Genomic DNA, 57,671 nt, shown 5'->3' with positions numbered 1-57,671 from the left:
AAAAAATATGAATGTTGATAAATTTCACAAAAAATGAACTTTCATTAACGTTAAAATTTTAATTTCGTGTTTTAAAAATTACTTCGTGAATTATTTCCAAAGATTGAAACGTGATATTAAAGATCTTTTACAGTTTATAAAAAAGCCAGATGACGTTCAGATTGAATTTTCTTCAAAAGGAAAATTTCACTTTATTTCCAATCTGCTGATTATTGAGATTATTTTCTTTTTGGTTTTAGTGCTTCCTTTAAACTATCTCGCGGAAAAATTTATCACTCTAAAACCATCCGATGCTTTTGAAAATTTAACATGGTTTCTAGCGGTCTTTTTAATGGTAATTTTTGCTCCGCTTTCAGAAGAATTTATTTTCAGATACGCTCTCCGTTACAAAAAACTTTTTTCACACTTTATCAGCAGGGAAAAATGGGACAGAATTTTTCCGTTTTTAGTCTATATTTCTTCAATCATCTTCGGATTGGTGCATTTGGATAATTATGTGAATGATTCGTGGACTTTTTATGCATTGTCACCCTTCATTGTGGCTTCTCAATTGTCGGGAGGGCTTATTTTAAGCTACATTCGTGTAAGACTGAATATTTTTTACAGCATGCTTTATCATGCGTTATGGAATCTTCTTTTCGGAATTTCTATTCCTTGCATCATGTTGCTTTTTACGTCTCCTTTTGCTGAAAAAACACAGGATTACGATATAAGAATTGAGCAGAAAGCTTTTATAAATGACAACGAACCTGTATTATCTGAAACAAAAATAGTTGATGACAGAATATACAGCATTGAAACCAGACAATATTCACTTCAGAGTTTATTGGATCATCTTTACAGAAAAGATCAGTTTACTACAGACGAAGGCTTGATGAATATTCATTTCAAATCCGAAAAAGGAATTTCCAAGGATGAATTTTTGAAAATTTTACAGAAAGAATACGAAATCAAATAAAAAAAGGTTAAAACCAATCGATTTTAACCTTCTTATATCTACAACAAATTACTTCTTAGTTTCTTCTTCCAGTTCCACTTCAGGTCTCAACTGAGCTTTATAAAGCGTGGAGTAATATCCGTTTTTGTCCAGAAGTTCGAGATGCTTTCCTTCTTCCACAATTTTTCCATGTTCCATGACGATAATTTTATCGGCTTTTTCAATGGTAGAAAGTCGGTGTGCAATAATGATCGACGTTCTGTTTTTCGTAATTTTTTCCGTAGCTCTCTGAATCAGTTTTTCACTTTCGTGATCGATGGAAGACGTGGCTTCATCCAAAATCAGAATTTTCGGATCAGACAGATAGGCTCTTAAGAAAGACAGCAATTGTCTCTGCCCAAGAGAAATGGACGAACCTCTCTCGCTTACCACATAATCATATCCTCCCGGAAGCTGTTCTATAAATTCATCAACTTCAATTTCTTTTGCCCCTGCTTTTATTTTATCCAGCGTAATGCTTTCATCCCCGAAAGAAAGATTCTCAAAAATACTTCCGTGGAACAGAAAAACATCCTGCAGAACAACCCCGATGTGACTTCTTAAATTATAAAGCTCATAATCTTTCAGATCCACATCATCAATTAAAATATTTCCAGAATTAATATCATACAATCTTGTAATTAAACTGATGATCGTAGATTTTCCGGCTCCGGTTGCTCCAACGATTGCAACAGTTTCACCCGGATTTACTTTAAAATCAATTCCCTTTAATACTTCCTGCTTTTCATCGTACGCAAAATGTACATTTTTAAACTCTATTTTTCCGTCAAAATGATCTTTCCTTACTTTTCCGTTGTTCGGCATCGCATTGTCTTCATCCATTAATCCTAAAACTCTTTCTGCACCTACAATTCCTCGCTGAATATTGTTGAAACGGTCGGCAATCTGTCGTAAAGGACGGATCAGCATCGAAATATACTGGATAAACGCAATCACAACTCCCGCACTGATCGTAATATATCCTCCGTAAAAAAGGATAAACCCGATAAAAAGAGACGAAATTAATTCCACCACAGGAAAAAACAGCGAGAAGATAAAAACCGTTCTCAGCAAAGCACTTTTTAAAGTAATATTGATATCATCAAACTTTTTAAATTCAGCTTCCTGCCTGTTGAAAACCTGAATGATCGGCATTCCCGCCAGTCTTTCCTGAACGAAAGAATTTTGGTTCGAAGTCCAGTTTCTTTCATCTCCGAATGCTTTTTTCAGCCTTTTCTGGAAAAATCTTGTAATGACGACCATTAAAGGTAAAATCGCCAATGTAATATAACTGAGATGAACATTGGTACTGAACATCATTACCAGTACAAAAATAATTCTCAGTACATCTCCGAAAACCATTAAAAAACCATCCGTATAAACCGTTGCAATGGTTTCCACATCACCAACCGCTCTCGTCACCAACTGCCCGATCGGAGTTTTATCGAAGAAAGACGTTTTAAAATAAATCAGCTTATTATACAACCTCTCTCTTATGTCTCGGATTACATTCTGCGAAATGAAATTGGAGAAATAAACCAGAAAAAAGTTTAAAATGGTTTCTGTGAAAACCAGACCAATCAGAAGATAAATATGCTTTAGCATCAATGCTTTATCTTTCAGTTTGGTGATATCATTATCCACCACTTCCATGGTAAGATAAGGACGGTAAGTAGAAACTATTGCCAGAAAAATGGAAATCACTAAAGTAAGGATGAACCAAGAACGGAACTTCATTCCGATAAAGAACAGCCTCTTTACAATTCCCCAGGTATCTTGTTTTTTCATTGTACGAATTGAAGAAAAGAATTATATAAAATTCTATGCAAAAATAAGACTTTCAAATTTGTCTGCCTTTACAAGTTTGTGAAATACCCATGAAAAATTCAGATAGGTGTTATTTATGGTATAGATGAAAAACAATAAAAATGCTCAATTTAAAACTAAGCAAAGCAAAAAACACGGATCACCGGAGATCTCCGGCAGCAAGATTTTACAGGTTCTTATCGTCGGAAGTTCCGACGGGGCAAACCAATATTCAGGAAAGCAAATGTGAATGTCCGACAGGGCAAACCAATTTTGGGGCAGGCAAAAATAAACTTCCGATAGGGCAAACCCATATTCAGGGAAACAAATGTGAATTTCCGACAGGGCAAACCAACTCTTGGGCGTACAAAAATGAACTTCCGACAGCGCAAACAAATATTCAGGGAAGCAAATGTGAATGTCCGACGAGGCAAACTACCAATGACGGCTGAAAATCATACTCCTAAAGTCCCGCGAAATATTGTAATGCACAGGCAAGTCTTTCGATTTCGTCCATGATTTTCGTTTTTTTGTTTTCTTTTAAACACAAATTACACCAATATTTTTTCACAAATAGCTCAAATCTATTTAAAGCAATTTTTTAATTGATTGGTGAATATTCGTGGTATTATTTGTGGAATTTGTGTTTAAATATCACTCAAAATCATATCCAACATCCACGAGATACAATCCGTGAGCCGGTGCAGAAGTTCCCGCAGAATTCCGGTGTTTGTCTTCAATAACTTTTCTTACGTCTTCAGGCTGTAATTTTCCGGAACCTACTTCTACCATTGTTCCTACAATAGCTCTCACCATATTTCTCAGAAAGCGGTTCGCCGAAACGGTAAATTTCAGTTCACTTCCATGCTGTTCCCATTCTGCTTTGTAGATTTTGCAGAGGTTGGTTTTATTGTCGGTGTGTAATTTTGCAAAGCTGGTAAAATCCTCATATTCAAATAAAATTTTACAGGCTTCATTCATTTTTTCGACATCCAAAGGTTTTCTCCAGTGTTGCCACGCCGATTCTTCCGTGAACGGATTTTTTTCAAGCGAAATATAGTACTCGTACGTTCGGTAAGTAGCATCAAAACGTGCATGGAAATCATCTTTTACAGGAAAAATCCTTTTAATGGAAATATCTGCCGGAAGAAAACTGTTCAGTCTTCTCACCAGTTCCTGATCCGGAATTTTCTCCGTATCAAAATGGGCAAAAATCTTCTTCGCATGAACGCCCGTATCCGTTCTTCCCGCTCCCGTTGTCTTAATCTCTTCTCTTAAAATCGTGGAAAGTGCTTTTTCCAGCTCTTCCTGCACAGAAATAGCATTCGGCTGAATCTGGTAACCGAAATAATTCTTGCCGTTGTAGGAAAATTCTATAAAATATCTCAAGGTAATAAAATAAATATCTGTTGTTTATTGCTACATATAACTTAATTTGAATCAATATCAATTTGTATTTCTTCCATAAACGAAGTGGCTTTGTTTAACTTAAAAAAAATTGTTTTAATAAAACTTTGTTTAACCTTGCGAAAACTTAGACGCAAAGGAATACAAAGATTTTTATTTATCTACAATTCCCAAATATTTTAAAGATAAACAAAGGCATTTCATTTATTACAGAAAGACAAGTTAAAATGCACAGCAGATTATAACTCTACAAAAATACTTTAATTTGATGATAATCAATAACAGATTTTTTAAATAAATATCGAAAAGTAGCTCCCATAATCATCCAAATCCATGTGAAATTTCCTATTTTTGCAAACGTATGAAAAGATGGTACCTCTATCCTTTTTCCCTCGGCTATCACATGGTAACGGGTATCCGAAACACAATGTATGATCTGGGAATTTTTAAATCTGTGAAATTCAAAACGCCGATAATCTGTGTCGGAAACCTTTCTGTGGGCGGAAGCGGAAAATCGCCGATGGTGATGTATCTTGCTCATTTCCTGTCCAAACATTACAGAACCGGCGTGCTTTCCAGAGGATACGGAAGACTTACAAAAGGATATGCTGTTACGAATTATGAAAGCAACTACAAAACTGTAGGCGATGAAGCCATGCAGTTGTTTGAACGCTTTAAAAACCGTTTTGTAATTGCAGTTTCCGAAGAAAGAGTTCCCGGAGCCAAAAAAGTAATCAGCGATATGGATCTTGATGTTCTGGTTCTGGACGATGCAATGCAGCACAGAGCGATAAAAGCCGGATTCAACATCATGATGACCGATTTTAATGATCCTTATTTTAAAGATCATCTTTTGCCGGCGGGAGATTTGAGAGAATCAAGAGCAGGATCCAAAAGAGCGGATATCATCATGGTGAGCAAATGTCCCGATGAACTTACCGAGGAAACCAAACAGTATTACATTTCCAGAATAAGACCGAACCGTACACAGAAAGTATTCTTTTCATCCATCGGATACGACGAAAATGTATACGGAAGAGAAAAAATGCTTCCCGATAACAACCTGAATTATTATGATATTCTTTTAATTACAGGAATTGCCAATCCTAAACCTCTCCTCACCCATCTTGCAAAATTTTCGCAAAGGGTAAAACACTTAAAATTCAGAGATCATCATAATTTCACGGAAGCAGACATCAAAAATATCGTAGCGGAATATAAAAAATTAGGGGAATATAAATTGATTTTAACCACTGAAAAAGACTACGTGCGCCTGAAAAGTTTTGATTATCTTAGAGATATTGTGTACTACTGGCCGATCAATGTAATTATTGATAAAAAGGAAGAATTCAATCAAATCATCTTAGATTATGTTAGAAAAAATTAAGCAGACCGCAGATTTCGTTAAAAACATCATTAAAGAAACTCCCGATTTTGCCATTGTTTTAGGCTCCGGCTTAGGCAAACTGCAGGATGAAGTGGAAGCTATTCATACTTTAGAATACACTGAAATCCCCAACTTTCCGCAGACTACCGTTGCAGGACACGGCGGAAAACTGATCTACGGAATTCTGGAAGGAAAAAAAGTTCTGATGATGAGCGGTCGTTTTCATTACTACGAAGGGCATTCCATAGAAACGGTGGTCTTTCCGATCCGTGTTTTTTATCTGTTGGGAATTAATAATCTCATTCTTTCCAATGCTTCAGGCGGAATTAATCCGGGCTATAAGATCGGAGATATTGCAATCATCCGGGATCACATCAATATGATGCCTGAACATCCGCTTCGTGGCAGAAACATCGATTCTTTCGGTCCCCGATTTGTGGATATGAGCGAACCCTACAACAGAAAAATGATCTCAGTTGCACAAAATGTTGCTTCTGAACAGAATATTACCGTCCACGAAAGTGTTTATTTAGCTTTACAGGGACCCACTTTCGAAACTCCCGCAGAATACGGAATGATTAAAGCCATTGGCGGAGATCTTGTGGGAATGAGTACCGTTCCGGAAGTGATCGTTGCTAAACATATGGGAATGGATGTTTTCGGTATTTCTGTCGTGACCGATTTGGGCGGTCCCGATATTGCCCACTCCGTTTCTCACGAAGAAGTTCTGAACGCTGCCAATACAGCCATGCCGAATGTAATTGCAGTAGTAAAAGGTTTGGTGAAAAATTATTCATAAACCTAAGATTATTAACAATAAACTTGTTTCAACTAATTTCAGAATTAACCGCAAAAGGGACAAAAGATAATGTTAAAGCGAATTTCCATAATTATCAAAGCGCTCAAAAGAATAAAAATCAAAGATTTTTAAAAACTATTGTTTTCTTTTTCATTGATAATGTTCAGCTTTAAATAAAAAAAGATAATGATATATAATGTTGTACCAAAATAATTAAACAACAGCACTACAATTAAAACAGCATCAATCTTGGTGCTGTTTTTTTATTTTTTGTTGTATAAAAGTTTAATATCATGAATTCAAAAGTATGAATTTTCGTTCAGTTTATAAATAAATAAAATTCAATTATTATGAAGTCATTAAAGGAATTCATCACAGAAAATTTAGAAAAATCAACTATTAATACTGTTCAAGAAAATACAGAAAATTTAGAAAAACAAGTTGACGAAAATGACAATTTAGAGACTGTTGTTGAAAACACAAGTAAAGAAACTGAATAGTAGTTTTATTAATTTTTAAATTAAAGAATTATGAATACTACTGAAAAAACTGATATAAGTAACGAAGAAAAGTCTATTGATGATTTATCAACAGACTTATTAAATGTTTTAAATAAAAAGTTTCCAAATATGAGGGATAAAACACAAAAAAGACTTAAAAATAGATTTAGTCAATTAATAAGTTGTTTTTATGACTCAATAAATAGATAAATTTAATCTTCGTATTCTTCTTCCAAAAGCTCTAATTCAAAATCGTTAAATGTTTTTGTAATAAAATCTCCTGTATGTTTACTGTAATATCGACAAATTGGATATTTGGGATTTGGTACTTTAAGATTTTTGCTCATATCATTTTCCCATGTTTTATCAAAGGCTACAATGATCATTTCGAAAGCTTCAGTAGTTTTATGACATACTAAATCTCCAACGTTTAAATTTTCTTGCATAAAATTATTATTTTCGCAAAAATAACATTATAAAAATCCTTAAACAATCCGTGTTTTTACGGAATACGTATTCAAATTAAATATTTTCTTTTATAATAAACCCTCTATTTTAGAGGGTTTTGCATTTTTTAGCCTTAAATCTTTTTTATATATTTGTATAAATATCCTTAATAAGGTATTTGTATTATTAAAAATAAAATCATTCCGAAAGGAATGTAAAATAAATCGTGCTTAATTGCATTATTGCTAACCTAAATTACCACAACGAAGTTTTCGGACTTCAAAATAAAAAGCAAATAATGTATATAAGGTGCGCCTGTATTGGCGTGGCTTGTATCATTGCTTTTTAAGGGTGTGGTAGCCCTTGGTTAACGTGGTACAATGTCCACGCTTTATTTTTTAATTTATTAACCAAAACTACCACACAATGAAATTTGAATTCTCTACATTCAAAACAGTAGCATTATGTTCTTTAATGATGTTTGCAAATTATTCCTTATCAGCCCAGACAAAGTTTTCTTTAGATGATGATTTTGTAAAAAAATTCAATTACGAAACATTTTATCCTGTTGAATATAAACAGATAGTCGATGGTTCAAAAACCAGAAATGCTTATATGATTTCAATTGATAAACCAATCCCGATTTCCTCTGATGAATTAAAGGGTTCTTTTAATATCATTTCAGATAAGATGAGATTTACAGACGATGGCGTTGAAGGACTTTTTCTGGAAAATGAATTATCGGAAGAAGTTACAAAATATTTTGAAGTTGATGATAGCAATGTACTATTGGTTGAAAATGAAAACACTAAAAAACTATATATGCTGGAATCAAGTATTCTTCAAAGTATGAAAAATGAAAAAGCAAAAATCCAAAAAAATATATCAGATAGAAAAACTATAAATGATTTAATGCAGTCGATTGGCTATAAGCCATATCAATTAGGAGAAAACCTTTACATCAAAACAAAATATTACAGAATCCTTTGCAATAATTCTACTTATGAAGTTTTACAAAAAGATAAAGATTATTTGAAAAAAATAGATGGCTGGTATGAACAACAACAAACCGTAAGAAAACAAATCATAGCCACTACACCTAAATTGGCTAATTATTTAAGATTATACAGATTGCAAAGAAATAGAATGTCAAAAGCCGATATATCAGCTTGGAGTGCAATTACAAAATCTGCAACTGCTTTAAATAACAAACAAGTTTATTTAACCGATAAATTATGGGGATTAGTTGAACTTAATGATACCACTAAAAACTACCTTAAATATTCAGATGAATTTATTGATTATTTAGGAGCTTCTACAGGAGTATTAGGTCTTTAATGAAATCTGGCAATGCCGGATTCATAGTTTGCTATCTCGTATGTTAGATATATATTATACTAATAATCATAAATTTATAATTAATTTCATTAATTTTGTCATATATTAGAGAAATAATTATATGCACGAAACTTTATCTAAGCAATTTTTTGAAATTATTAAATTATCATTTTTCCAAGGTTGTAGTGAATTTTATAGTTCTTTTAAAAAAATAAAAACATATTTATTAGGTTCTATTGGTGCTTTGTATTCTACAAAAGATAAATTAATAATAGAAATAGATGAAAATTTTAAATTATTTTTAAATGATCATCCTTGGTTAAAAGCATTATTTTTCTTTGTTCTTGTAATTGTTTTACTATTTATATACTATCAGATAAAACAATTTTTAATTCAAAGCTGGAGAAGATATATTTTAATAAAAAGAGAAAGTGTATATGGTAACGCTATCGTATTATTAAGTGAAGGATATGCTAAAATCCATCACAATAAAAATAAAGAACTAACCGTTGAAGAAGTAAAAGCTATATTAATTGAGTTTTGCGATAAGATTCGAGATATTTATGAATTTAAAACTAAATCAAAATGTAGTGTATCTATTAAAACTATTATTGATTTAAAGATAGAAGGAAATGGAATAAACTTTGACACAAGAGTTGTAAATTTATGCAGAGATAGTAAATGTAGCAGATATTCAATGGAAAAATATGATGAAATTGAACATAATATTGCTAATAATACTTGTTATCAAAATATAATTAGTAAATTTTTTTCTAATAAATTTGATGAGATGTATTTCTTATCAAATGATATTTTATCCATTGATAATTATGAAAACTCAAGTTTCCAATTATATCCAGAATACAATAATGAAAAAAGATTAACTTTAGAATTGAGAAAAAAACATTTTCCTTTGAAATATAAAAGCGAATTAGTTGTAAGCATCTCTCCTATGATAAGTGAAAAACGAACAACTTCACCAATTTTAGGTTTTTTATGTGTTGATTGCGAGTTATCAAATGAGGAAGTTTTCACTACTAGATTTGATGTTCCTTTATTAAAAGGAGTTTCTGATGGACTATATGATTTTATAAAATCTAAACTTCATAATTAAAATGGAAGATACAATCTTAATTAAAAAAAGTGATGGCAGAACAATTTCTGTTACAGCCACTCAAGGTAAAGAAGGAATTATTTTAACAAAAAGTGGAGATAAGTCTATTGATGCCCATAAAAGAAAAATTATTATTGAGCCAATGGATATTGAAGTGTATAAAAAATTTATTAATGCTAATGTTGAGATAAAACAAGAAAATAAATTTCTTTATTATTTAAAACGTTTAATAAAATAGGAGCTTGATTTTAAGCTATCAGTTCTTCGTAAGTAAGCCTTTCTGTAGCAGTAAGCAATGCAAGATTGAATCTATCTCCCTCTTTATAGTTTTTAGTGTTGTATCTGAAAGCAAACTCATCACAGTATTTTTGAAGATGTTTTGGACTAACAGAATGATAAATACCTAAAATACCTCGTTTTAGTAAACTCCAGAATCCTTCAATACTATTCGTATGGAAATTATCTTTTACATATAAACCTTTATTATGAGGTATGCTTTTGTGTTCAAAGGTTTTATGTACTTTTGAATAACCTCGCCAACCATCACTTACCACAATAGAGCCTTCTTTTACAAAGTCTTTAATAATTGTTATTAGAGTTTTTCCCTTTGTATTTGGAACTATTTCGGTCGTGACAATTCCATTGCTAAGTAAGCCAAATACAACGGTTTTTGTTTTGGTGCTTCGACCCTGTGTTTTCTCTGTTCTATTTTTCTTTGATTTTTTCTGATTCTTTCCTCCTACAAAAGTTTCATCCACTTGAGTAACGCCATCAAATTTACCTGTCATATCATCTTGGAAAGTATTTCTAATTCTACTAAGCATGAACCATGCAGTTTTCTGAGTTACTTCGATATCTTTTGCAAGTTGATGACTGCTAATTCCTTTTTTATGAGATGAAAAGATGTAGATAGCTAAGAACCATTTTTTGAATTTAATATTTGAATCTTCAAACATAGTTCCTATCCTTACTGTAAAACGCTCCCTGCAATCCTTACATTTGTATAGCCCTTTGAATTTTCCTGCTTGTTTTAGCTTATAATGATTTTCTCTAATACTTCCACAATGAGGGCAAACTGGTTCTCCATTCCAACGTAATTCTTCAAAATATTCCCTGCATTTTTGTTCTGTATCTAAAACCTCTATCATCTTGATTAGAGAATTAAATTCAGAGTTATAAGTATTTGAATATGAATATTTTATCATATTTTATTGATATTATAAATTTATAAAAATTTTACGAGGCTGAACAATGCAGCAAAATAAATTTTTGTGCTTTTTTACAATTGTTTTACTGCAATATTGTCAGCTTGTTAGTTGTTGAAGTTTGTTTAATTATTCAAATATTTAGATACATACCATGTGATACATTGGTGTGTAAAATTTAATAGATCAAATAAATATTGACTATTAAAAACGTTTTGAAAAAATTCTAAATCAGGAAAATGATTTGTCACGAATGAAAACAGTGGATTAATTATCAATGTTGATAAAATTGAGGCTACAAACTCGCTTTTAATAATCATTAATAATCCATTTGATTTTTTAGGATTTTGATTTTTTAAAACATTCTGTTTTTTAAGTTGATTGCTTCTTTTCGCAGAAGAAGCTTTTTTAAACTTTTTCATAATAAAATTATTTTTTATTTCTAAATAATTTTAACAACCAATGAAAAATAAAAACAGACGTTTTTTAAAGTAAAGAATCAGTTGAATTTCAATTGATTCTTTCTGGTTATCAATAATTTACAATTATCAATTATTCAATGTAAATATTATTAATTATAATCAAAATAAATAAATTTTAATAACGTGTGAATATTTAGTTAAATTATGTTAAATGTTTAAACTTGACAATTTTTGACTTTTATTGTCAAAAAAATTTTCTACAATATAATTGACTTGGAATTTTTAAGGAAAAATAGCTTTAAATTAATAACTGAATGTGGTCATAAATAGAATAGTAAAATTAAAAAAACTACATAAAATTATAAATATATGAATGCAACAAAAAATAAAAAACAGCACCAAGATTGATGCTGTTTTAATTGTAGTGCTGTTGTTTAATTATTTTGGTACAACATTATATATCATTATCTAAAAAAATTTAGTAGATCTTTTGTGACTTTTGCGGTTAAATAAAGTTTAAACAGACTTAATATTTGTCGATGTTTTCAGAACGATAAAATTTGTGAATTTTTTAATTGTAAATTCAATAGAAATCTTCAATCCCATCAATTTTTATAAAGTCATCAAAAAATCAGTATGGATTGCACGGCATTGTATAGCTTTGCATACATAATTTTTTTGAACATGAAAAAACTGTTGTTACTATTAATGATGGGAATTTTCGGATTAGGCTGTTCTCAGCAGACCCCGAAAGTCCTGAAAAAGAGTTTCTCCAAACAAGCTTTGGCGCAGAAACTGGAAGATGAAGACGGAAAAACGGTTACCATTCAGCAGATTCTGGATCAGCATAAAGGTAAAGTTCTGGTTATTGATTTTTGGGCAGGATGGTGCAGAGACTGTTTAAATGCACTTCCGAAAGCCAAAGAACTGGAAGAAAACAATAAGAATATAGATTTTGTATTTCTTTCTTTAGACCGTTCCAAGGAAGGCTTTGAAAGAAGTCTGGAAAAATTTGAGATGAAAGACAAAGAAAACTACTGGTTCTCATCCGGCTGGAAAAACGATTTCAATAATTATGTTGATCTGAACTGGATTCCACGTTATATGGTGATTGATCAGAAATCTGCCATTGCAAAATACTACGCTATTACTCCTGAAGATCCGGAAATACAGGCAACAATTGATAAACTTTTGAAGTAATTCTTATTTTTACCGCAAAGTAAAACAAAGCTTTATTTTTTATATTGTCTATTATTTTAAGTTATACAAAGGCGCTTCGCTTAAATAAAGTAAGACAAAATTTATTCAATTGTATTTCGAAAATAAGTGAAACGGCTTTGTTTTATCTTAAAAACATTTCATTTCTATAAATCTTTGTCTATCCTTGCGATTAAATAAATTCAGGACAAAAGAAAATAATTAAAAATACAGGAATCCATATCTTTGCGGTATGGATTCTTCTTTTCCCATGCGCAAAATAATTCACGTCGATATGGATGCATTTTATGCTTCTGTGGAGCAGCACGACAATCCTGCATTGAAAGGAAAAGCAATTGCAGTCGGAGGCGGACATCGTGGTGTCGTTTCGGCGGCAAGTTACGAAGCCAGAAAATTCGGAGTCCGGTCTGCAATGCCCAGTAAAACGGCAAAAGAAAAATGTCCGCACCTTATTTTTGTACCTCCGCGTTTTGCGCGTTATAAAGAAATTTCTAAAAAAATCCGTGAAATCTTTTACGAATACACCGATCTGGTGGAACCGCTTTCTTTGGATGAAGCCTATCTCGATGTTACAGAAAATAAAAAAGGAATGGAATCTGCCAATCAGATCGCCAAAGAAATCCGTCAGAAAATTTTTGAACAGACCGGACTTACTGCTTCCGCAGGAATTTCTGTGAATAAATTTTTAGCCAAAGTCGCTTCAGATATCAACAAACCGAATGGACAAAAAACCATTCATCCCGACAAAATCGAAGGTTTTCTGGAAGAACTTCCGGTAGAAAAATTTTATGGAGTCGGAAAAGTAACGGCTAATAAAATGTTCAGCTTAGGCATTTACAAAGGGAAAGATCTAAAGAAAAGATCCATTGAAGATTTAACAAGACTGTTTGGAAAATCCGGAGCTTATTATTACAACGTGGTTCGCGGAATTCATCATTCGGAAGTAAAACCGCACCGCATCCAGAAAAGTGTGGCGGTAGAAAGAACTTTTTTTGAAGACCTTTTTGATGAACAGCAGGTTGACGAAAAATTACAGAGCCTGAGCGAAGAACTGCAAAACAGATTGCAGAAAAATAATATTCTCGGAAGATCTTTAACTTTAAAAATTAAATACAAAGATTTCTCACTCTACACAAGAAGCATCACCAAAGAAGAATATTTCTCCTCTGCCGAACAATATTTCAATACCGGAAAAAAACTTTGGGAACTAAGACCTTTCGATAAGCCGGTGAGACTGTTGGGATTATCTCTTTCGCAGCTCAACACCGAAGAAAAAAAACAGGTTTCCGTTCAACTAAAAATCCCGTTTAAAGAATTCGAAGATCAATAATCCGTTTTTTTTCACTAAATTGTAGTAACCAAATTTTACAATTTATGAATGAAACGATGATTCAGTATTTCCATTGGTATTCTGAAGGAGACAGCAAGCTGTGGAAAGAAGCAGAACAAAATGCAAAATATTTAGCCGGACTCGGCATTACCTCAGTCTGGTTTCCGCCCGCTTACAAAGGCGCAACAGGAGGTCACTCTATTGGCTACGACGCTTACGATCTCTATGACCTCGGAGAATTTGATCAGAAAGGAACGATTCCCACCAAATACGGCACAAAAGAAGATTACCTGAAAGCGATAAAAGCGCTTAAAGAAAACAATATTAAAGTAATTGTAGATATTGTACTTGGACATAAAGGCGGCGGCGATGAACTGGAAACCTTTAAAGCATTAAAAGTAGATGAAGAAAACAGAGAAAAAATAATCTCAGATGAAATAGAAATACAGTCTTATACCAAATTTACCTTTCCCGGAAGAAATAAAAAATATTCTGAATTTGAATGGAACTTCACCTGCTTTAGCGGTGTAGATTATGCAGAAGGAATGGATTCGCAGATTTTTAAAATTAAAAATGAATACGGAACCGACTGGGAAGAAATGATCGACGATGAGAAAGGAAATTACGATTATCTGATGTACAATGATGTAGAGCACAGAAATCCTTTCGTGCGCGAGGAACTGAACAACTGGGCAAAATGGTATTTTGATGAAACCGATTTCGACGGCGTGAGACTGGATGCCTTAAAGCATATTTCATTTGATTTTTATAAAGAATGGCTCACTCTTCTCCGTTCCAATACCGGAAAAAATATTTTTGCGGTCGGCGAATATTGGGCTCCCGGATATCTAAATCTCTTGCAGAAATACATAGAAGTTACCGAAGGATGCATGAGCCTGTTCGACAGTTCGTTACAGAATAATTTTCACACCGCTTCCAACGAAGGAAATTCTTACGATTTGCGGAGAATCTTTGACGAAAGCCTTACTCAGGCAGATTCGCTTCACTCGGTAAGTCTTGTGGATAATCATGACACGCAGCCTTTACAGGATCTTGAAGCTCCAGTTGAAGAATGGTTCAAACCTTTGGCGTATGCGTTGATTCTGCTGAGAAAAGACGGTTATCCGTGTGTATTTTATCCGGATCTCTACGGAGCGCATTATGTGGATAAAGATAAGGAAGGCAACGATCAGGAAATATTTTTAAATAAAGTGGACGGTATTGAAGAACTTCTGAAAGCCAGAAAAAACAATGCTTATGGAGAACAGAGAGATTATTTTGAGGATGCCAATTGTCTTGGATGGGTTCGTGAAGGTGATGAGGAACATTCTGGATGTGCGGTAGTTTTAAGCAATAAAGATGCGTACGAAAAACCTATGGAAATGGGAGAAAGATACATCGGACAAACGTTTTATGATGCTTTGGGAAGATTTGAAGATAAAATTACCATCGATGAAAACGGTTGGGGAAATTTCCCGGTTCCGGCGGGAAATGTAAGTGTATGGCTTGCTGAATGAGTCTGAACACAATATCACAAATGGCTTTCACAAATAAAACGAATACTTTTGCAAATAGCACAATTTTAAATGAAGCTATCTAAAATTTATTTGTGTTATTAGTGAAAATATTTGTGACATTTGTGTTGAAAAAATAAAACTAAACTTTTCGGAGTTCAAGAATTTCCGGTCGCTCAGAGTGATCGGAAATTTTCCCTGTTCTTGCAAATTCTGCCCAGAGCGTACGAAGTTTTTTTCCGTTTTCCTGAATGTGCTTCCACGGAACATCTTTTAAAAGTTCTGCCGATTTCCACGCTTCCTGATTTTCGAAAATCAACGGAAGATCTACACAGTGGGAAGCTCCGATATAATTGTTTTTCAGAACGGACTTAATTTTAAACCGGTAAATATTTCCACCGCCTGAAGCATAATTTTCAGCAAAAATCTCTGCCGGTTTTTCATAAATGGATTCTGTTGTTTTACGAACGATTTTGTTGAGAATCTTTTCGTGAAGATAGGTGTAAAGTCCTTCCTGAGCTGTTTTTACATAAAAAGCAGTTTCGTCATGATTGGAACCGATCAATACATCATATTTCTTCGCATTCGCTTTCCATTCTGGTAAACTTTCCTCTTCTGTGCATAAGGGGGCAAAACCATATTGCGTACAGAAAGGCATGGACGTTTTTAAACCATATTTTCTGAATGACGGTAAAAATTTTACGTATTCATCCACCATTTTCAGGGGATCTTTTTCATGTTTCAGAAAATCGGTCTTCCTGAAAAATTCTAAAGACATTTTGCTTCTTTTCATCCTGAAACCAAGCGGCGCGCTGTGGATAATAGCTCTTTTAAACAAACCATCAATTCCTTCGGAAATCATCAGATGTGCAATTGCATCGCCTCCCGAAGACTGCCCGAAAAGAGTAACATTTTCCGGATTTCCACCAAAACTGTGAATATTTTTCTGAATCCATTTCAGGGATTCCATAATATCGAATAAACCTAAATTGGCAGGTCTTTCTTCACTTCCTCCCAAAAATCCGAAAAGCCCGAGACGATAACTTACAGCAACAACAATAATATGCTGTTCTTTCACCCAAACGGAAGGATCGGAAGTGGGAAGATCTCCGCAGCCGATTTCATACGAACCTCCGTGAATCCAGACTACCACCGGAAGTTTTTCATTTTCTTCAAAATTTTCAGGACGGGTGACTGTTAAAAACTGAGGAGATTCATCGGGTTCAAAATGATCGATATTTGTTTTCTGGATCAATCTTTCAAGTAACGGACTGATGTGTTGAGGACAAACCGGTGTTTTATCCGGAATTTCGTGACTCTGTATTTCTTCCACAGGAACGGGCTTTTTATATCTTTCTGATCGCGCGTACCGGATGCTTTTCGCTTTGATCACACCGTTTGTTTTTATTGCAGATATTTTACCGATAGAAGTATGAAAAGTATGAATTCCTGTGTTTTGTTTTGCCGTCATGATGAAACAATATTGTCTGCTTTTTAAAGGTAGTGATTTCTTACTTTAACTTCACCTCAATATCTCTTTTTTGCGCTAATTTAACCAACAGATTTGCTCGTTTTACCCGTGGAAATTTATTTTTTTAAACTAATTCAATGTTTTATATTCACTTGGAGAAACACCGACTTTGCTTTTAAAAAGTCTGGTAAAATGTTGCGGATATTTAAAGCCTAAATTATAAGAAATTTCACTGATGGATTTTGCAGAATCGAAAATCTGGTCTTTTGCCACATCAATCAGTTTATTGTGGATAAATTCCTGAGCAGAAACTCCCATTTCTTTTTTAATGAGATCGCCAAAATAATTCGCGGAAAGATTAAGTTGTTCCGCAAAATAATTTACCATTGGAAAGCCTATATTTTTTGGTTTTTCGGAGGTGAGATAATCATTCAGAAGAGTTTCAAATTTTCCGATGACTCCCTGATTGATGTGATCTCTGGTGATAAACTGACGGTCGTAAAACCGCATACAGTAATTCAGGAACAGTTCGATATTATTTACAATTAAAGATTTACTGTGTTTATCAATCGGCTGTTCCAGTTCATGCTTTATATTTTTAAAACATTCAAGAATAATTTCTCTTTCTTTTTCTGAAAGATGCAGTGCTTCATGAACTTCATAGGAGAAAAAATTATAGTCTTTGATATTTTTTCCGAGGTTGGTTCCTTTTAATAAATCAGGATGAAAAATAAGAGCAAAACCGGCTGGCTGAATGTAGGTACCTGCATTAGAAATTCCGTACGTCTGTCCCGGAGCGATAAAAACCAATGTTCCTTCCTGATAATCGTAGCTGTGTTTTCCGTACTGCATATCGCCGCACATCACATCTTTTAAAAAGACCGTGTAAAAACCAAATTGTCTCAAATGCTGACAAATAGGATCGGATTTGGAAAAATCGATTACACTTACCAAAGGATGTAACGTCTCATGGTTCAGCATTTTATTGTATTCTGAAACCGTATTGTAGATTTCAACCTCCTGATTTTTCATGAAGTAAATTTTAATTGCTTTTCAAAATTACCACTTTTAATCCTACGTTTTATTTCGTCTGTAAAATTGGTACATCTTTCCGTAATTTATATAAGATGATTTGTTCTAAAAGGTTCGAATTTTGCAGCTAAGAAAATAACGAATTTCCTATTCTGAATCAAAGAATAAACTAATCAAAATAATTAATACTAAACAAAATGAGTACATTCACAGTAAAAGCTTACGGAGCAGAATCCAAGACTGCCGATTTACAGGAATTAAATATTGCAAGAAGAGAAGTAACGGCAAAAGACGTAGAAATTGAAATTCTATACTGCGGCGTTTGTCACTCCGATCTTCACACCGCAAGAAACGACTGGGGCGGATCAATGTATCCTGTAGTTCCGGGACATGAAATTGTAGGGAGAATTACAAATGTAGGAAATGAAGTTTCTAAATTTAAAGTCGGAGATCTTGCGGCAGTCGGCTGTATGGTAGATTCTTGCGGCGATTGCGAAAGCTGCAAACAAGATCTTGAGCAATATTGCCAGAATGGTTTCACAGGCACTTACAACGGACCGGACAAACATTTGGGAGGTCATACTTTCGGCGGATATTCTCAGAAAGTAGTTGTAGATGAACATTTCGTATTAAGTGTTCCTGAAAACTTAGATTTAGCGGCTGTTGCTCCTCTTCTTTGTGCAGGAATTACAACATGGTCTCCATTAAGACACTGGAATGTAGGTCCTGATTCTAAAGTTGCTGTTGTAGGTTTGGGAGGTTTGGGACACATGGCGATTAAACTGGCAAAAGGTTTGGGCGCTGAAGTAACGTTATTCTCCAGAACTCCAGGAAAAACGGAAGATGCTAAAAATCTGGGAGCAGATCATGTGGTGATTTCTACGGAGCATGATCAGCTGGATGCTGTAAAAGGGAAATTTGATGTGATTATTGATACTGTTCCTTATGAACACGACATTAATCCTTACATGCAAACCGTTGCTTTAAACGGAACTCTGGTTATGGTAGGATTTGTAGGAGAGTTTGAAAATGAAGCTCCAAGTACAAGACCGCTTATTTTCCAGCGCCGTTCGGTTGCCGGATCTTTAATCGGAGGAATTGCCGAAACTCAGGAACTTTTGGATTTCTGCGGAAAACATAATATTGTATCGGATATTGAATTAATCAAAATGCAGGATATTAATGAAGCGTATGACAGAATGCTGAAAAGCGACGTGAAATACCGTTTCGTGATTGATATGCAATCTTTGTAATTCTTTGTATATTGTTAACTAAGGCTCTCTTCGGAGGGCTTTTTTGTTGACGGTTGGTGGTTTATGGTTTATGGTTTATGGTTTATGGAAATTAAGCTTTCTGATGGTTAAATTTTTCTGATGGTTAAATTTTTACAATGCTACCTTTCTTAAATGGTCATATTTTCCTTCCATATGTTTAAATGCCCATTCTGCCATGGAACTGATAACCGGAATTAAACCTTTTCCTGCCTCACTCAGTTCATAAGTAACATGGGGCGGAACAACCGGCTTTGCAGTTCTGATGATCAGTCCGTCATTTTCTAATTGCTTTAAATGCTGAATCAGCATCTTTTCGGTTACCGCAGGAATAGCGCGTTTCAGTTCGCTGTACCTTTTGTCTCCGTTGGAAAGATGATATAAAATAACCGGTTTCCAGAATCCGCCGATTTTTTCCATGACATACGTTACGGGACAGGAATCCAGTGCGTATTTTTTATTCTGCTGAATGGTGGATGTTTCTTTTATGGCTGTCATAATGAATACATACTTTAGGGTAAGTACTTGTATAAAAGTAAGTACAAATATACCTTTGTATCAGGAAATAAAAAAATAATTATCAACAAAAAAAATAAAAATTATGAAAATCATCATCACCGGTTCATTGGGAAATGTAGCAAAACCTCTTGCAGAGCAATTAATTGCAGAAGGACATGACATCACCGTTATCAGCAGCAGCGAATCTAAAAAAAGTGAAATTGAAAATCTGGGAGCCAAAGCCGCTATCGGTTCTATTACAGACCTGAACTTTTTGGTTGAAACTTTTAAAGAAAATGATGCCGCGTTTCTGATGACTCCACCCAATATGGGATTTGAAAATCTTGTTGAAAACACAAAAAATGCAGGAAAGAATTACGCTGAAGCCGTTCAACAAACCGGAGTTAAAAGAATTGTAATGCTGAGCAGCATCGGAGCAGAATCTCCTGTGGAAAACGGACCAATAAAAGGTCTTCATGCTATTGAGAAATTCTATAATGAACTGGAAAATACGTCAGTCACTTTTTTAAGAGCAGGATATTTCTACATTAATTTCTTTAATGATATTCCGCTGATTAAAAATGCCGGAATTCTTGGTGCGAATTATCCGGATCACACGGAAGTTCCATTGGTTCATCCCAAAGATATTGCAAAAGCTGCTGCTGAAGAACTGTTAAAAAATTCTGAAGGCAAACATGTAAAATATATTGTAAGCGATGTTCGCAAAGCTCAGGATTTTGCAAATATTTTCGGAAATACCATCGGAAAACCGGAACTTCCTTGGATAGAATTTAAAGATGAAGATTCTTTAAACGGAATGCTTCAGGCAGGAGTTCCGCAGGAAATGGCAGAATTGTATACGGAAATGGGAAGAGGAATCAGAACAGGCATTGTTCAAAAGGATTTTATTGAACATGGTTCTATTGTTGATGGCGAAATTAAACTGGAGGAGTTTGCGAAAGAGTTTGCGGATAAATTTAATGCTTAATGTTATTTTATAACTTTTTCTTTTGTCTTGAAACAAAAACTCAAGACTCGGAAACTTCCGCTAAAAATTAAAATTTAATCCTAAAATTCCCAAAACTTGCGCGAATTAAAGATTTGTCTTTTGATTTAATATTTGTCTCGCGCTTCAAACAGTGGAAAGTTCTTAACGGACTAAATTTAAATTTTCTTAACGCTCCATTTTCCTATGTGATTCAATCATTACATTCAAATCAGTTTCGGCGAGCCTTTGGCTCGCCGAAACTTTTATCAATGGATTATTTAAATTTAATCTTTACCTCAACCTTGATTTATTCCTTTTCTTTTAAAATTCCCTTTAAAACCTTCAGCTTTCCGTCAATCGGCTGATCGATTTTCAACCCTAAAATATCTGCAACCAAAGGATAAACGTTAATGTTCTGAAATTCATCGATCACCAAATTATTTTTGAATTCCGGTCCCCAAGCAAAGAATGTGGCTTTCATTTCAGGAACTATCTGCGGATTATAGCCGTGCTTTCCAACCGATGATTTTTTTCCTTTTTCCAAAAATATTTTGGGAGCATTGGGAATCAATAAAATCTGTCCGATTCTTTTATACCGATCATCTTTTGCTGAGAAATGAAGATATTTGGGGAGTTTTTTATCCAGATAGACTTCATAATCTTCTGTTTTGTTAGCTTTTAATTCTTTATAAACCCTTTTAACCTCATCTGGATTTTTAACGTAAACCCTCAATAAAGTCTGCGAATTGTAAAAATCAAATCTTTCTTTATTAAAAAGCATTGCGGGAATTTCTAACGGACTTCCTCCATCCACTTTTATCATTCCGTGATCCGAAACAAAGACAAAGTTTACATTTTGTAATCCTAAATCATGAACTTTCTGAACCAGTTCGCCAATAGCTCCATCCACCAGATGAACAGCATCTTCGGTTTCTCTGGAATCCGGACCGAAATGATGCCCGCTCGCATCAACTTCAGGAAAATACAATGAAATGAAATGTGGTCTTTTTTCCATTGGCAGCTTTAGCCATTCGATGACTTTGTCCACTTTTTCAGATGGCGAGAATTTTTCGTGATAATGATAATAATAGGTGGGTCTGTTTCCTCCTGCATTGCTTGCAGAACCTACCCACATTAACGAAGCGGAAAGCATTCCCTGTTTTTCAGCGAGTCCCCAAAGCGGCGTTCCGCCGTACCAGTTTCCGTCTTCAGCATTTTTTTTATCGCTCATGGCGTAACTTTCCTTCTTTTCATAATCGTAGAAATAATTATCAATCAGTCCGTGATGAGAGGGATACAATCCGGTAATCAATGTCCAGTGATTGGGAAATGTAATGCTTGGATAACTGGGAATCATCGCTTTTGCCTGAACTCCCTCATTGGAATATTTTAAAAGATTTTCTGCATTGTATTTTTTAGCATAATCATAACGAAACCCATCTGTAGAAATCATGATGACATAAGGTTTTGTCTGAGCTTCAGCCGTATTGTAACGATCAGGAACTACAACTTCTTCTGTATCAACATTATCTTTTTGGGCAAAAACTGTCAGTGAAAAAATTAACAGTAAGAATTGAAGGCTTTTCTTCATGATTTATATTTTCTGCAAAATTAGGGTCTAGAATCCTGAAAGAAAAGATTCTTCGGTTAAAAAAAGATTAAAAGCATTTTTTAGAATGAGTGTAAATTAAAAAACATTGTCTCAAAAATATCAAGATCATAAACTTTTTCCATATTACGGTAATCCGTAAAATATCTCAAGGACTTTTATTTAGCTTAGCTTAAATTTTAAAATATTGCTTTATCTGAACAAATATTGTTTAGATGAAAAACTTGATTAGGAGAATAATAAAAAAATAATATTCATGAATACAACATCAGAAAGTGATAAGTCAACAAAAATGCTACAAGTTTTAGATTGGGCATTTGAAAAATCTTTAAATGGAATTCCAGGTGTTTCTGAACCAATAGAAATTTTTGCATCAAACTATACAAAAGGAAAAGGTACTACTTTACAAAATGTTAATTCATTAATTCGTTGGCAAATTAGCAAGACAACGACTTCTGGTTTTGTAACTGGTCTTGGAGGTCTCATTACATTACCCGTTGCAATACCGGCAGATATATCTACTGGTATTTATTTACATATGCGAATGATTGCAGCAATTGCACATATTGGAGGATATAATGTTAAAGATGACAAGGTAAAATCATTAATCTATTTGTGCTTAGTTGGCGAGTCTGTAAAGGATATACTAAAAGATGGAGGAATAGCTGTAGGTACTAAACTTGCAATGAGCTCTTTAAAATCTGTATCTGGTAAAACCTTGACAAAAATAAATCGCATGGTCGGATTTAAGTTGATAACAAAATTTGGTGAAAAGGGAGCTATTAATCTCGCTAAATTTATTCCTTTTGCAGGTGGTATTATAGGCGGAACAGTTAATGCAATCGCAACTAATGCAATTGGTAATCTGGCACGAAATACTTTCATTGAAAATAATGATTCTGAGAATATTTCAACAACTTATACAATATATGAAGATGCCGAATTCATTGATAACCAAGATATAATTTTGTCAAAATTTAATTCTTACGTGAATCTAATAAAAGTTGATGGAAAAATAGCAAAAGAAGAACTTGAGATATTTGAACAAGAATTAAACCAATCAATTTTATCTGAAGACTTGAAACTAAATTTAATTAATAATCTACATTCTAAAGAAAGTATACCCGTTGATTATTCTATTTTTAAAAATAATGTTAATGATTCTTTAGAATTAATTACAAATTTAATTAAGTTAGCAAAAATTGATAACGAATTTCATATTTTAGAAAAAATGTTTATAAAAAACATTAGTATTCAAGTTGGTTTTTCATTAGAAGAGATTGAAGAATTAATGTTAACCGTAAAATAAAAAAGTAAATTATTGTCATAAAAAAGACCACTTTTCAGTGGTCTGTGTTTATTCTTTAATTAGCTGTTCAAAAGACGTTGAACCATCTTTTAATGTAATTTCCAGATAATAATTTCCGGCTTTCAAATCGGAAATGTTCACTTCTTTTCCGTCAGCTTTTATCGTTCTTACCTTTCTTCCGGTAGATTCAAAAACATCAATATTTTTTATTTTATCAGCATCTTTGAAATTAATGGTTTCTTTTGCAGGATTTGGATAAAGAACTACTTTTTTGCTTTGTGCAGCGACTTCTCCGGTTGCCAAAACAGCTCCCATCGTAAGAGAAGCGTAGCCTCTGTTTGAAGAATGGTAAGATATTCCCGTTCCTCCTGCAGTTCTTGCATAGAAAATATTAATGGTTCCCGCAGAATTAGGAATGGCAAAGTCTCCAGTTCCTCCGGCAAGAGATCTTGTAGCCACTACTGTTCTTGTGCTTCCCGAAACGGTGTTTGAAACCTGAGTCCAATCCTGCGTAGCATCTGCAGAAGGTGAGGAAAATCCTACGAATGTATAATCTCTGTTTGAAGATGAATTGTAAATAAATCCATCTGATCCGTTTGCCATTCCGCTTGATCCGAAACCGATTCCGAGCATTGAATTGCTGTCTCCAGTTAAAGTAAGCGTAGCAGTAGTTGCATTCGTGTCTAATTTCACCGTCATTGCAGCAGCCGATAAATTAACTGTACCCGACGAAAACTGCGCTCCTACAGAAATTGCAAGAGCCATTGATAATGTGAGTAAAACTTTTTTCATATTTTAATTTTTAAGTAGGTTAATTATTTCTTTATTGTTTGTCTGTAAAGCGTACTCAAAAGGAGTCATTCCCTGTGCATCCTTTATGGTTTTGTCGGCTTTGTATTTCAGCAGTAATTCCGTCAGTTCTTTATTTCCGAATTTTACTGCCCAGAATAAAGGAGTCGATCCTGTAGCATCCGCAATATTCGGATCTGCCTTTTTCTCTAAAATATAGGTTACCAGATCTTTGTTATATTTTACGGAAAGTCCGGACAATGCTGTTCCTTCACGGCTTTTATAATTAATGTCCTTTACATTGTCCATCAGAAATTTGGCAACCTCTACATTTCCTCTGTAACAAGCCAGAATTAAAGGAGAAAAACCGCTTTCGTTGGTCTGGTTGATGATATCCGGATTCTGTTTCATCATATCCTTCACTTCAGCAACTGTACCGCTTCTTGCCACATCAAAAATAGATTTTGCTTTTTCCTGAGCAGTTGCCAAAGTAAAACTGAGAAACATTCCTAACAATAAAATTAATTTTCTCATTGTTTTGTAAGAACATAATTGTATTGAACATTCACGTTTTCAGCAATCTTTTTAGAAACCATTTTCGGAATAGTTACTTTATGATCGGCGGTCTTGGCTACAAATCCTCCCGACATATAAATTTTCCCGTCTTTGGCATAAATGGTTACCGCAGAATTGTACGCCTTATCTACTCCATGAAAATTTAATTTTCCCTGAACGGTATATTTTTGTGGCGTTGCGGATAATTTAGACTTATCAAAATTCAGAATTTTTCCGGTGAAGGTTGCCTTCGGATATTTCGCCGTTTCGGCATAGCTTTCATTGAAGTGCTCTTCCATTAATTTTGTTTTGAAATGGAAGTTTTTCACGACAGAAACTGATGCAAAATCTCCTGTATCGGCATTGATTACCGCCACATTGTTGTCGTCCTGTGCAAAAACATCTTCAAATAAAGGAACAGATGCTTCAAAAGTTACTTTTCCTGTTTTAGCCATATATTTTTGGGCAAAAGCAAGATTGGTGAATAATAACGCTGTTATAAATAAAAATAGCTTTTTCATATTAATTTCTAGTTTTCGAGAAGCCCGTCGGCTTTCCATTTCGTGATGATCGTAATTTGTGAGGGCGATAAACTTCCGCCTTGAGGCATTTTTAAAGGATCTCCGTTAGCGCGGCTTATTCTGTCTATAACGTTATCAATATTTGCTTTCACCTGAGAGTAGTTTGCCAGCGCCTGAACTCCCGGTGAATGACAGCTCACGCAATTGGCATCCATAATAGGCTTCACATCTTTATTGTAAGTTACCACTTCTGCAATCGGAGTATTATCCGAAATTTCCTCATACGTTCTGCTTTCACAAGCCGTTAATACTAATGCTGATGAAACGATGTATATCAATTTTTTCATACTCTAAAATACTCTGTAAAGATTAAACCCAAAGAAAATCTGCCCTTTATCCCATTTTCCGGCTGCATTGGTTAAATAACCAATATCCGAATTGAGTTGGGAATTGGTGAACAAAAGCTGGAACACGTGTCCCCCGGTTTCTATATCCATTCCTAAAGAAAGCGGATTTTTATAGAAACTGTGATTGTCGAAATTCACAAAATATTCTGCATTAATAGAAACTCTTTTGGAGATTTTATAACGTCCTCCCAAACCTGCCAAAAACTGGTTTTTGTCTTCAATAGTAGGTTCGTAAAGATTTTTGTGAACGTATGACGGTGTTAACTGAAGAGAAAATTTATCGCTGAATCTTCTGGAAATTAAAGCCTGTGTAAGATAAGAAAGCCTGTCCCCAAACTGAAGATGTGGATAATTATCTTTGCTGAGATCTGTATTTACTGCCAAAACATTATAGCCTACAATATCTACAGGCGCGTTTTCATTCTGTTTTACAAGTCTGTATTTTACACCGCCTTCAAAAGTTTTCAGGTTGGTTTCTCTGGAAAGGCTTACTGAAATCCCTTCTGTAATGCCATAAATAACTCCGAGTTTTGTGGAAGCATCATCCAGCCCGAAGAAGTCTTTAAAACCTTTGCTTACATCGCCGAAGCGGTGCGCCACAACAATATACCATTCATTCTTTGCGGGAAGTTTGGTAGATTGCCCGGTTACAATTTGTAAAGCTTTAAAAGCGGGTTGGGAAACATCGGTGTTTTTCGTCTGAACGGTATCAATATCTTTCAGCAGGTCTTCCTGTGCAAAGGAAAAAACTGAAGCAAACATTGACAAAAATAAGAGAGTTTTTGTCATACACATTTATTTAAATTAGTACAACAAACTTATCGACTTATCGAGTTAAAATTGTGTGATAAAAGTCACCGACTGTATTGTTTTTATCAATGAAAATGTTAAAATAATTAAATATCATTTATTAGCCTTGACTAACATTTTCATTTACAGGTATTTTTATGCCTTCTTTGGTCTGAATAATCTCGCCTTCGTTTTCTATTTTTTTAAGAACACGGCTTACTACTTCTCTTGAAGTTCCCAAACTGTTTGCAATTTCTCTGTGGGTAAGTTTGATGGGATTGTTTCCGGTTGCTGAAATCTGTTGTTTTATATAGTTTAAAACTCTTTTATCCAACTTATGAAAAACGGCATCATTTACCATATTCATCACATCAATAAATCTTTTGTCGTATTCTGAATAGAAAAGCCTGTTGATTTCCGGAAATTTAATGAGCCATTCATGAACAACAGATACCGGGAATAACAATACTTCGGAGTCTTCTTCCGTAACGGCGTAAATGCGGCTTGTGCAATCTGTAAAGATTGAGGAGAATGTCATGAGACAACTGTCATTAGAACGGATGTAATAATAGATCAGTTCGCGACCGTCATTCAGGCTGAAAACCCTTATGGAACCTTTAATAAGAAACGGAACAAATTTATTTTTCTGTCCTTCTCTTACAATCTCGGTTTTCGCTTTAATTTCTGTAACGATGGCATGTTTATCCAGCTCTTTTAAAAAATCATTTCCTAAAAAGCCAAATTTGTTAATAATAAACTGATTATTGATCATATTTAATGTATCATTTCTGACTTACAAATATATTGAAATGAAGAATTGAAATTATATTTTTTTTATTCTATTGAGGATATATAGAATATTAAATTACGGTTTTCCACAATTTTATCTATTAAAATTTGAATAATTTTGAATTAGTTATAAACTAATTAAATGGAAAATAAATTACAACCTTCAAAAAAATCAAATAAAATTATCCCTATTATTATAGCAATTTTGGGGACATTATATGGAGTTAGTCCCATTGATGCTATTCCAGATGTAGTTCCTGTAGTGGGCTGGATTGATGATTTGATTATTACTGGTGGATCATTAATAGGGTTAATACAAGCTTATACTGAAGATACAAATAAAAACTTAGCAAAAATATTTGGAATTTTAAAGTGGTCACTCTGGCTTTTGGGAGGTATTTTAATTGTATTAATAGCAATTTTAGGAATTACAACTTACAATTTATTTAAATAAAATTTTATTTTGATAATTAAAAATAATAAAAATGCCCCAATAAAATTGAGGCATTCTTTTATTTTTGAGAGTAAATCTTAAGCGTTTACGTTGTTTCCTCCTAATACGAAAGGCTCAACTTCTTTGATTTCTCCGAATTGCTGCTCGTAGTTAGCAATGTTTTGCTGAAGAGCAGAAAGTACTCTTTTAGCGTGAAGCGGAGCAAGGATAACTCTTGATCTTACTTTTGCTTGCTGTACTCCCGGCATTAACTGGATGAAATCTACTACAAACTCAGATGGAGAGTGGTTTACTAAAGCTAAATTAGCATAGATACCAGCTGCTACCATTTCGTTTAATTCGATGTTGATGTTTCCGTCTTGTGGATTTTGATTGTTGTCCATTGTTATAAAATATTTTTTTATTCGAAATTTTGAGGTTGTGAAAATATAAAAATAAATTCAAACCTCAAATTTCCGAATCATTATTTTTAGTTAAGATCTTCGAATTCTTTTTTAGAACCTACGATCACATTTTGGTATTCTTTAAGACCTGTACCTGCAGGAATTCTGTGTCCTACAATTACATTTTCTTTAAGACCGTTAAGATCATCTACCTTACCTGCAACTGCTGCTTCGTTAAGAACCTTAGTTGTTTCCTGGAACGATGCTGCAGACATGAACGATTTCGTCTGAAGAGCTGCTCTTGTAATACCCTGCAATACAGGCGTTGCTGTAGCCGGTAAAGCTTCTCTTACCTGAACTAAAGCCTGATCTTCACGCTTCAGCTTAGAATTCTCATCTCTTAATTCTCTTGCAGTAATCATCTGACCCGGCTGGAACACTTTAGAATCTCCGGCATCTACTACTACTTTAAGACCGAATACTCTGTTGTTTTCTTCCAAGAAGTCATATTTATGCTCAAGAGCACCTTCAAGGAACTGAGTATCACCTCCATCAACGATAGATACTTTTGTCATCATCTGTCTTACGATGATTTCGAAGTGCTTGTCGTCGATTTTTACCCCCTGTAGACGGTAAACTTCCTGAATTTCATTTACTAAATATTCCTGAACCGCAGTTGGACCTTTGATTCTTAAGATATCGTCCGGAGTAATGGAACCGTCAGAAAGTGGCGAACCAGCTCTTACGAAGTCATTCTCCTGTACCAAAATCTGGTTGGATAATTTAACCAAATAAATTTTTCTTTCTCCAGTTTTAGCTTCAACGATCAATTCTCGGTTACCTCTCTTAATTTTTCCGTAAGAAACTACCCCATCGATTTCTGTAACCACCGCCGGGTTTGAAGGGTTTCTTGCTTCGAATAATTCGGTAACTCTCGGAAGACCTCCGGTGATATCCCCTGCTTTTGCAGATTTTCTCGGGATTTTGATTAAGACTTTACCAGCCTTAATTTTTTCACCATCGTTTACCATTAAGTGGGCTCCTACCGGTAAGTTGTACGCTTTCTGTTCAACTCCTTTAGAATCTACCACCTTCAAGGTAGGTACAGCTTTCTTATTTCTGGATTCAGAGATTACTTTCTCTTCAAATCCTGTCTGTTCGTCAATCTCCAACTGGAATGAAACCCCTTGGATAATATCTTCGTATTCTACCTTACCGGCAGTTTCTGCAATGATAACCGCGTTATACGGATCCCACTTACAGATTACATCGCCTTTCTTCACCTTATCACCCGGTTTTACAGATAATATGGAACCGTAAGGTACGTTAGCTACCATTAACGGAGTTCTGGACTCGTTATCAGCAACTAATCTGAATTCTGTTGAACGGGAAACTACAACTTCCGCAGTATTACCGTTTTCATCTTCAGAAGTAATGGTTCTTACCTCATCCATTTCAACGATACCGTCTCTTCTTGCAACAATTGACGGGTTTTCTGATACGTTTCCTGCAGTACCCCCTTGGTGGAAGGTTCTCAACGTAAGCTGAGTTCCCGGTTCCCCGATGGACTGTGCTGCAATTACACCTACTGCTTCACCCATGTGGATCATCTTCCCTGTTGCTAAGTTTCTACCGTAGCATTTCGCACAGATTCCTTTTTTAGCTTCACAAGTAAGTGGTGAACGAACTTCAACTGCTTCTAATCCTGCTTCTTCAATTCTCTTCGCTAACGCCTCACTGATTACCTGATCTGCTTCAGCAATTAATTCATCACTTTCAGGATCATAAATATTATGTAAAGAAACTCTACCTAAGATTCTTTCAGAGATTCTTTCAACGATCTCATCATTTTTCTTAAGTGCAGTAACTTCTGTTCCTCTTAAAGTTCCACAGTCGTCTTCTGTAACGATAACGTCCTGTGCAACGTCTACCAATCTTCTCGTTAAGTAACCTGCATCGGCAGTCTTAAGAGCGGTATCCGCAAGACCTTTACGGGCACCGTGGGTAGAGATAAAGTATTCTAGGATGGAAAGACCTTCTTTAAAGTTAGCAAGAATCGGGTTTTCGATGATCTCCGCTCCGGTAGAACCGGCTTTTTGCGGTTTTGCCATCAAACCTCTCATCCCTGATAACTGACGGATCTGTTCCTTAGACCCCCTCGCTCCGGAGTCAAGCATCATATATACAGAGTTGAAACCTCCCTGATCAGTTTTCATTCTGCCCATAATCATCTCCGTAAGGTTTGCATTGGTTGTAGTCCAAACGTCGATTACCTGATTATAACGTTCTGTATCTGTAATAAGACCCATGTTATAGTTGGCTCTAATTTCATCTACTGTTCCGATAGAATCTGCAATCATCTGCTTTTTCTCAACAGGAACCACAATATCTCCTAATGAGAAGGAAAGACCTCCTTTGAATGCGTTTGAATATCCTAAGTCTTTCATTGCATCCAGGAACTTCACAGTTGTAGGGAAATCTGTATCTGCAAGAATTTTACCGATAACGTTTCTCAATGATTTCTTCGTTAAAAGCTCATTGATATATCCTACCTGCTTCGGTACAATCTGGTTGAATAAGATTCTACCTACCGTAGTTTCGATTAATCTTGTTACGATTTCTCCGTTTTCTTTAACCGGAAGTCTACATCTTACTTTAGCATTTAAAGATACTCTTCCTTCCGCATAAGCGATTTCTGCTTCTTCAGGAGAATAGAATGCCAAACCTTCACCTTTTACTTTCATATCTTCTGTAGAACTCAATTCTTTGGTCATGAAATAAAGACCAAGAACCATGTCCTGAGAAGGTACTGTAATTGGAGAACCGTTTGCAGGGTTCAAAATGTTTTGAGAACCTAACATCAATAACTGAGCTTCAAGGATCGCTTCAGGACCTAACGGTAAGTGTACCGCCATCTGGTCACCATCGAAATCGGCGTTGAATGCTGTTGTTACCAACGGGTGAAGCTGAATTGCCTTACCTTCGATCATCTTAGGCTGGAAAGCCTGAATACCCAATCTGTGAAGCGTAGGTGCTCTGTTCAGTAGAACAGGGTGACCTTTCATCACGTTTTCAAGGATATCATACACTACCGGCTCTTTTCTGTCGATGATTCTCTTAGCAGATTTTACTGTTTTTACAATTCCTCTTTCAATCAGTTTTCTGATGATGAACGGTTTGTACAATTCCGCTGCCATATCTTTAGGAATACCACACTCGTGAAGCTGTAAGTTCGGACCTACAACAATTACGGAACGCGCAGAGTAATCTACCCTTTTTCCTAATAAGTTCTGACGGAAACGACCCTGCTTCCCTTTCAATGAATCTGAAAGTGATTTCAACGGTCTGTTTGATTCAGATTTTACGGCTGAAGATTTTCTTGTATTATCGAATAGTGAATCTACAGATTCCTGAAGCATACGCTTCTCGTTTCTTAAGATTACTTCCGGAGCTTTGATCTCCAATAATCTCTTCAAACGATTGTTTCTGATGATTACTCTTCTGTAAAGGTCATTTAAATCGGAAGTCGCAAAACGTCCTCCATCCAACGGAACCAATGGTCTTAGTTCTGGTGGAATAACAGGAAGAACACGCATAATCATCCACTCCGGTCTGTTGATCATTCTTGTATTAGCACCTCTCAATGCTTCTACAACGTTCAATCTTTTCAGAGCTTCCGTTCTTCTTTGTTTTGAACCTTCGTTGTGTGCTTTGTGTCTCAGGTCGAAAGACAATGCATCAAGGTCGATTCTTTTTAATAATTCTTCAACCGCTTCCGCACCCATCTTAGCGATGAATTTGTTCGGATCAGAATCATCAAGATACTGGTTCTCGATCGGAAGAGTTTCCATGATGTCAAGGTACTCTTCTTCAGTTAAGAATTCCATATTTTCGAAATCAGAACCGTCTAATTTTTTAGCAATACCCTGCTGGATCACTACATATCTTTCGTAGTAGATGATCATATCCAATTTCTTGGAAGGAATCCCTAAAAGGTAACCGATTTTGTTCGGTAAAGAACGGAAATACCAGATGTGTGCAATTGGAACTACCAGATTGATATGCCCGATTCTCTCTCTACGTACTTTTTTCTCCGTAACTTCTACTCCACAACGGTCACAAACGATCCCTTTGTAACGAATTCTCTTGTATTTACCACAAGCACATTCGTAATCCTTTACAGGACCAAAGATTTTTTCACAGAACAAACCGTCTCTTTCAGGCTTATGCGTTCTGTAGTTAATGGTTTCCGGTTTAAGAACCTCCCCTCTCGATTCCTGAAGAATCGATTCCGGTGAAGCTAAACCGATGGTTATTTTATTAAATCTACTTGATTTATTTTTATTTGACATTTGTTAGATTTTAAATTTTAGATTTTAGATTTTAGATTAATTTCCGAATGTTTCCATTCAGCATTTATAATTTAAAATTTAAAATTATTCCTCTAGTCTTACGTCTAATCCAAGACCTTGTAGCTCGTGAAGTAGTACATTGAAGGATTCCGGAATACCTGGTTCAGGCATCGATTCACCTTTTGCAATAGCTTCGTAAGTTTTCGCTCTACCAATAACGTCATCCGACTTCACGGTAAGGATCTCTCTCAGGATATTTGATGCACCGAATGCTTCAAGTGCCCAAACCTCCATCTCTCCGAATCTCTGACCTCCGAACTGAGCTTTACCTCCTAACGGCTGCTGAGTAATCAATGAGTAAGGACCGATAGAACGTGCGTGCATTTTATCATCAACCATGTGTCCCAGTTTCAACATATAGATTACCCCTACTGTTGCAGCCTGAGTAAATCTTTCTCCGGTACCCCCATCATAAAGGTGAGTGTGACCGAATTTAGGAAGACCTGCTTTCTCAGTGTACTCCGTAATCTGGTCTAAGCTAGCTCCGTCGAAGATTGGCGTCGCGAACTTCAATCCTAATTTCTGACCAGCCCATCCAAGTACTGTTTCGTAGATCTGACCGATGTTCATACGTGAAGGTACCCCAAGTGGATTCAGTACGATATCTACCGGTGTTCCGTCTTCAAGGAATGGCATATCTTCTTCACGAACGATTCTCGAAACGATACCTTTGTTACCGTGACGACCCGCCATTTTATCTCCTACATTCAGTTTACGTTTCTTAGCGATGTACACTTTAGCCAACTTCATGATCCCTGCAGGTAATTCGTCTCCGATTGAAATTGCAAATTTCTCACGGTTTTTAACCCCTTGAATATCGTTGTACTTGATTTTGTAGTTGTGAATTAATTGTTTGATTAATTCATTTTTATCGTTATCAACTGTCCAGTCTGAACCGCTAACGTTTACATAATCTTCAACTGAAGTCAACAATTTGTGAGTGAACTTCACCCCTTTACCGATGATTTCTTCATCAAGGTCGTTTTTCACGCCCTGAGAAGTTTTACCGCTTACAAGCGTGTTTAATTTTTCAATTAAAGTGTTTCTCAAATCATCAAACTTAGCCTTGTAAGTGTTTTCAATTTCTTCAAGCTTAAGTTTTTCTTCAGTTCTCTTCTTTTTATCTTTAATGTTTCTTGAGAACAATTTCTTGTCAATAACAACACCTCTTAATGATGAATCTGCTTTTAATGAAGCATCTTTTACATCACCAGCTTTGTCACCGAAGATTGCTCTCAAAAGTTTTTCTTCAGGAGTCGGGTCAGATTCACCTTTTGGAGTGATTTTACCAATCATGATGTCTCCAGGCTTCACTTCAGCACCGATTCTGATCATACCGTTCTCGTCAAGATCTTTAGTAGCTTCTTCAGAAACGTTTGGAATATCTGCTGTCAATTCTTCCATACCTAATTTGGTATCACGAACTTCCAAAGAATATTCATCTACGTGGATTGAAGTAAACCAGTCTTCACGAACTACTTTTTCGTTAATTACGATCGCATCCTCGAAGTTGTATCCTTTCCAAGGCATGAACGCAACCACTAAGTTTCTACCAAGAGCCAATTCTCCTTTTTCAGTAGCATAACCGTCGCAAAGTACCTGTCCTTTTTCCACTACATCACCTACTCTTACGTTTGGTCTTAGGGTAATGGTAGTACTTTGGTTGGTTTTTCTGAACTTAGTTAAGTTATATGTTTTAGTAGCAGACTCGAATTGTACTAAATCTTCGTCTTCGCTTCTTTCATATTTAATAACGATTCTGTCGGCATCCACGTACTCTACCGTACCTGTACCTTCAGCGTTAATTAAGATTCTTGAATCTCTTGCAACCTGCTGCTCAAGCCCTGTACCTACGATCGGAGCCTGTGGCTTCAATAGAGGAACTGCCTGACGCATCATGTTAGATCCCATCAACGCACGGTTCGCATCATCATGCTCCAAGAAAGGAATTAATGAAGCGGAGATACCAGAGATCTGGTTTGGAGCAACGTCGATAAGGTCTACTTGGTTTGGCTCAACTACAGGATAGTCACCATCCAATCTTGCAATAATTCTGTCTGTTTCGAATTCACCGTTGTCGCTTAGTTCAACGTTTGCCTGAGCAATTACTTTAGATTCTTCGTCTTCTGCATTTAAGTAGATAGGATCTGCATTAAGCTCAATTTTACCATTCTCTACTTTTCTGTAAGGAGTTTCGATGAAACCTAATCTGTTGATTTTCGCATAAATACCTAAAGATGAAATCAAACCGATATTTGGTCCTTCCGGAGTTTCGATCGGGCAAATTCTTCCGTAGTGTGTATGGTGAACGTCTCGAACCTCGAAACCTGCTCTTTCTCTTGATAAACCACCAGGTCCTAGTGCAGAAAGTCTACGCTTGTGCGTGATTTCTGATAGTGGGTTGGTCTGATCCATGAACTGAGAAAGCTGGTTGGTACCAAAGAACGAGTTGATTACTGATGTTAAAGTTTTTGCGTTAACAAGATCAAGCGGAGTAAAGATTTCGTTATCTCTAACATTCATTCTTTCCTTGATTGTTCTTGCAATTCTTGAAAGACCTACCCCGAACTGTCCTGCTAATTGCTCACCAACAGTTTTAATTCTTCTGTTTGATAAGTGGTCGATATCATCCACCTCCGCTTTAGAGTTTACCAATTCGATCAAGTGTCTTACGATCGCAATGATATCTTCTTTTGTAAGAACCTCAGTTGTTGTAGGAATGTTCAGCCCTAATTTTTTGTTTAGTCTGTAACGTCCTACTTCACCTAATGAATATCTTTGCTCTGAGAAGAATAATTTTTCAATGATTCCTCTTGCTGTTTCCTCATCTGGCGGATCTGCGTTTCTTAACTGACGATAGATGTACTCTACTGCCTCTTTTTCAGAGTTTGTAGGGTCTTTCTGTAATGTATTCTGAATGATAGAGAACTCGTTGCTGTTTTCTTTGTGAATCAGGATTGATTTCACACCTGCATCAAGAATAAGATCTAAATGTTCTTTTTCAAGAATCGTTTCTCTGTCCAAGATGATTTCGTTTCTTTCGATAGAAACAACTTCACCGGTATCTTCGTCTACGAAATCTTCGAACCAAGTGTTCAATACTCTCGCAGCCAATGTTCTTCCTTCTACTTTTTTAAGGGCAGCTTTAGAAACTTTCACTTCTTCAGCAAGATCGAAGATCTGAAGGATGTCCTTATCAGATTCATACCCGATCGCTCTTAATAAAGTTGTTAACGGTAATTTTTTCTTACGGTCGATATACGCATACATTACGCTGTTGATATCTGTCGTAAATTCCATCCAAGATCCTTTGAAAGGGATAATTCTTGAATAATAAAGTTTAGTTCCGTTTGCGTGGTAAGTCTGTCCGAAGAATACCCCCGGAGATCTGTGTAACTGAGTTACGATTACACGCTCTGCCCCATTGATAATAAATGAACCGGACGGCGTCATGTAAGGAACCGGACCTAAGTATACATCCTGAACCACGGTCTGGAAATCCTCGTGTTCCGGGTCTGTACAATACAATTTAAGTCTTGCTTTAAGAGGAACGGAATACGTTAAACCTCTTTCCACACACTCATCGATTGAATAACGTGGAGAATCTACCAGATAATCCAAAAATTCCAATACAAATTGGTTTCTGGAATCGGTAATCGGGAAATTTTCCTGGAATGTTTTGTACAATCCTTCGTCTCTCCTGTCTTCAGGAAGCGTATCAAGCTGAAAAAACTCACTGAAAGACTCGATCTGGATATCCAGGAAGTCCGGAGTGATGATTTTTCCTTTCGCTGAAGAGAAATTTACTCTCTGATTTCCCCTAGTTGTAGGTGTTGTTTTACTCATAAAACTTTTAAGAAAGGTTAAAAAATATTTTGATTCATTAAAAAATATCAGAAAGAAGAGTTTGAGAGCAGAAATTGTAAAAGACCTTATAATATTGGCGCTATTAAGAGACAGTCTTTTATTTTTTCCTTTTGATTCTCAGAATCTTATTCCTAACTGCAACACTGGTATATCTTTTCACAGCGTAATGCAAAATATTTTTATTACTTTTGAGGCAGATACCGCCGTAATATCTATACACACGAAATCTCTTTCATGGAAATGAAAGAGGTGATATTCAATATTTTATAGATTTACAAACAATTATTCGCGCCAAAAGAGACTGCAAATTTACAACATTTTATTTTCATATACAAATAAAACAACTTCATTCTGAAGATGTTAATTGTTTTTATGATTTCCCTATTGCCTTATCGTTGTGCTTTTAAAATTTCGATTCCATTATTAATTATACTGTTATTTAAAGCAGGAGATCACTAAGATTCTTTTTAAATATCGACTGTTTTCTAATCTGCACACCTTATTCATTCAGCAAAAACTCAAACTTTTTTAATGATGGAAAATTTTGGGACAGTAATATTTTATTTCTATACATTTTTTACACAAAAAGGTCATCCAAAAATATGGATGACCTACCCTTAATAAAAAAAACTCAATCTTAAAATCATTACAATAACCTAAGATTTAGCTGTATTTTGATGTACGACCGATTTTATCGAAATAGATTAGCAAATGATCAATATTCGAAAAAGCCGTCATAATATATATTTACTGCAAGAAACTAAGAATAATTACTATTTGTTTACGGTAATTACTTTTTTTATAAAGTTAATTAAAAAAAATCAATAAAACATTTAATTTCAGATATTTAAAAACATAAGTCATTCTTGCGAATGACTTATGTGTAGAAACGATTTATTTATTGAAATTACCTCACGATGACTTTGTATGATTTTACAGTCGTTTTTGTTTCTACTTTTATAATGTACATTCCTGCCGGTAAAGAAGAAGTAGCAATTTCGGTATTTCCTGAAAATTTACCTGAGCGGATTAACTGTCCCTGAGCTGAAAACAATGTGTATGTACCTTCTTCATCAGATTTTACATTTAAATTTTCCCCAGCTTTTACAGGATTAGGATAAATTTTAACATCATTTGCTACTGTCTTTACTTCTCCCACAGAAGCTTTAGCTGCAATTGCACTGTTTTTCGCAAAAGAAGAATATGGTGAAAGAGGGGAATTCGGAGAACCTTTCGCAATAAGATCTGTATCTACAACCGCCTGAATTCCATCTGCATCTGCATCGTTTATTCTCGAAATAAATCCTTCTCCAAGATCATCCAGATTATCTTTTCCGATGGTATAAAGATCAAAGTCTATATTATTGGATTTCAAATCTAAAAAATCAGGTTTATCGTCTCCATCTGTATTTTTTAAAGGATATTTCATAACGCCTGAATCCGGAGATGTTTCCAGAATATCTGCAATTCCGTTATTTCCTGCCGCAACGCCGCTGTCGATAATTCCGTTATGATCCGCATCAATCTGATCGATAACTGAAGTTGGAATTCCAGATTCAAATAAATCTAAAATACCATCGTTATCAGAATCAAGATCAAGATAACTTGAAATTCCGTCTCCCAGTTCTGCAATAACCAGTTTATTTCCGTCTACATCATCATCTTCAAATTTTCCGTTTCCATTAAGGTCTTCCCATGCATCCGGAATGCCGTCGTTATCAGAATCATTATCGCAAGCATCTGCAACACCATCTCCATCGCTGTCTAGTGCAGAAGATTTATCATTTACCACAGAACATCCTTCAGCACAATCCGGAATACCGTTTCCGTTGTTATCAATACTGTCGTTTCCGTTCGGACATTTATCGTTACAGTTCGGAACACCGTCCTGATCGTCATCAAGCTGAACAAATGCATTATAAATGTAGTATTGCTGCGCCAAAGTGATTCCTATTCCTGGATTGATTTCAATTTTCATTCTGTCGAACGCTTTTGTTGCTGTAAAACCAACATAAAACTGATTGGAAGCCGAAGTAATAAACTGTCCGCTGAATAAACCTCCCGAAGTTCTGGATTCTGTAACCGTTGTTCCTTTATAAAAAGTAACGGTAATATAATCTAGAGCATTTATAGTTAACAAATTAGCACTTTTCGTTAAGGTAAATCCGCCGAAAGTCCCGGCAGGATATTCTCCTGTATTGCTTTTAACGGTTAACCTAACTGTTGGAATTAATAAATTAATTGGAGAAAAATTTACTGTTGCAAAATTTGTTGTGTTGGCATCTACAACGTTTCCTGTGTTGGTAATATTGGTTAATCCTAAAATTGTTCCCGAAGCACCTGTCCATGAAGCACCCTGTACAATATCTCCTAATCTTGAAGTTCCCGAAGTCTGAATATACTCATTACAGTCGCAATCCTGAGGTTCTTCGAAGGCATAAAATACTTTTAAAGCTCCGAAATTCACGCCTACTGTCTGCGTAATTTTTAATCTTACTTCATTAAAAGGCTTGGTTGTATTGAGGGAAATTTTTTGTTTGTTGGAACCGAATCTTAACACTTTGATATTAATCAGCCCGCCTCCATCAAATAAGTTTTTAGAATCCTGTAACTGCCCGAATAAATAGGTTTCAATTGTTATATTTTTCAAAAATTCAGCACTTAGCAATTTACCCTGATCGTCCGGTTCAATAACAAACCCGGCTTTGTTTCCTGCGGGATAAACCTGATTCTTATCTAATACGCCTACAGAGTATGATCCCAACAAGCCTGCCGGTAAAACAACAGAACCGTAAGAACTTTTATCTCCGTCGCCAATCTTTTGCCTGTCGACCACGAAAGAAAGAGGTGCTAAAAAGCTGCTGCTTCCTGAAACATTTCCATCTACACCGCTTCCTGCAATAATATCATCACAGATGCCATTATTATCTACAGGAACTTTATTGGGATCAAAAGCAAATGCATAATAAATATTCAGGGTACTGAATATAGAAAGGGCGTTAACCTGATACAGTCTTACTTCGTTAAAATCTTTAGTTGTTTTAAAGTGAAGGAAAATTCTTGTTTTGGTTCCTCCAAATGCAGGAACAGACAGTAAAGTTGCACTATTTGAAGATTCCTGAAGAACTCCTGCTTTATAAGTACTGATTCTTAAGTTGCTTAAAAGACTTGCCGTAACAACACTGGTTCCTAAATCTACATTAAAACCAGTAATATATCCTGCAGGATAAGTGGTATTTGTATTTTTAACAGAAACTCCGTTTCCGCTTACCAAGGTGGTAAAGCTTCCCATACTTACGCTGTTATCCAAATTGGCATCAATAAGGGGATTTGTGCTTCCGCTGTAACAAGCCAGGCATATTCCGTTTGCGTTAAGTGGTTTTGCTTCAACTCCCATTCCTCGAATCGGTGTGTAACCCTGTCCGAAAATCTTCACAGACAGCAGAAACAGCATGAGAAATGCTGTAATTTTCGTAAATAATTTTTTTGTCATTTTTATAGATTTTAAAGTTTGTGTATTTTTTAGAATTGTTGCCACGCATATACTCCTGCGGAAATTCTGCATCCGTAAAAGCTTCCTGTATTTCCGGATTTACCATAAACAATAGTTCCTTCATTACTTGCGTTACAGTCTGAAGTTACAGGAACACCGGTGGCTTTAATTAAAATCCCTTTACTGATTTCAAGATCCGGAATATTAGTTCCGTTGGGAGTCATATTTACACCAACGTCCGTAATTGCTGTTCCAATTACACCCTGTCCGGAAAATGCATGTGAGGTATTGGCATAAACAGTCTGATTGGCAATGGTTGCACTTGCATTGGTTCCGAAAGCAATTGCGCCGGCTGCTCCGCTTGCAACATTGGCATTTCCAAATGCATAATTATTGCTCGTTACGTTATTTCCTGTTCCAAAAGCAAAACCACCAGAATTTACATTGGAGTTTCCAACATTAATTCCGCTGACGTTAGCTGCGGAAGTTCCGTTATTATTTCCCAAAACAATGGTATTGGCTCCTGTGGCAAAATTGTTGTTCCCTATTGTTTTTGCTCCGCTTAAAGAACTGTTTGCTGCTCCTATTGCCACACCCGGAAAGTTGGCAGCCTGCGCAGCAACGGTATTTTCTCTTCCTAAAGCGATGTTGGACGAGGTATTGTTTGATAATGTATTGTTTGAACCCCAAGAAAGTGATGCATAAGGAGCTGAAGTATTGGCATTTCCACCTCTAAGATTACCATTAACATCCAAAATTGCTTTTACGGTATTGTTTGTTGTAAATACTAAATTCTGACTGTCGGTAGTTCCTAAAAAGTTTCCGGAAGAAACAGCAGTCCCTAAAGTTGAAGCAGAAGCCGTAGTTCCTGAGTTTCCGGTTGTTTTCCAATCTGAAGACTGTGGCTGAAGAAACTGAATCCAAACTGAGCCATCAAAATAATAATATCCTGTGCTTGTAACATTGACGGTCTGACCTGAAGGTGCTGTATCAGGAGTTGTTACATAAACAATTGCACCAGTCTGAGCTGTAGAATAGTTTTTTCCCTTAAGTTGATCTCCTGTAATTCGCGGTGCAATAATTCCATCAAGTTTATTTGGATTTGAAGGCGCTCCCACAACATCGAGAGTTGCCTGTCCCAAATTAGTATTAATGCCTACTTGTGCGTTTAGCATGCAACTGAAAATTGTCAACACGGACAATCCGAATAATTTGTTTTTCATTATATGATATTTGTAGTTTTTGAAAGATTACATGAAAAGTTATTTCATGCCTTCTGTAAAGATAATTTTACAATGTGTGATAAAATTAGCAGTGATGTAATTTTATAAGTAAGAATTTTTATATGATATCTGTTGATAAAGAGAGGAATTTAACAGCTTTGCTGTATTAAAATACATCAACAAGATCATGTAAAGAATAAGCGGCACATTAATGTCCGACAGAAAATAATTTATATCCAAGGCTGTGTGTTTTACGGATACAAATATAGTATATTTTCAATTAAATTATAAATTTTTATTAAAAAATTTAACAATATAAATAATTTAACACATAATAAATAAAATAAAAAGGCAAAAACTAAAAATAATTTAAAAATAAAAAATTACAATTGCTTTTTTTTAGTTCATAAATATTTATAGATATTAAAATGAATTTTTAAACCCAATAAAAAAAGCCTGAACAAAATGTTCAGGCTTCCTATTTTTAATGTAAACTAGAATTATTTCAATTCTACTTCAGCACCAGCTTCTTCTAATTGCTTCTTAAGAGCTTCAGCTTCGTCTTTAGATACACCTTGCTTCAATGGAGCAGGAGCACCGTCTACGATATCTTTAGCTTCTTTAAGACCAGCACCAGTTAAATCTTTTACTAATTTAACGATCGCTAATTTAGAAGCACCTGCAGACTTAAGAATTACGTCGAATTCAGTCTTTTCTTCAGCAGCTTCACCAGCAGGACCAGCCATTACTACTGCAGCAGCAGCAGGCTCAATTCCGTACTCATCCTTAAGGATAGCAGCTAATTCGTTTACGTCTTTTACTGTTAAGTTTACTAGCGTTTCAGCTAAATTTTTTAAATCTGACATTGTTGTAATGTTTTTGTTGATTATTGATTATTTTTTGAGTGTAAATTATTCAGCAGCTGGAGCTTCTCCTTCAGCAGCCGGAGTTTCCGGAGTTTCAGTAGCAGGAGCTTCTTCTACTGCAGGTGCAGCTTCTTCAGCTTTAGCTTCTACTGTCTCAGGTTTGTTTTGAAGAGCAGAAACAACTCTCTGGATTGGAGACTGAAGTAATCCGATGATTTCACCGATCATTTCTTCTCTAGACTTGATGTTAGCTAACATCTCTAGGTTATTGTCACCTACATAGAAAGTTTCCTGAACGAAAGCAGACTTTAACGCCGGCTTTTCTTCTTTCTTTCTGAAATCTCTGATTAATTTTGCTGGAGCACTTGCGGTCTCAGCAATCATAATTGCAGAATTTCCTTTGAAAGACTGGAACATCTCAGAGTAATCTACTCCTTCAATCTGCTCCATTGCTTTTTGCAAAAGTGTATTTTTAACAACTTTTACTTTGATATTTTGCTTGAAAGCCTGTCTTCTGAAGTCAGAAGATTTTCCAGCGTTCAAACCTTCTAGATCTGCTACGTAAACTACTTTTGCATCCTGAAGCAAATCTTTGATCTCTTGTATTGCTACAACTTTTTGGTCTTTTGTCATTGTCTTAGGATTTATAATTAGTTAACAGATTTAGTATCGATTGCAATACCAGGACTCATTGTAGAAGAAAGATAGATAGACTTCACATAAGTTCCTTTAGCAGCAGTTGGCTTCATTTTAATCAAAGTAGAGATCAATTCCTGAGCATTTTCCTTGATTTTAGCAGCATCGAAAGATACTTTACCAATACCAGCGTGGATAATACCGTATTTATCAACTTTGAAATCAATTTTACCAGCTTTCACTTCAGTTACTGCTTTACCAATTTCCATAGTTACAGTACCTGATTTAGGGTTTGGCATTAAACCTCTTGGTCCTAATACTCTACCCAATGGTCCTAATTTACCCATTACAGCCGGCATCGTAACGATAACGTCAACGTCTGTCCAACCTTCTTTGATTTTTTGTAAATATTCATCAAGACCTACATAATCAGCACCCGCTTCTTTAGCTTCTGCTTCTTTATCTGGAGTTACTAAAGCCAAAACTTTAACATCTTTACCAGTTCCGTGAGGAAGAGATACAACACCTCTTACCATTTGGTTTGCTTTTCTTGGATCTACCCCTAATCTTACAGCGATATCTACAGAAGCATCAAACTTTGCAGTATTTACTTCTTTTACAAGAGCTGCACCTTCTTCAAGGTTATAGATTCTTCCTTTTTCTACTTTGCTTAAAGCTTCCTTTTGCTTCTTTGTTAATTTTGCCATTTCTTTAAGTTTTAAGCGTTAAAAGTTGGTTTAGTTCCTGTTACTCTTAATCCCATAGATCTTGCAGTACCTGCAACCATAGAAACAGCTGAATCCATTGTAAAGCAGTTAAGGTCTGCCATTTTATCTTCAGCAATCTTTTGAACCTGAGCCCAAGTTACAGCACCTACTTTGTTTCTGTTCGGTTCTCCGGAACCACCCTTGATTTTAGCTGCATCCATTAACTGGATCGCTGCAGGAGGAGTTTTGATTACGAATTCAAAAGATTTGTCTTCGTATACTGTAATTACTACAGGTAAAACTTGTCCCGGCTTATCTTGAGTTCTTCCGTTAAATTGCTTACAAAACTCCATGATGTTCACACCTGCAGAACCCAAAGCTGGACCTACTGGTGGAGAAGGGTTAGCTGCGCCACCTTTCACCTGAAGCTTTACCATTTTAAAGACTTTTTTAGCCATTGTTTGTTTTTTAAATTTGAATAATTAATGAGTTTGGAAGCATTTATTATTCAGCAGGTTATCCATTCTCACATTAGATAATCCTACTTTTCGGACTGCAAAATTATGAAATATTTTTGAAATAGCAAACGGAATATGTTGATTTTTAAATAAATTAAGGCAAACTATCATCAAAAGATTGTGGAATTTTAAACACACCGTCTCTATTATCGAATGGTACAACAATTTTATCCAGAATTTGATCCTTGTTTTCTTTTAAGCAACTCTCCTTTACAAGTTGCAAATCGTACACCGACTTCTCTGATGGAAGAAACGCATACTGAACATTATAACAAAATCTGGTTCCATCTGAATTATCATCCCAATCTCCGTAAGAATATTCTGTAGTAACAGTACACGCCTTTTTTAATTTATTCTGGCTGAAAATAACCAAATCATCATAATATAAAGTTCCCATATGAGTTTGTCCGCCTGATAAAGCAAAGCATACCGTCTCTTTACCAATCATAGTAAAGCTATGCAACGAACCGGAATTCCCATACATTCCACCACTTCCTGCTTCAATCATAAAATCAGCAGTTTCCCAATTCTTACCATTGAATCGGAATATGAACAGATCACAATGCCCTGTGGATGCGCCTGCAAAAGGATATTGATTTTCTACTACTAAAGCAGCAAATTTTTCTTTTCCTATTACAAAACGTTTGATATCTGATCTTGAAAGCTGTATTTCATCATCCATTTCTTCTAAAGGTTTCATATTCATCGTATCATAGACAGGCTTTAAAAGATTATCTACAATTCCCGAAGTTAAAGTTGTATCTACGGCTATTACAACATTTTGCTTTTGAGGTGACGGAGAATTGACCGATGGCGGCGAAGAAGTTTCTTTTTTACAGTTTATTGCAGACAAAAGAAGGAATGTTAAGAATATATATAATGAAATAGTTCGAATCATCATCAAATATATTAAAAAGAAAAAGACCATTCTTTCGAACAGTCTTTTTAAATTATTTTTTAAAGTTTTTACACTTTTTCTACCTGCATGTAGCTAAGCTCCATTGGAGTTTTTCTACCGAAGATAAGTACAGAAACTTCAATTTTCTTTTTATCTTCAAGAATTTTCTCAACAGTTCCGTTGAATCCGTTGAATGGTCCGTCTATTACTTTAACGTTTTCACCCACTACATAAGGGATTTCAACATCGCTTGCAAATTCAGAAAGTTCATCCATTCTTCCCAACATTCTGTTTACCTCAGATTTTCTCATCGGAACAGGATCTCCTCCTTTTGTTAAGCTTAAGAAAGAAATAACTCCCGGAATATTTTTGATAACGTGAGGAATCTCTCCCATCAAATCAGCTTCAATCATTAAGTATCCAGGATAGTAAGGTCTTTCTTTAGGAACTTTTTTACCGTTTCTGATCTGAATAACCTTTTCCATAGGAATAACTACCTGAGTAACGTACTGTTCAAACCCTAAACGCTTGATTTCCGTCTCAATGTAATTTTTCACTTTATTTTCCTGTCCGCTGATCGCTTTCAGCACATACCATTTCAATTCGCTCATTATTGGGAAAATACTTTTATTATTAATTGAACAAGTTGATTAGCATTCCAATGATGTTGCTGATTGCTTTAGAAAACAATTCATCAACTCCAAAAGTAAATAACGCCAAGATCACTGTTGCAACAGTTACTACAATTGTAGAAGATTGCAGATCAGACCACTTTGGCCATTCAACTTTATGTCTGAATTCGTTATAAGAACCTTTTAAAAAATCGACAAATGAACTCATAATTGTTATTTGCACGGGCACAAGGATTCGAACCCTGATCAACGGTTTTGGAGACCGGTATCCTACCATTGGACGATGCCCGTAGTTAAAAAAAGCTTCCGTAAAGAAGTTCCTTACGGAAGCTTTTATATTGTGTTAGATGATTAGTCTAAGATTTCAGTTACCTGACCTGAACCAACTGTTCTACCTCCTTCTCTGATCGCGAATCTAAGACCCTCGTTAAGAGCGATTGGTTGTAACAATTCTACAGTGATCTCTAAGTTATCACCAGGCATTACCATTTCTACACCTTCTGGTAAGAAGATCTCACCTGTAACGTCAGTAGTTCTTACGTAGAACTGAGGACGGTATTTGTTGTGGAATGGAGTATGACGTCCACCTTCTTCTTTAGAAAGGATATAAACAGATGCTTTGAATTTTTTGTGTGGCTTCACAGAGTCTTTCTTAGCGATAACCATACCTCTCTTGATGTCAGTTTTTTCAATACCTCTCAACAATAGACCTACATTATCACCAGCTTCACCTCTATCTAGGATTTTTCTGAACATCTCAACCCCTGTAATTGTAGAAGTTAATTTTTCATCACCCATACCTACGATGTCTACAGGATCACCAGTGTTGATGATACCAGCCTCGATTCTACCAGTTGCTACAGTACCTCTACCTGTAATAGAGAATACGTCTTCGATTGGCATCAAGAATGGCTTATCTGTATCTCTTGTTGGCTCTTCGATCCACTCGTCAACAGCATCCATTAACTGCTCAACAGTTTTGAACCACTTGTCATCAGAGTTACCTTCAGTAGCAGCAGTAAGAGCTCCTAATGCAGAACCTTGGATTACTGGAGAGTTATCTCCGTCGAATTCATAAGTAGATAATAAGTCTCTAAGCTCCATTTCAACAAGCTCTAACAACTCAGCATCATCTACCATGTCAACTTTATTCATGAAAACAACGATTCTTGGTACGTTTACCTGACGGCAAAGTAGAATGTGTTCTCTTGTTTGAGGCATTGGTCCGTCAGTCGCAGCACATACCACGATAGCTCCATCCATCTGAGCAGCACCAGTTACCATGTTCTTTACATAATCCGCGTGACCTGGGCAGTCAACGTGAGCATAGTGTCTTTTCTCAGTTTCGTATTCGATGTGAGCTGTATTGATAGTAATACCTCTTTCTTTTTCTTCTGGAGCAGAGTCAATTGCAGAGAAGTCTTTTTTCTCAGCAAGACCTTTGCTAGCTAATACAGCAGAAATAGCAGCTGTAAGAGTAGTTTTACCATGGTCAACGTGACCAATAGTACCAATGTTCAAGTGTGGTTTGTTACGATTAAACGTTTCCTTTGCCATGATTTAAAATTATTTATTTATTGTTTTTCAAATTTTCGGTGTGCAAATATAATGAATTTTTAAATACCAAAACCTTTTTATTAAAAAAAGTTTCAATATTCAAATCCAATGAAGTACAAACCTTATATTTCAATGTATTGAGATTGCAAATTTACACAAATTTCTCAATTTAGAAAATCCAGAATAAACCTTTTAGCCAAAATATAAACTATCTCTTTAATTATGAATGCAATAAAATAGATGAAAAAAATAATATTGAGAAAAAATGCAGTAATGCAAAACCATAATATATCTTTTATCGTAGATGGAAATATGAACCATTAAAATAATATATTATGAGAAAATTATTACATTTATGTACCGTACTGTTCAGCACCATCATCTTATTTTCATGTGATGATTCCGATGATATGATGTCCACAGACATGAATATGCCTGTTCAGGGACCCGATCTTATGGCTTACGGACTTACGGCGAACAACGAACTTGTAGCCTTCAATGCCAACAATCCCAAAATGTTTACTTCTAAAACCGCTGTTACAGGAGTAGTTTCAGGCGAAAAACTAATGAGTATCGATTTCAGACCTGCAACAGGAGAGCTTTACGCTTTATCCAGTGCAAGCAAACTGTACATCATCAACACCTCCAACGCTTCCGCAAGAGCGGTAAGTACATCGGCATTTTCACCGGCTGTTTCAGGAACAATTGCGTCAATTGATTTTAATCCTACCGTAGACAGAATTCGTTTAGTAAGCAATACAGGGCAGAATTTAAGACTTCATCCGGAAACAGGAGCGGTTGCTGCAACCGATATGAACATTAACGGAGGCGGAACGCCTGCTGTAACAGGAGTTGCTTATACCAACAGCAAATCCGGAGCTACAAGCACAGTTCTGTATGATATTGATATGACTTCCGGAAAGTTATTTAAGCAGGATCCTCCGAACAACGGAACATTGGTAGAAGTCGGAAGTTTGGGAACTACTTTTACAGGACAGGCTGCTTTTGATATTAAATATGATAACGGTGTAGCATTATTAGCTTTAAACAGCAACCTGCATTTATTGGATCTGAGTACAGGTAAAGCAACCAACATCGGTATGCTTCAGCAACAGATTATTGATCTTGCGATTCCTACAGAGCCGGTTGCTTACGCAGTAGATAATTCAAACAACCTTCAGATTTTCAATCCGAACAGTCCGATGCCGGTTTCAAAGGGAATTACAGGACTTCAGAGTGGTGAAAGTATTTTAGGAATAGATTTCAGACCTTTGAACGGACAGCTTTATGCTTTGGGAAGTTCAAGCAGACTCTATACAATTAACTTAGGAACAGGAGCTGCAACTGCAGTGGGAACTTCTCCTTTTGCAACGTTACTTGCCGGAACAGATTTCGGATTTGATTTTAATCCGACGGTTGATAAGATCAGAGTTGTGAGCAACACGGGACAAAATCTTCGTCTTGATCCTGTAACAGGCGGAATAACGGCAGCAGACGGAATGCTGAATCCGGGAACTCCGATGATCGGAGCGGCTGCTTATACCAATAATTTTGCAGGAGCTACTTCAACGACTTTATTCGTTATCGATCACAATACAGACAAATTGTATCAACAAAATCCACCGAACAACGGAACTTTGGTAGAAACAGGTTCTTTAGGAATCAATATTACCAGTGCGAACGGTTTCGATATCGGAAGCATGAGCCAAAAAGCGTATTTACTGGCAACAGTGGGAACTGCCACAAAAGTATACAGCATTAATACTTCTACGGGAGCTGCAACTGCGGTTTCAGATTTCCCAAATGCAGTAAGAGGTTTTGCTGTGGGATTAGGATTCTAAACTCATAATAATTATTTCAATAGCGAGAATCGCGGAAAACAAAGTTTTCCGCGATTCTTTTTTAACCGAATGTTTTTTAGCCGCAAAGGCAAAAGATTTCGAAAATATATTGATAGTTTATTATTAAGGTAAAGAAAAGAAAACATAAACTCTTTCTTTAAAGTTTTAGTTATCTTATTTAAATATCTTTTGCCACCTGTGGTTAAATAAAGGTTAAAGTAAAACTTGCCTAATTTTTTTTACCGCAAAAGATTGTAACCCTTTAGTTGTTTAAGTTTACTTCTTAAATGGAAAAAAGAGCACATAAGTTAAAAAAAATCAAAGATTTTTTCTCTTTGCAGACTTTTGAAATCCTTTAGATAAATTCAATAAAGTCTTTTGTCTCTTTTGCGGTTAAATTTAAAATGAGTTTAAAATATAATTGAAAGAAATGATCAGATCTGCTGAGATTTTTTAGTTCGGTTGAAAATCCAGAAAATAATCGGGAAAATCAGCAGGGTTAAAACAGTTGCCGTAATTAATCCTCCGATAATGACGATTGCCAAAGGTTTTTGGGATTCTGATCCGATTCCTGTGGATAAAGCAGCAGGCATTAATCCGATCGATGCCATTAAAGCCGTCATGATCACAGGACGCGTTCTGGATTTCACCCCATTCAGAAGTGAGCTGTCCAGATCCATTCCGTTTTTAACATTCTGATGAAATTCTGTGATGAGGATGACTCCGTTCTGAATACAGATTCCCAAAAGGGCAATCATTCCTACTCCGGCTGAAATTCCGAAATTAATTCCGGTAACGTGCAATGCGATAATTCCGCCAATTAAAGCAAAAGGTACGTTTGCCAAAACCAGTAAAGAATCTTTCATATTTCCGAAAAGGATAAATAAAAGGAAGAAAATTCCTAAAATACTGATCGGAACAACCTGCGCCAATCGTTTTGAAGCTCTCTGCTGATTTTCAAACTGACCGGTCCATCCTACAGAATATCCGTCCGGAAGATCAATTTTAGAAACCGCTTTCTGCGCATCGGCAATCGTACTTCCCAAATCACGGTCGCGGATGGAAAATTTAATCCCGATATATCTTTTAATATCATCTCTGTAAATAAATGCAGCTCCGTTGTCTTTTTCAATCGTGCTGATTTCTTTTAACGGAATTTTAGCACCGTCCTGCGTAGGAACCATTAAGGCTGCAATATCATTTTCATCTTTTCTGTACTCCTGCGAATAACGGAGACGGATCGGGAATTTTCTTTCGCCGTCAAACATTTCCGAAGCGGTTTTACCTCCGAAAGCCATCTCCAGAACCGACTGCGCATCATCGGGCATTACTCCGTAAGCCGCCATTTTATCTCTGTCGAGCACTACACTTACTTCCGGCTGACCGATATTTTTAATAATTCCGGCATCTTTTACGCCTTTAATATCCTTTACCTCCTTTAAAACTTTTTCAGCAAGTATATCCAAAGTCTGAAGATTATCTCCGTAAATTTTAATTCCGTTTTCTGCCTTGAAACCGGCAACTGCTTCAGCCACATTGTCTGAAATCGGCTGGGAATAATTGAATGTAATTCCCTGATAATTTCTTAATTTTTTATCGATTTCTTCAATCAGTTCTTCATAGGTGATGTTCCGTTTCCATTCTTCTTTGGGTTTAAGATTCACGGCAAACTGTACGAACCCAAAACCATTCGGGTCGGTTCCGTCATTACTTCTTCCCGTCTGCGCGAGAACATCTGTAACTTCCGGAAAACTCATAATGTCTTTCTTGAGAAGATCGGCTGTATTTAAAGATTCTTTTAATGATGAACTCATCGGCATTTCGGCGGTAATCCACAATGAACCTTCATTTAACTGCGGTAAAAATTCGGTTCCTAAAAATTTCCCTGAAAATAAAGTCACCGCTAAAAACGACAGAGAAACAATTAAGCTGAGTTTTTTATGTTTAAAAGTAAAATTGAATCCTTTTAAAACAATTCTGTCCCAGAAATTCACGAACGGATTATTTTTTTCCTTTACATTTTTATTTAAAAGGATGTGCGAAAGTACCGGAACGAGCGTTAAAGTGAAAATCAAAGCGCCCATTAAAGCAAAACCTAACGTAAAAGCCAATGGCGAAAACATTTTTCCTTCCACTTTCTGGAATGAAAAAATGGGGATCAGGGAAGTAATGATAATCAATTTTGAAAAGAAGATTGCCTTTCCAAGACCTGTTCCCGTCTGTTTGATCCAGCCTGCTTTTGCCAGTTTATTGAATTTTTCATCACCGTATTTGTGGGCTTTATGGTCGAGCATCACAAAAAGTCCTTCTACCATGACGACCGCTCCGTCAATGATAATTCCGAAATCTACCGCGCCGAGTGAAAGTAAATTTGCGCTCATTCCCGCGAGTTTCAGACATAAAAAGGCAAATAATAAGGATAAAGGAATGATGATGGAAACGATAAGCGTTGTTCTCCAGTCTGCCATGAAAATCAAAACAATTACCGTAACCAGAACAATTCCTTCAATAAGGTTGTGCATTACAGTGTGCGTGGTGAAATCCATCAGATTATCACGATCGTAAAAAGTGACCATTTTTACATCTTTCGGCAGCACTTTTTCGTTGAGTTCTTTAATTTTTGCTTTTACGCCGACCAAAACTTCACGCGGATTTTCTCCTTTTCGCATCACGACAATTCCTTCAACAGTATCTTCCTGATGATTGAGTCCCGCCTGTCCTACTCTCGGCATCGAGCTTTCGTGTACTTCTGCAACATTTTTAACAAGAACAGGGTTTCCGCTGTCGTTCTGGATGGTAATATTTCCGATATCGGCAACAGATTTTACCAGACCGATTCCACGCACCACGTAAGCCTGTCCGTTTTTCTCAATAACATCACCACCGACATTCAAATTACTTTTTGTGACGGCATCATACACCTGAAGCGGCGTTAAATTGTATTTATCTAAAGCTCTCGGATCGATGCTTAATTCGAACACTTTGTCCTGACCTCCGAAAACGTTGATGTCTGCAACACCGGGAACTCCTCTCAAAGCACGGTCGATTACCCAGTTTTGTAAGGTTAACAGTTCTCTGGAATCTTTGGTTTTGCTCTGTAAAGTATACCTGAAAATTTCCCCGGTCGGTCCGTAAGGCGGCTGTACTTCGGGATCCACTTCATCAGGAAGACTCACCGTCCGAAGCTGATTATTGACCTGATTTCTGGCAAAAATATCGTCTACTCCATCGTCAAAAAGAATCTTAACAATGGAAAGTCCGAACATCGTGGTACTTCTTACACTGGTTTTCTTCTGAACCGGACTCATTGCGAGTTCAATAGGTGTGGTAACGAAACGTTCTACTTCTTCGGCACTTCTCCCGTTCCATTGGGTAATGATGACAATCTGGGTATTGGTAACATCGGGAAAGGCTTCAATGGGCATATTTTTGAAACTTATGAATCCCGAAACCGCCAGAATCGCCACCCAAATAAAGGTGAATGCTTTATTTTTTAACGAAAAAGCAATGATATTTTTAATGAATTTGTTCATGATGGATTTTTTTTGACCTAAAAAAGTCGTTGAATTTGTTTTCTTTTGTTTTTAACGCAAGGAGCGCGAAGCTTTTTGACAAACCATATGTTTTTTTACGTTTGCAAAGGTGCTTCGACAAGCTCAGCATAAACTATTCACTCAGCGAAGATCTTTTGATTTTAACCATTAAGGATATGTAAGGAGTTAAGAATTATTAAGTGACTTGTAAACAATTTTAAAAACCGATATCTAAAATATCTTCAGATATTTCTTAATTCAACGTAACTTCTTAATTAAAATCTTAATGTTTTAAATAAAATCAGCTATTCAAAGAGCGATAAATCAACAACTGATTGTTTGTGATTACCTGTTCTCCTTCGGATAACCCTTCGGAAACGTAGGTAATGTCTCCTACCTGTTTCAGAACTTTTATTTCTTTCACTTTTACATCGGTTCTGGATTTATAGATCACCACAAAACTTCTGTTATCATCAAAAATCACGGCTTTGGAAGGAACTGTAAGTGCGGTTTTATTCTCCGAACTTGTTACCTTTATCGTTGCTTTGCTTTCCGGAATCAATAATCCATTCTGATTATCAAGTACTACTCTTGCCTGCATCGCATTGGTTTGAGGATCAATGATTTTAAAAATTTTATCAATTTTCCCATCAAAAACCTTATCCGGATACGATAATGTGGAAACCTGTGCTTTCATTCCGAGACTGATTTTATCAATATCAGATTCATTCACGTTCATGATTGCCCAAACGTTGGTGGTATTGGCAACATCAAAAATATTATCGCTTCGGTCGCTTCTGAGCTGCATATCTTTATTGATGTTTTTCTGAACAATGTATCCGCTGATTGGCGCAACCACACTGTAAATATTTCCTTTTTTTACATTATACACTGTACTCACTGCACTTGCCCGCTGCAACTGATCCTGTGCTTTCTGAAGCTGGCTTTTGGCTTCCAAAACGTCTCTTTCGGTATTCAATTTTCCTTCATACATTTCTTTGGCAACGCGAAGATTGTTCTGGGCAACGACCAAATCTGTTTTTGCATCGCTCACATCTTTCTGCACTTCCGCCAATTCTGTACTTCGTATAGTGGCGAGAACCTGACCTTTGGTTACATGATCGCCCAGTTCAACATTAACGCTTAAAACATTTCCGCCGACCAAAGGATAGACATCGATGTAGCTGTTTTTGTCTGCCGAAATCTTTCCGTAGAAATTATAATCATCTTCTATATATTTTTTTTCAACTTTTGCTAAATCGATTGAATTCAGCATCGTGTTGCTCAGTTCAAATCCTTTTTTTGCCTGCGGTTTTGCTTCTTCCTCTTTTTTGGAGCAAGATAAAACAGACAGGGCAATCATTACCGGAATTATATAATTTTTCATGTTTAATAGAAGATTTTCGTTTGTACTAGTTGATTCAATTGTTCTGCAGACTGCATGATCCCGTTTTTCATATCATAAATCTGAAGTGCCGTTTCGCGGTAACTGTCCATAAAGTCTGTAAATTCAATAAGACTGATGTTGCCTTTCCTGAAATTATTCAGCATCCCGTTGTAGACCAGTTCCATATTATTAAGATCGGTAGATTTAATCTGGCTGAGCTGATCGTATTGTGTTTTCCATATTTTGTAAGCCGACTGTACTTTTGTTTCGAGGTTCAGCTTCTGAAATTCTGCATTTTTCTGGTTCTGCTGAATGGCAAAATTGGCTTTATCCACATTTCCTTTATTGGATTTCCAAAGCGGAAGAGGAATTCCGACCATCAGATTGACTTCATTTTTGAAGGTTCCGCCATTCTGGTCCCACCCTGCTCCCAGATTAAGATCAGGAACGTTTAAAGATTTCTGCCATTGCGCATATAATTTACTGTTGTCGATTAATTTTAAATTATATTGATAATCGGCATTGTTTTCGAGTGCTTTTTTCTGAAGTTCCGCTTCATCGCCGAAAGGCTGAGCGGCAAGAATTTCTTTCGCTTCGGAATCGGAAAGCTGCGGTTCTATATCTTCAGTAACTCCTGTAAGAAGTTTCAGAGTCTGTTCAAATTCAAGAATATTTTTATTGATTCCTACTTTATCGTTATTTAACTGAATGACAATACTCTGTAATCGCACTTCATCTTTCAGCGAAACATTTCCTTTGGCAGACTGTATTTTGTAGGCAGCCAGAAGATCGTTCATGTAACCCAATTGCTTATTGGTATTGTCGAGTTTTAATTTTTCGTAGTAAAGTTCAAAGTAAGTGGAACGAAGCTGGGATTTGAGATCTACCAAAAGCTGTGCAAACTGAAGCTGCGCCAGTTCTTTATTGGATTTTGCGAAGGCAATTTCATTCTTTTTTTTGCCTCCCATGTAAATTAATTGGGTTACCTGCGCTCCTTTTGCGTGTCCCGCATCGAAAACTTTTCTGTCTTCGGGATTAAATGCATTGATTTGCCCGCTCAACTGCGGAAGTTCCCAGATTTTAGCCTGCAAAATATCTGCATCAGCCATGTTGATGTTGTACTGTTCGGCGAGCAGTTGTAAATTGTTCTTCTGGAAAGCTTCTTCGCAATCCCGAAGCGACATTTGCTGTTGTGCCGTCATGAATGAGGAAATGACGATGAACAGCCCTGCAAATTTGTTCATTTTATTGATTTTATGATACAAAAATGCCTTTCTGCTATTAAAATGCTCTTAAAGAATGCTTAAAAAAAAATTAAATTTGTTAAGCAGCAACATATAATCATCTCATTTAAATTAAGTTACGAGTTGATTATAGTATTAATTCAATTCGTGTAACGCTAAGTCTGCAAAGATTTATTTAAAGTTTTTGAGAATATTTTTCGTTCGCAAGAGCTGAATTACGTAAATGTTTTAGATTAATTTAAAAAATTATTTCACAAAAATCACACTGAACTTATTAAGGAGATCTGCCGGTGAAGTATAAATAATTTGTGCGCCGTGATATTCGAGAATCCGTTTAACGATTCTTAAACCCAATCCGGAACCTGAAATATTCTGAGAATTTTTTCCTCTTTTAAAGGCTTCAAAAAGTTTTGCCTGTTCTTCTTTCGGAATGGTATTTCCATGGGAAATGACATCGACAATCAGATGTTCGTCATTTTCTTTAATCAATACATCCACTTCCACATCATCGGAATAGATGGCTGCATTTTTAAATAAGTTGATGAAAACAATATCGAGTAAAGACTGGATTCCTTTAATGGTTAAAAGTGCATCTTCAGAAGTATCTTCGGAAATCAGAAAATCCAGTTTTAATTTGGGATAGCTTTTTTCAACCGCTTCAAAGGATTCAAAAATGACTTCATCAATCCTCACTTCTTCATAAATGCTCTGGATGTTTTCCCTGTCGAATTTGGTAAGCAGCAAAAGTGAATTCGTAAGATCTGATAATTGATACACATCCCTTTGAATCTGCTGTAAAGATGATAAAGTTTCAGGAGAATGTTCTCCGAATTTTATTAAATTTTCAAGCTGAAAAGCCATTCTGGTGATGGGAGTGCGTATTTCGTGGGAAGCACTTGCGGTAAAATCTTTCTGCGACTGGAAAACGTCGTCCAGCCTCCCAATCATTGTGTTAAACGATTTTGCCAGAACATCAATCTCATCATTAGAATTACGAACCGGAATCTGTGTTGTTAATTTATGTGCCGTAACTTCAGAAATTTCCTGATTAAGATCTTCCAGAGGTTTTAAAAACTGTCCCATGAAATAATAACTGAAAAAACCGATGAGAAGCGCACTCATCACATAAGCCGTTATTAAAAGATATTTAAGATATTCCAGCTTGGATTTTCCGTTGGAATCTAAAGCACTTGTTAAAATATAATATTTTTCGCCGTTGATGGTTCTTAATGCCGCATAAATTTCAGGTACCGTCTTTTCGGAATAGATTACTTTTTTTTCGTCGAGTTCTTTCAGAAGTTCATTATCCCAGGTTACATTGCGGTCTTTAATGGTGCTGTAGATCAATTCTTTCTGCCCATTAAAAATTAATATGGTTTCATTTAAAAGAATGTTATCTGAATTTTCATTAAAAAAGACAGGTGCTTCTTCTTCAAAATCTTTAGACTTGGCAATGAAATGAGAGGTAAACTCCAGTCTTTGCCTGAATCTTTCTTTGAATTCTTCTCTGCGGAAATCATTAAAAGACATATAAATAACTACCATTACAATAGCAAAAAGCAATGAAAAGGCAATACTGAGATTGAGCGCGATCTTCCTTTTTAAAGACATTCTATAACGGGCTTAGATAATATCCGAAACCGGAACGGGTGTGGATAAGTTTTACTTTAAAATCTTTATCGATCTTCTTTCGTAAAAAATTGATGTAGACTTCCACGGTATTGGTGTTCGTATTAAAATTATGTTCCCAAACGTGTTCCGTGATCTGCTGCTTGGAAACCGTTCTTCCCTGCGCTTCGGCAAGATAAACCAACAACTGAAATTCTTTCAGGGTAAGATTAATTTCATTTCCGCCACGATAGACTTTCTGTTCGGTTTTATTTACTATCAGATCATCGATTCTTATAATTTCCTGATCCATGTTCTCAGAAGGTGCTTTTCTTCTCAGCAAAGAATTGATGCGCAATAATAATTCTTCAAACTGAAATGGTTTTACCAGATAATCATCCGCCAAACGTGTAAAGGCATCTTTCTTATCGGAAAGATCTCCGTAAGCCGAAATAATGATGATGGGCGTATTTTTATCGAAAGAACGGATGGTCTGACAAACGTCCAGTCCATTAATTTTCGGAACATTGATGTCCAGAAGATATAAATCGTAGGAACTGTTCCTGATCTGGCGAAGAAATGTTTCACCGTCGTAGATTTTATCGCAGGTAAAATTATTTGACTCCAGAAATTTGCAAAGTTCCGCTGAAAGAATTAAATCGTCTTCCAATAAAAGAATGTTCATCGAAAATTATTTTATACGAATGTAACGAAATTTTTGGTGATTGTAAAGAAATTGAATGAGGGAGGAATTACTTTTAATTGAATTTTAAGATTTGTATTGAATGCTTCTGAAAATTTTTATCCTGAAAAATCAAATGAATTCGAATTGTTTTTATGGGGAGTGTTTAACAGAATCGGTAAGGTAAGCCTCGCTATTTTTAGGTTTTATGAAAGTTTTTAAATATTTCAGACAAAATT

General features: G+C 35.8%; 50 protein-coding genes and 1 tRNA gene. 17 read left to right on the top strand and 34 right to left on the bottom strand.

Annotation, left to right across the window (positions count from 1 at the left end):
- The first annotated feature begins 85 nt into the window (after positions 1-85).
- The gene (locus QWT87_RS13435; RefSeq protein WP_302716494.1) at positions 86-958 is read left to right on the top strand and encodes a CPBP family intramembrane glutamic endopeptidase; all 873 of its coding nucleotides are present in this window, start codon (positions 86-88) and stop codon (positions 956-958) included.
- Positions 959-1,006: 48 nt separating this feature from the next.
- On the opposite strand, the gene QWT87_RS13430 is transcribed toward QWT87_RS13435, so the two are convergent.
- Positions 1,007-2,764 (bottom strand): ABC transporter ATP-binding protein, encoded by a 1,758-nt coding sequence (locus QWT87_RS13430; protein WP_288457099.1) that lies wholly within the window; start codon positions 2,762-2,764, stop codon positions 1,007-1,009.
- Positions 2,765-2,904: 140 nt separating this feature from the next.
- Here QWT87_RS13430 and QWT87_RS13425 point away from each other — a divergent pair, with 140 nt between their 5' ends.
- Entirely contained in the window at positions 2,905-3,234 is a 330-nt protein-coding gene (locus QWT87_RS13425; protein WP_302716493.1) for a hypothetical protein, read from the top strand.
- Between the two features lie 202 nt (positions 3,235-3,436).
- Here QWT87_RS13425 and truA read toward each other — a convergent pair whose 3' ends face one another.
- A complete protein-coding gene (gene truA, locus QWT87_RS13420; protein WP_302716492.1) occupies positions 3,437-4,171 on the bottom strand; it encodes a tRNA pseudouridine(38-40) synthase TruA in 735 nt (244 codons plus the stop codon).
- A gap of 379 nt (positions 4,172-4,550) precedes the next feature.
- On the opposite strand from truA, the gene lpxK reads away from it, so the two are divergent.
- From lpxK to QWT87_RS13400, 4 genes are all read left to right on the top strand, one after another.
- Entirely contained in the window at positions 4,551-5,576 is a 1,026-nt protein-coding gene (lpxK, locus tag QWT87_RS13415; protein ID WP_271162283.1) for a tetraacyldisaccharide 4'-kinase, read from the top strand.
- Entirely contained in the window at positions 5,560-6,375 is an 816-nt protein-coding gene (locus QWT87_RS13410) for a purine-nucleoside phosphorylase (RefSeq protein WP_302716491.1), read from the top strand. Before lpxK ends, QWT87_RS13410 begins: the two co-directional genes overlap by 17 nt.
- 350 nt (positions 6,376-6,725) lie before the next feature.
- Positions 6,726-6,875, top strand: coding sequence for a hypothetical protein (locus QWT87_RS13405; RefSeq protein ID WP_302716490.1), 150 nt, complete (start codon positions 6,726-6,728; stop codon positions 6,873-6,875).
- Positions 6,876-6,905: 30 nt separating this feature from the next.
- Positions 6,906-7,085: a hypothetical protein gene (locus tag QWT87_RS13400; RefSeq protein WP_302716489.1), complete on the top strand. Its 180-nt coding sequence runs from the start codon at positions 6,906-6,908 to the stop codon at positions 7,083-7,085.
- 2 nt (positions 7,086-7,087) lie between these two features.
- Here the strand turns inward: QWT87_RS13400 and QWT87_RS13395 are convergent, their stop codons facing one another.
- The gene (locus QWT87_RS13395; RefSeq protein ID WP_302716488.1) at positions 7,088-7,321 is read right to left on the bottom strand and encodes a hypothetical protein; all 234 of its coding nucleotides are present in this window, start codon (positions 7,319-7,321) and stop codon (positions 7,088-7,090) included.
- A 427-nt stretch (positions 7,322-7,748) separates the two neighbouring features.
- On the opposite strand from QWT87_RS13395, the gene QWT87_RS13390 reads away from it, so the two are divergent.
- The 3 genes from QWT87_RS13390 to QWT87_RS13380 all read left to right on the top strand — a co-directional run bounded on the left by QWT87_RS13390 (position 7,749) and on the right by QWT87_RS13380 (position 10,012).
- Positions 7,749-8,660 (top strand): hypothetical protein, encoded by a 912-nt coding sequence (locus tag QWT87_RS13390; protein WP_302716487.1) that lies wholly within the window; start codon positions 7,749-7,751, stop codon positions 8,658-8,660.
- A gap of 121 nt (positions 8,661-8,781) precedes the next feature.
- Positions 8,782-9,774 (top strand): hypothetical protein, encoded by a 993-nt coding sequence (locus QWT87_RS13385; protein ID WP_302716486.1) that lies wholly within the window; start codon positions 8,782-8,784, stop codon positions 9,772-9,774.
- Position 9,775: 1 nt separating this feature from the next.
- Positions 9,776-10,012 (top strand): hypothetical protein, encoded by a 237-nt coding sequence (locus QWT87_RS13380; protein WP_302716485.1) that lies wholly within the window; start codon positions 9,776-9,778, stop codon positions 10,010-10,012.
- A 10-nt stretch (positions 10,013-10,022) separates the two neighbouring features.
- Here QWT87_RS13380 and QWT87_RS13375 read toward each other — a convergent pair whose 3' ends face one another.
- The gene (locus QWT87_RS13375; RefSeq protein WP_407933590.1) at positions 10,023-10,979 is read right to left on the bottom strand and encodes an IS1595 family transposase; all 957 of its coding nucleotides are present in this window, start codon (positions 10,977-10,979) and stop codon (positions 10,023-10,025) included.
- 125 nt (positions 10,980-11,104) lie between these two features.
- Complete coding sequence (locus tag QWT87_RS13370) at positions 11,105-11,401, bottom strand: hypothetical protein (RefSeq protein ID WP_302716484.1); 297 nt, start codon at positions 11,399-11,401, stop codon at positions 11,105-11,107.
- Positions 11,402-12,085: 684 nt separating this feature from the next.
- Here QWT87_RS13370 and QWT87_RS13365 point away from each other — a divergent pair.
- The 3 genes from QWT87_RS13365 to QWT87_RS13355 all read left to right on the top strand — a co-directional run bounded on the left by QWT87_RS13365 (position 12,086) and on the right by QWT87_RS13355 (position 15,466).
- The gene (locus tag QWT87_RS13365) at positions 12,086-12,601 is read left to right on the top strand and encodes a TlpA family protein disulfide reductase (protein ID WP_302716483.1); all 516 of its coding nucleotides are present in this window, start codon (positions 12,086-12,088) and stop codon (positions 12,599-12,601) included.
- Positions 12,602-12,851: 250 nt separating this feature from the next.
- Entirely contained in the window at positions 12,852-13,949 is a 1,098-nt protein-coding gene (dinB, locus tag QWT87_RS13360) for a DNA polymerase IV (protein ID WP_076390728.1), read from the top strand.
- Between the two features lie 44 nt (positions 13,950-13,993).
- Positions 13,994-15,466: an alpha-amylase gene (locus QWT87_RS13355; RefSeq protein WP_302716482.1), complete on the top strand. Its 1,473-nt coding sequence runs from the start codon at positions 13,994-13,996 to the stop codon at positions 15,464-15,466.
- A 139-nt stretch (positions 15,467-15,605) separates the two neighbouring features.
- On the opposite strand, the gene QWT87_RS13350 is transcribed toward QWT87_RS13355, so the two are convergent.
- Together QWT87_RS13350 and QWT87_RS13345 are read right to left on the bottom strand one after the other, a co-directional pair.
- Complete coding sequence (locus QWT87_RS13350) at positions 15,606-16,934, bottom strand: carboxylesterase family protein (protein WP_302716481.1); 1,329 nt, start codon at positions 16,932-16,934, stop codon at positions 15,606-15,608.
- A 129-nt stretch (positions 16,935-17,063) separates the two neighbouring features.
- Positions 17,064-17,966 carry a helix-turn-helix domain-containing protein gene (locus QWT87_RS13345; RefSeq protein WP_302716480.1) on the bottom strand — a complete coding sequence of 301 codons (903 nt, stop codon included), beginning with the start codon at positions 17,964-17,966 and terminating at the stop codon, positions 17,064-17,066.
- A gap of 197 nt (positions 17,967-18,163) precedes the next feature.
- Between QWT87_RS13345 and QWT87_RS13340 the strand changes: the two genes are divergently transcribed.
- Positions 18,164-19,219 carry an NAD(P)-dependent alcohol dehydrogenase gene (locus QWT87_RS13340; RefSeq protein WP_302716479.1) on the top strand — a complete coding sequence of 352 codons (1,056 nt, stop codon included), beginning with the start codon at positions 18,164-18,166 and terminating at the stop codon, positions 19,217-19,219.
- Positions 19,220-19,351: 132 nt separating this feature from the next.
- On the opposite strand, the gene QWT87_RS13335 is transcribed toward QWT87_RS13340, so the two are convergent.
- Positions 19,352-19,735: a winged helix-turn-helix transcriptional regulator gene (locus QWT87_RS13335; RefSeq protein WP_302716478.1), complete on the bottom strand. Its 384-nt coding sequence runs from the start codon at positions 19,733-19,735 to the stop codon at positions 19,352-19,354.
- A 103-nt stretch (positions 19,736-19,838) separates the two neighbouring features.
- Between QWT87_RS13335 and QWT87_RS13330 the strand changes: the two genes are divergently transcribed.
- Positions 19,839-20,723 (top strand): NAD(P)H-binding protein, encoded by an 885-nt coding sequence (locus QWT87_RS13330; protein WP_302716477.1) that lies wholly within the window; start codon positions 19,839-19,841, stop codon positions 20,721-20,723.
- A 307-nt stretch (positions 20,724-21,030) separates the two neighbouring features.
- On the opposite strand, the gene QWT87_RS13325 is transcribed toward QWT87_RS13330, so the two are convergent.
- Positions 21,031-22,314, bottom strand: coding sequence for an alkaline phosphatase family protein (locus QWT87_RS13325; RefSeq protein ID WP_302716476.1), 1,284 nt, complete (start codon positions 22,312-22,314; stop codon positions 21,031-21,033).
- Positions 22,315-22,588: 274 nt separating this feature from the next.
- Here QWT87_RS13325 and QWT87_RS13320 point away from each other — a divergent pair, with 274 nt between their 5' ends.
- A complete protein-coding gene (locus tag QWT87_RS13320; protein WP_302716475.1) occupies positions 22,589-23,641 on the top strand; it encodes an EcsC family protein in 1,053 nt (350 codons plus the stop codon).
- 48 nt (positions 23,642-23,689) lie between these two features.
- Here the strand turns inward: QWT87_RS13320 and QWT87_RS13315 are convergent, their stop codons facing one another.
- From QWT87_RS13315 to QWT87_RS13290, 6 genes are all read right to left on the bottom strand, one after another.
- Positions 23,690-24,433 (bottom strand): T9SS type A sorting domain-containing protein, encoded by a 744-nt coding sequence (locus QWT87_RS13315; RefSeq protein ID WP_302716474.1) that lies wholly within the window; start codon positions 24,431-24,433, stop codon positions 23,690-23,692.
- 3 nt (positions 24,434-24,436) lie between these two features.
- Positions 24,437-24,964, bottom strand: a complete 528-nt coding sequence (locus tag QWT87_RS13310) for an ankyrin repeat domain-containing protein (protein ID WP_302716473.1) — start codon at positions 24,962-24,964, stop codon at positions 24,437-24,439.
- Positions 24,961-25,506, bottom strand: a complete 546-nt coding sequence (locus tag QWT87_RS13305) for a YceI family protein (protein WP_302716472.1) — start codon at positions 25,504-25,506, stop codon at positions 24,961-24,963. Before QWT87_RS13305 ends, QWT87_RS13310 begins: the two co-directional genes overlap by 4 nt.
- An 8-nt stretch (positions 25,507-25,514) precedes the next feature.
- Entirely contained in the window at positions 25,515-25,853 is a 339-nt protein-coding gene (locus QWT87_RS13300) for a c-type cytochrome (protein ID WP_087707472.1), read from the bottom strand.
- A gap of 3 nt (positions 25,854-25,856) precedes the next feature.
- Positions 25,857-26,702 (bottom strand): DUF5777 family beta-barrel protein, encoded by an 846-nt coding sequence (locus QWT87_RS13295; RefSeq protein WP_302716471.1) that lies wholly within the window; start codon positions 26,700-26,702, stop codon positions 25,857-25,859.
- A 121-nt stretch (positions 26,703-26,823) separates the two neighbouring features.
- Entirely contained in the window at positions 26,824-27,474 is a 651-nt protein-coding gene (locus QWT87_RS13290; RefSeq protein WP_116097664.1) for a Crp/Fnr family transcriptional regulator, read from the bottom strand.
- Between the two features lie 159 nt (positions 27,475-27,633).
- Here QWT87_RS13290 and QWT87_RS13285 point away from each other — a divergent pair, with 159 nt between their 5' ends.
- Positions 27,634-27,945, top strand: coding sequence for a YkvA family protein (locus QWT87_RS13285; protein ID WP_302716470.1), 312 nt, complete (start codon positions 27,634-27,636; stop codon positions 27,943-27,945).
- A 77-nt stretch (positions 27,946-28,022) separates the two neighbouring features.
- Here the strand turns inward: QWT87_RS13285 and QWT87_RS13280 are convergent, their stop codons facing one another.
- From QWT87_RS13280 to tuf, 14 genes are all read right to left on the bottom strand, one after another.
- On the bottom strand, positions 28,023-28,328 hold the full coding sequence (locus QWT87_RS13280) for a DUF3467 domain-containing protein (protein WP_029295596.1): 306 nt from the start codon (positions 28,326-28,328) through the stop codon (positions 28,023-28,025).
- A gap of 86 nt (positions 28,329-28,414) precedes the next feature.
- Positions 28,415-32,680: a DNA-directed RNA polymerase subunit beta' gene (gene rpoC / locus QWT87_RS13275; RefSeq protein ID WP_302716469.1), complete on the bottom strand. Its 4,266-nt coding sequence runs from the start codon at positions 32,678-32,680 to the stop codon at positions 28,415-28,417.
- 84 nt (positions 32,681-32,764) lie between these two features.
- On the bottom strand, positions 32,765-36,586 hold the full coding sequence (gene rpoB, locus QWT87_RS13270) for a DNA-directed RNA polymerase subunit beta (protein ID WP_185209010.1): 3,822 nt from the start codon (positions 36,584-36,586) through the stop codon (positions 32,765-32,767).
- A gap of 928 nt (positions 36,587-37,514) precedes the next feature.
- Positions 37,515-40,100, bottom strand: coding sequence for a T9SS type A sorting domain-containing protein (locus tag QWT87_RS13265; RefSeq protein ID WP_302716468.1), 2,586 nt, complete (start codon positions 40,098-40,100; stop codon positions 37,515-37,517).
- A gap of 29 nt (positions 40,101-40,129) precedes the next feature.
- Positions 40,130-41,323 (bottom strand): hypothetical protein, encoded by a 1,194-nt coding sequence (locus QWT87_RS13260; RefSeq protein WP_302716467.1) that lies wholly within the window; start codon positions 41,321-41,323, stop codon positions 40,130-40,132.
- 500 nt (positions 41,324-41,823) lie between these two features.
- On the bottom strand, positions 41,824-42,189 hold the full coding sequence (rplL, locus tag QWT87_RS13255) for a 50S ribosomal protein L7/L12 (RefSeq protein ID WP_087707490.1): 366 nt from the start codon (positions 42,187-42,189) through the stop codon (positions 41,824-41,826).
- A gap of 45 nt (positions 42,190-42,234) precedes the next feature.
- Complete coding sequence (rplJ, locus tag QWT87_RS13250; protein WP_116097674.1) at positions 42,235-42,822, bottom strand: 50S ribosomal protein L10; 588 nt, start codon at positions 42,820-42,822, stop codon at positions 42,235-42,237.
- Positions 42,823-42,839: 17 nt separating this feature from the next.
- A complete protein-coding gene (gene rplA / locus QWT87_RS13245) occupies positions 42,840-43,532 on the bottom strand; it encodes a 50S ribosomal protein L1 (RefSeq protein WP_029295585.1) in 693 nt (230 codons plus the stop codon).
- A gap of 11 nt (positions 43,533-43,543) precedes the next feature.
- Complete coding sequence (rplK, locus tag QWT87_RS13240; RefSeq protein WP_076390708.1) at positions 43,544-43,990, bottom strand: 50S ribosomal protein L11; 447 nt, start codon at positions 43,988-43,990, stop codon at positions 43,544-43,546.
- Between the two features lie 154 nt (positions 43,991-44,144).
- On the bottom strand, positions 44,145-44,903 hold the full coding sequence (locus tag QWT87_RS13235; protein ID WP_302716466.1) for a hypothetical protein: 759 nt from the start codon (positions 44,901-44,903) through the stop codon (positions 44,145-44,147).
- A gap of 113 nt (positions 44,904-45,016) precedes the next feature.
- Positions 45,017-45,559: a transcription termination/antitermination protein NusG gene (gene nusG / locus QWT87_RS13230; RefSeq protein WP_002976412.1), complete on the bottom strand. Its 543-nt coding sequence runs from the start codon at positions 45,557-45,559 to the stop codon at positions 45,017-45,019.
- A gap of 22 nt (positions 45,560-45,581) precedes the next feature.
- Complete coding sequence (gene secE, locus QWT87_RS13225) at positions 45,582-45,788, bottom strand: preprotein translocase subunit SecE (protein WP_076390705.1); 207 nt, start codon at positions 45,786-45,788, stop codon at positions 45,582-45,584.
- Between the two features lie 12 nt (positions 45,789-45,800).
- Positions 45,801-45,871 (bottom strand) — tRNA-Trp (locus QWT87_RS13220).
- 60 nt (positions 45,872-45,931) lie between these two features.
- Complete coding sequence (tuf, locus tag QWT87_RS13215) at positions 45,932-47,137, bottom strand: elongation factor Tu (RefSeq protein ID WP_072955499.1); 1,206 nt, start codon at positions 47,135-47,137, stop codon at positions 45,932-45,934.
- 335 nt (positions 47,138-47,472) lie between these two features.
- On the opposite strand from tuf, the gene QWT87_RS13210 reads away from it, so the two are divergent.
- Positions 47,473-48,978, top strand: coding sequence for a DUF4394 domain-containing protein (locus QWT87_RS13210; protein ID WP_302716465.1), 1,506 nt, complete (start codon positions 47,473-47,475; stop codon positions 48,976-48,978).
- A gap of 434 nt (positions 48,979-49,412) precedes the next feature.
- On the opposite strand, the gene QWT87_RS13205 is transcribed toward QWT87_RS13210, so the two are convergent.
- The 5 genes from QWT87_RS13205 to QWT87_RS13185 all read right to left on the bottom strand — a co-directional run bounded on the left by QWT87_RS13205 (position 49,413) and on the right by QWT87_RS13185 (position 57,435).
- Positions 49,413-52,511: an efflux RND transporter permease subunit gene (locus QWT87_RS13205; protein WP_302716464.1), complete on the bottom strand. Its 3,099-nt coding sequence runs from the start codon at positions 52,509-52,511 to the stop codon at positions 49,413-49,415.
- Between the two features lie 301 nt (positions 52,512-52,812).
- Complete coding sequence (locus QWT87_RS13200) at positions 52,813-53,898, bottom strand: efflux RND transporter periplasmic adaptor subunit (RefSeq protein ID WP_087709678.1); 1,086 nt, start codon at positions 53,896-53,898, stop codon at positions 52,813-52,815.
- A 2-nt stretch (positions 53,899-53,900) separates the two neighbouring features.
- A complete protein-coding gene (locus QWT87_RS13195; protein ID WP_288457159.1) occupies positions 53,901-55,142 on the bottom strand; it encodes a TolC family protein in 1,242 nt (413 codons plus the stop codon).
- Between the two features lie 246 nt (positions 55,143-55,388).
- Positions 55,389-56,753, bottom strand: coding sequence for an ATP-binding protein (locus QWT87_RS13190; protein ID WP_302716463.1), 1,365 nt, complete (start codon positions 56,751-56,753; stop codon positions 55,389-55,391).
- 1 nt (position 56,754) lies between these two features.
- Complete coding sequence (locus QWT87_RS13185; protein ID WP_076390699.1) at positions 56,755-57,435, bottom strand: response regulator transcription factor; 681 nt, start codon at positions 57,433-57,435, stop codon at positions 56,755-56,757.
- Positions 57,436-57,671: the final 236 nt, after the last annotated feature.

The sequence above is a fragment of the Chryseobacterium urinae genome, from assembly GCF_030518295.1.
In the GTDB taxonomy this organism is placed as follows: Bacteria; Bacteroidota; Bacteroidia; order Flavobacteriales; family Weeksellaceae; genus Chryseobacterium; species Chryseobacterium mucoviscidosis.
This window is presented reverse-complemented; position numbering and strand designations above follow the sequence as displayed.

Coding starts and splice junctions, on each gene's coding strand:
- QWT87_RS13430 (WP_288457099.1), bottom strand. CDS start 2,764: ATGAAAAAACAAGATACCTGGGGAATTGTAAAGAGGCTGTTCTTTATC.
- QWT87_RS13425 (WP_302716493.1), top strand. CDS start 2,905: ATGCTCAATTTAAAACTAAGCAAAGCAAAAAACACGGATCACCGGAGA.
- lpxK (WP_271162283.1), top strand. CDS start 4,551: ATGAAAAGATGGTACCTCTATCCTTTTTCCCTCGGCTATCACATGGTA.
- QWT87_RS13410 (WP_302716491.1), top strand. CDS start 5,560: ATGTTAGAAAAAATTAAGCAGACCGCAGATTTCGTTAAAAACATCATT.
- QWT87_RS13405 (WP_302716490.1), top strand. CDS start 6,726: ATGAAGTCATTAAAGGAATTCATCACAGAAAATTTAGAAAAATCAACT.
- QWT87_RS13400 (WP_302716489.1), top strand. CDS start 6,906: ATGAATACTACTGAAAAAACTGATATAAGTAACGAAGAAAAGTCTATT.
- QWT87_RS13395 (WP_302716488.1), bottom strand. CDS start 7,321: ATGCAAGAAAATTTAAACGTTGGAGATTTAGTATGTCATAAAACTACT.
- QWT87_RS13390 (WP_302716487.1), top strand. CDS start 7,749: ATGAAATTTGAATTCTCTACATTCAAAACAGTAGCATTATGTTCTTTA.
- QWT87_RS13385 (WP_302716486.1), top strand. CDS start 8,782: ATGCACGAAACTTTATCTAAGCAATTTTTTGAAATTATTAAATTATCA.
- QWT87_RS13380 (WP_302716485.1), top strand. CDS start 9,776: ATGGAAGATACAATCTTAATTAAAAAAAGTGATGGCAGAACAATTTCT.
- QWT87_RS13375 (WP_407933590.1), bottom strand. CDS start 10,979: ATGATAAAATATTCATATTCAAATACTTATAACTCTGAATTTAATTCT.
- QWT87_RS13370 (WP_302716484.1), bottom strand. CDS start 11,401: ATGAAAAAGTTTAAAAAAGCTTCTTCTGCGAAAAGAAGCAATCAACTT.
- QWT87_RS13365 (WP_302716483.1), top strand. CDS start 12,086: ATGAAAAAACTGTTGTTACTATTAATGATGGGAATTTTCGGATTAGGC.
- dinB (WP_076390728.1), top strand. CDS start 12,852: ATGGATTCTTCTTTTCCCATGCGCAAAATAATTCACGTCGATATGGAT.
- QWT87_RS13355 (WP_302716482.1), top strand. CDS start 13,994: ATGAATGAAACGATGATTCAGTATTTCCATTGGTATTCTGAAGGAGAC.
- QWT87_RS13350 (WP_302716481.1), bottom strand. CDS start 16,934: ATGACGGCAAAACAAAACACAGGAATTCATACTTTTCATACTTCTATC.
- QWT87_RS13345 (WP_302716480.1), bottom strand. CDS start 17,966: ATGAAAAATCAGGAGGTTGAAATCTACAATACGGTTTCAGAATACAAT.
- QWT87_RS13340 (WP_302716479.1), top strand. CDS start 18,164: ATGAGTACATTCACAGTAAAAGCTTACGGAGCAGAATCCAAGACTGCC.
- QWT87_RS13335 (WP_302716478.1), bottom strand. CDS start 19,735: ATGACAGCCATAAAAGAAACATCCACCATTCAGCAGAATAAAAAATAC.
- QWT87_RS13330 (WP_302716477.1), top strand. CDS start 19,839: ATGAAAATCATCATCACCGGTTCATTGGGAAATGTAGCAAAACCTCTT.
- QWT87_RS13325 (WP_302716476.1), bottom strand. CDS start 22,314: ATGAAGAAAAGCCTTCAATTCTTACTGTTAATTTTTTCACTGACAGTT.
- QWT87_RS13320 (WP_302716475.1), top strand. CDS start 22,589: ATGAATACAACATCAGAAAGTGATAAGTCAACAAAAATGCTACAAGTT.
- QWT87_RS13315 (WP_302716474.1), bottom strand. CDS start 24,433: ATGAAAAAAGTTTTACTCACATTATCAATGGCTCTTGCAATTTCTGTA.
- QWT87_RS13310 (WP_302716473.1), bottom strand. CDS start 24,964: ATGAGAAAATTAATTTTATTGTTAGGAATGTTTCTCAGTTTTACTTTG.
- QWT87_RS13305 (WP_302716472.1), bottom strand. CDS start 25,506: ATGAAAAAGCTATTTTTATTTATAACAGCGTTATTATTCACCAATCTT.
- QWT87_RS13300 (WP_087707472.1), bottom strand. CDS start 25,853: ATGAAAAAATTGATATACATCGTTTCATCAGCATTAGTATTAACGGCT.
- QWT87_RS13295 (WP_302716471.1), bottom strand. CDS start 26,702: ATGACAAAAACTCTCTTATTTTTGTCAATGTTTGCTTCAGTTTTTTCC.
- QWT87_RS13290 (WP_116097664.1), bottom strand. CDS start 27,474: ATGATCAATAATCAGTTTATTATTAACAAATTTGGCTTTTTAGGAAAT.
- QWT87_RS13285 (WP_302716470.1), top strand. CDS start 27,634: ATGGAAAATAAATTACAACCTTCAAAAAAATCAAATAAAATTATCCCT.
- QWT87_RS13280 (WP_029295596.1), bottom strand. CDS start 28,328: ATGGACAACAATCAAAATCCACAAGACGGAAACATCAACATCGAATTA.
- rpoC (WP_302716469.1), bottom strand. CDS start 32,680: ATGTCAAATAAAAATAAATCAAGTAGATTTAATAAAATAACCATCGGT.
- rpoB (WP_185209010.1), bottom strand. CDS start 36,586: ATGAGTAAAACAACACCTACAACTAGGGGAAATCAGAGAGTAAATTTC.
- QWT87_RS13265 (WP_302716468.1), bottom strand. CDS start 40,100: ATGACAAAAAAATTATTTACGAAAATTACAGCATTTCTCATGCTGTTT.
- QWT87_RS13260 (WP_302716467.1), bottom strand. CDS start 41,323: ATGAAAAACAAATTATTCGGATTGTCCGTGTTGACAATTTTCAGTTGC.
- rplL (WP_087707490.1), bottom strand. CDS start 42,189: ATGTCAGATTTAAAAAATTTAGCTGAAACGCTAGTAAACTTAACAGTA.
- rplJ (WP_116097674.1), bottom strand. CDS start 42,822: ATGACAAAAGACCAAAAAGTTGTAGCAATACAAGAGATCAAAGATTTG.
- rplA (WP_029295585.1), bottom strand. CDS start 43,532: ATGGCAAAATTAACAAAGAAGCAAAAGGAAGCTTTAAGCAAAGTAGAA.
- rplK (WP_076390708.1), bottom strand. CDS start 43,990: ATGGCTAAAAAAGTCTTTAAAATGGTAAAGCTTCAGGTGAAAGGTGGC.
- nusG (WP_002976412.1), bottom strand. CDS start 45,559: ATGAGCGAATTGAAATGGTATGTGCTGAAAGCGATCAGCGGACAGGAA.
- secE (WP_076390705.1), bottom strand. CDS start 45,788: ATGAGTTCATTTGTCGATTTTTTAAAAGGTTCTTATAACGAATTCAGA.
- tuf (WP_072955499.1), bottom strand. CDS start 47,137: ATGGCAAAGGAAACGTTTAATCGTAACAAACCACACTTGAACATTGGT.
- QWT87_RS13210 (WP_302716465.1), top strand. CDS start 47,473: ATGAGAAAATTATTACATTTATGTACCGTACTGTTCAGCACCATCATC.
- QWT87_RS13205 (WP_302716464.1), bottom strand. CDS start 52,511: ATGAACAAATTCATTAAAAATATCATTGCTTTTTCGTTAAAAAATAAA.
- QWT87_RS13200 (WP_087709678.1), bottom strand. CDS start 53,898: ATGAAAAATTATATAATTCCGGTAATGATTGCCCTGTCTGTTTTATCT.
- QWT87_RS13195 (WP_288457159.1), bottom strand. CDS start 55,142: ATGAACAAATTTGCAGGGCTGTTCATCGTCATTTCCTCATTCATGACG.
- QWT87_RS13190 (WP_302716463.1), bottom strand. CDS start 56,753: ATGTCTTTAAAAAGGAAGATCGCGCTCAATCTCAGTATTGCCTTTTCA.
- QWT87_RS13185 (WP_076390699.1), bottom strand. CDS start 57,435: ATGAACATTCTTTTATTGGAAGACGATTTAATTCTTTCAGCGGAACTT.